55 protein-coding genes (2 of these 55 cut by a window edge) are annotated in these 57,084 nt (G+C 67.7%); 42 read left to right on the plus strand and 13 right to left on the minus strand.

Going from position 1 to position 57,084, the window contains the following annotated elements; all coding sequences use genetic code 11:
- The 5 genes from ACZYZ5_RS04695 to pdxS all read left to right on the plus strand — a co-directional run.
- A protein-coding gene (locus ACZYZ5_RS04695) for a DNA polymerase III subunit alpha (protein WP_463899511.1) crosses the window boundary here: on the plus strand, positions 1-620 show its end. 2,881 nt of this gene lie to the left of the window's left edge; 620 of the gene's 3,501 nt are visible here — the last part of the coding sequence; its start codon lies off the left edge, out of view; the stop codon is at positions 618-620.
- A gap of 106 nt (positions 621-726) precedes the next feature.
- Positions 727-2,736 (plus strand): threonine--tRNA ligase, encoded by a 2,010-nt coding sequence (gene thrS, locus ACZYZ5_RS04700; protein WP_463899513.1) that lies wholly within the window; start codon positions 727-729, stop codon positions 2,734-2,736.
- Positions 2,737-2,756: 20 nt separating this feature from the next.
- Positions 2,757-3,380 (plus strand): HIT family protein, encoded by a 624-nt coding sequence (locus ACZYZ5_RS04705; RefSeq protein WP_463899515.1) that lies wholly within the window; start codon positions 2,757-2,759, stop codon positions 3,378-3,380.
- Positions 3,370-4,008, plus strand: coding sequence for a phosphatidylinositol phosphate synthase (gene pgsA / locus ACZYZ5_RS04710; RefSeq protein ID WP_463899517.1), 639 nt, complete (start codon positions 3,370-3,372; stop codon positions 4,006-4,008). The genes ACZYZ5_RS04705 and pgsA overlap by 11 nt, the downstream gene beginning before the upstream one ends.
- 170 nt (positions 4,009-4,178) lie before the next feature.
- Positions 4,179-5,105, plus strand: coding sequence for a pyridoxal 5'-phosphate synthase lyase subunit PdxS (gene pdxS / locus ACZYZ5_RS04715; protein WP_463899519.1), 927 nt, complete (start codon positions 4,179-4,181; stop codon positions 5,103-5,105).
- A 152-nt stretch (positions 5,106-5,257) separates the two neighbouring features.
- Here pdxS and ACZYZ5_RS04720 read toward each other — a convergent pair whose 3' ends face one another.
- Entirely contained in the window at positions 5,258-7,270 is a 2,013-nt protein-coding gene (locus ACZYZ5_RS04720; protein WP_463899521.1) for a M3 family metallopeptidase, read from the minus strand.
- 81 nt (positions 7,271-7,351) lie between these two features.
- Between ACZYZ5_RS04720 and ACZYZ5_RS04725 the strand changes: the two genes are divergently transcribed.
- Together ACZYZ5_RS04725 and ACZYZ5_RS04730 are read left to right on the plus strand one after the other, a co-directional pair.
- The gene (locus ACZYZ5_RS04725; protein ID WP_463899523.1) at positions 7,352-8,650 is read left to right on the plus strand and encodes a CapA family protein; all 1,299 of its coding nucleotides are present in this window, start codon (positions 7,352-7,354) and stop codon (positions 8,648-8,650) included.
- 23 nt (positions 8,651-8,673) lie between these two features.
- Positions 8,674-9,510, plus strand: a complete 837-nt coding sequence (locus ACZYZ5_RS04730) for an alpha/beta fold hydrolase (protein ID WP_463899526.1) — start codon at positions 8,674-8,676, stop codon at positions 9,508-9,510.
- 21 nt (positions 9,511-9,531) lie between these two features.
- Here ACZYZ5_RS04730 and ACZYZ5_RS04735 read toward each other — a convergent pair whose 3' ends face one another.
- The 3 genes from ACZYZ5_RS04735 to ACZYZ5_RS04745 all read right to left on the minus strand — a co-directional run bounded on the left by ACZYZ5_RS04735 (position 9,532) and on the right by ACZYZ5_RS04745 (position 12,216).
- On the minus strand, positions 9,532-10,005 hold the full coding sequence (locus tag ACZYZ5_RS04735) for a GNAT family N-acetyltransferase (RefSeq protein ID WP_463899528.1): 474 nt from the start codon (positions 10,003-10,005) through the stop codon (positions 9,532-9,534).
- Positions 10,006-10,111: 106 nt separating this feature from the next.
- Positions 10,112-10,900: a type 1 glutamine amidotransferase gene (locus ACZYZ5_RS04740; protein ID WP_463899530.1), complete on the minus strand. Its 789-nt coding sequence runs from the start codon at positions 10,898-10,900 to the stop codon at positions 10,112-10,114.
- Positions 10,897-12,216 (minus strand): Mur ligase family protein, encoded by a 1,320-nt coding sequence (locus ACZYZ5_RS04745; protein WP_463899532.1) that lies wholly within the window; start codon positions 12,214-12,216, stop codon positions 10,897-10,899. Before ACZYZ5_RS04745 ends, ACZYZ5_RS04740 begins: the two co-directional genes overlap by 4 nt.
- Positions 12,217-12,297: 81 nt before the next feature.
- On the opposite strand from ACZYZ5_RS04745, the gene pdxT reads away from it, so the two are divergent.
- From pdxT to ACZYZ5_RS04790, 9 genes are all read left to right on the plus strand, one after another.
- On the plus strand, positions 12,298-12,999 hold the full coding sequence (pdxT, locus tag ACZYZ5_RS04750) for a pyridoxal 5'-phosphate synthase glutaminase subunit PdxT (RefSeq protein ID WP_463899533.1): 702 nt from the start codon (positions 12,298-12,300) through the stop codon (positions 12,997-12,999).
- A gap of 3 nt (positions 13,000-13,002) precedes the next feature.
- Entirely contained in the window at positions 13,003-13,758 is a 756-nt protein-coding gene (locus ACZYZ5_RS04755) for a YebC/PmpR family DNA-binding transcriptional regulator (protein WP_463899535.1), read from the plus strand.
- Positions 13,755-14,342 carry a crossover junction endodeoxyribonuclease RuvC gene (gene ruvC, locus ACZYZ5_RS04760; protein WP_463899537.1) on the plus strand — a complete coding sequence of 196 codons (588 nt, stop codon included), beginning with the start codon at positions 13,755-13,757 and terminating at the stop codon, positions 14,340-14,342. Before ACZYZ5_RS04755 ends, ruvC begins: the two co-directional genes overlap by 4 nt.
- A 106-nt stretch (positions 14,343-14,448) precedes the next feature.
- Positions 14,449-15,096 (plus strand): Holliday junction branch migration protein RuvA, encoded by a 648-nt coding sequence (gene ruvA / locus ACZYZ5_RS04765; RefSeq protein WP_463899539.1) that lies wholly within the window; start codon positions 14,449-14,451, stop codon positions 15,094-15,096.
- Positions 15,089-16,201 (plus strand): Holliday junction branch migration DNA helicase RuvB, encoded by a 1,113-nt coding sequence (gene ruvB / locus ACZYZ5_RS04770; protein ID WP_463899541.1) that lies wholly within the window; start codon positions 15,089-15,091, stop codon positions 16,199-16,201. Before ruvA ends, ruvB begins: the two co-directional genes overlap by 8 nt.
- Positions 16,202-16,435: 234 nt before the next feature.
- Positions 16,436-16,843 carry a preprotein translocase subunit YajC gene (gene yajC / locus ACZYZ5_RS04775; protein ID WP_463899711.1) on the plus strand — a complete coding sequence of 136 codons (408 nt, stop codon included), beginning with the start codon at positions 16,436-16,438 and terminating at the stop codon, positions 16,841-16,843.
- Between the two features lie 106 nt (positions 16,844-16,949).
- Positions 16,950-18,716 carry a protein translocase subunit SecD gene (gene secD, locus ACZYZ5_RS04780; RefSeq protein ID WP_463899543.1) on the plus strand — a complete coding sequence of 589 codons (1,767 nt, stop codon included), beginning with the start codon at positions 16,950-16,952 and terminating at the stop codon, positions 18,714-18,716.
- Positions 18,717-19,739, plus strand: coding sequence for a protein translocase subunit SecF (gene secF, locus ACZYZ5_RS04785; RefSeq protein ID WP_463899545.1), 1,023 nt, complete (start codon positions 18,717-18,719; stop codon positions 19,737-19,739).
- A gap of 173 nt (positions 19,740-19,912) precedes the next feature.
- Complete coding sequence (locus tag ACZYZ5_RS04790) at positions 19,913-22,306, plus strand: RelA/SpoT family protein (RefSeq protein WP_463899548.1); 2,394 nt, start codon at positions 19,913-19,915, stop codon at positions 22,304-22,306.
- Positions 22,307-22,334: 28 nt separating this feature from the next.
- Here ACZYZ5_RS04790 and ACZYZ5_RS04795 read toward each other — a convergent pair whose 3' ends face one another.
- From ACZYZ5_RS04795 to ACZYZ5_RS04805, 3 genes are all read right to left on the minus strand, one after another.
- Entirely contained in the window at positions 22,335-22,955 is a 621-nt protein-coding gene (locus ACZYZ5_RS04795) for a hypothetical protein (RefSeq protein ID WP_463899551.1), read from the minus strand.
- Between the two features lie 116 nt (positions 22,956-23,071).
- The gene (locus ACZYZ5_RS04800) at positions 23,072-24,652 is read right to left on the minus strand and encodes a DUF349 domain-containing protein (RefSeq protein WP_463899714.1); all 1,581 of its coding nucleotides are present in this window, start codon (positions 24,650-24,652) and stop codon (positions 23,072-23,074) included.
- A 208-nt stretch (positions 24,653-24,860) separates the two neighbouring features.
- A complete protein-coding gene (locus tag ACZYZ5_RS04805; RefSeq protein WP_463899553.1) occupies positions 24,861-25,661 on the minus strand; it encodes a peptidylprolyl isomerase in 801 nt (266 codons plus the stop codon).
- A 259-nt stretch (positions 25,662-25,920) separates the two neighbouring features.
- Here ACZYZ5_RS04805 and hisS point away from each other — a divergent pair, with 259 nt between their 5' ends.
- The gene (hisS, locus tag ACZYZ5_RS04810) at positions 25,921-27,288 is read left to right on the plus strand and encodes a histidine--tRNA ligase (RefSeq protein WP_463899555.1); all 1,368 of its coding nucleotides are present in this window, start codon (positions 25,921-25,923) and stop codon (positions 27,286-27,288) included.
- On the opposite strand, the gene ACZYZ5_RS04815 is transcribed toward hisS, so the two are convergent.
- The gene (locus ACZYZ5_RS04815; protein ID WP_463899558.1) at positions 27,285-28,589 is read right to left on the minus strand and encodes an APC family permease; all 1,305 of its coding nucleotides are present in this window, start codon (positions 28,587-28,589) and stop codon (positions 27,285-27,287) included. The two genes, hisS and ACZYZ5_RS04815, sit on opposite strands and share 4 nt — an antisense overlap.
- A gap of 107 nt (positions 28,590-28,696) precedes the next feature.
- Here ACZYZ5_RS04815 and aspS point away from each other — a divergent pair, with 107 nt between their 5' ends.
- Both aspS and ACZYZ5_RS04825 read left to right on the plus strand, forming a co-directional pair.
- Positions 28,697-30,478 (plus strand): aspartate--tRNA ligase, encoded by a 1,782-nt coding sequence (gene aspS, locus ACZYZ5_RS04820; RefSeq protein WP_463899559.1) that lies wholly within the window; start codon positions 28,697-28,699, stop codon positions 30,476-30,478.
- A 114-nt stretch (positions 30,479-30,592) separates the two neighbouring features.
- A complete protein-coding gene (locus tag ACZYZ5_RS04825; protein ID WP_463899561.1) occupies positions 30,593-31,372 on the plus strand; it encodes a GNAT family N-acetyltransferase in 780 nt (259 codons plus the stop codon).
- 47 nt (positions 31,373-31,419) lie between these two features.
- Here the strand turns inward: ACZYZ5_RS04825 and ACZYZ5_RS04830 are convergent, their stop codons facing one another.
- Together ACZYZ5_RS04830 and ACZYZ5_RS04835 are read right to left on the minus strand one after the other, a co-directional pair.
- Positions 31,420-32,076, minus strand: coding sequence for a class I SAM-dependent DNA methyltransferase (locus tag ACZYZ5_RS04830; RefSeq protein ID WP_463899563.1), 657 nt, complete (start codon positions 32,074-32,076; stop codon positions 31,420-31,422).
- Between the two features lie 25 nt (positions 32,077-32,101).
- Entirely contained in the window at positions 32,102-32,683 is a 582-nt protein-coding gene (locus tag ACZYZ5_RS04835; RefSeq protein ID WP_463899565.1) for a P-loop NTPase family protein, read from the minus strand.
- Positions 32,684-32,897: 214 nt separating this feature from the next.
- On the opposite strand from ACZYZ5_RS04835, the gene ACZYZ5_RS04840 reads away from it, so the two are divergent.
- Positions 32,898-33,497 (plus strand): hypothetical protein, encoded by a 600-nt coding sequence (locus ACZYZ5_RS04840; protein ID WP_463899566.1) that lies wholly within the window; start codon positions 32,898-32,900, stop codon positions 33,495-33,497.
- 96 nt (positions 33,498-33,593) lie between these two features.
- Here ACZYZ5_RS04840 and ACZYZ5_RS04845 read toward each other — a convergent pair whose 3' ends face one another.
- Positions 33,594-33,779: a CsbD family protein gene (locus ACZYZ5_RS04845; protein WP_463899568.1), complete on the minus strand. Its 186-nt coding sequence runs from the start codon at positions 33,777-33,779 to the stop codon at positions 33,594-33,596.
- 164 nt (positions 33,780-33,943) lie between these two features.
- Positions 33,944-34,591, minus strand: a complete 648-nt coding sequence (locus ACZYZ5_RS04850) for an acVLRF1 family peptidyl-tRNA hydrolase (protein ID WP_463899570.1) — start codon at positions 34,589-34,591, stop codon at positions 33,944-33,946.
- A 59-nt stretch (positions 34,592-34,650) separates the two neighbouring features.
- Here ACZYZ5_RS04850 and ACZYZ5_RS04855 point away from each other — a divergent pair, with 59 nt between their 5' ends.
- From ACZYZ5_RS04855 to ACZYZ5_RS04930, 16 genes are all read left to right on the plus strand, one after another.
- Positions 34,651-36,102 (plus strand): replication-associated recombination protein A, encoded by a 1,452-nt coding sequence (locus ACZYZ5_RS04855; protein WP_463899572.1) that lies wholly within the window; start codon positions 34,651-34,653, stop codon positions 36,100-36,102.
- A gap of 212 nt (positions 36,103-36,314) precedes the next feature.
- Positions 36,315-36,713, plus strand: coding sequence for a cupin domain-containing protein (locus ACZYZ5_RS04860; protein WP_463899573.1), 399 nt, complete (start codon positions 36,315-36,317; stop codon positions 36,711-36,713).
- Between the two features lie 206 nt (positions 36,714-36,919).
- On the plus strand, positions 36,920-37,546 hold the full coding sequence (rpsD, locus tag ACZYZ5_RS04865) for a 30S ribosomal protein S4 (RefSeq protein ID WP_463899575.1): 627 nt from the start codon (positions 36,920-36,922) through the stop codon (positions 37,544-37,546).
- 145 nt (positions 37,547-37,691) lie between these two features.
- Positions 37,692-38,066, plus strand: coding sequence for a DUF948 domain-containing protein (locus ACZYZ5_RS04870; RefSeq protein WP_463899577.1), 375 nt, complete (start codon positions 37,692-37,694; stop codon positions 38,064-38,066).
- Between the two features lie 20 nt (positions 38,067-38,086).
- A complete protein-coding gene (locus ACZYZ5_RS04875) occupies positions 38,087-38,353 on the plus strand; it encodes a hypothetical protein (RefSeq protein ID WP_463899579.1) in 267 nt (88 codons plus the stop codon).
- A 145-nt stretch (positions 38,354-38,498) separates the two neighbouring features.
- Positions 38,499-41,177 carry an alanine--tRNA ligase gene (alaS, locus tag ACZYZ5_RS04880; RefSeq protein WP_463899580.1) on the plus strand — a complete coding sequence of 893 codons (2,679 nt, stop codon included), beginning with the start codon at positions 38,499-38,501 and terminating at the stop codon, positions 41,175-41,177.
- Between the two features lie 10 nt (positions 41,178-41,187).
- Entirely contained in the window at positions 41,188-41,802 is a 615-nt protein-coding gene (gene ruvX / locus ACZYZ5_RS04885; protein ID WP_463899582.1) for a Holliday junction resolvase RuvX, read from the plus strand.
- Complete coding sequence (gene mltG, locus ACZYZ5_RS04890) at positions 41,783-43,384, plus strand: endolytic transglycosylase MltG (RefSeq protein ID WP_463899585.1); 1,602 nt, start codon at positions 41,783-41,785, stop codon at positions 43,382-43,384. The genes ruvX and mltG overlap by 20 nt, the downstream gene beginning before the upstream one ends.
- The gene (locus ACZYZ5_RS04895) at positions 43,381-44,304 is read left to right on the plus strand and encodes a shikimate dehydrogenase (protein ID WP_463899587.1); all 924 of its coding nucleotides are present in this window, start codon (positions 43,381-43,383) and stop codon (positions 44,302-44,304) included. The genes mltG and ACZYZ5_RS04895 overlap by 4 nt, the downstream gene beginning before the upstream one ends.
- A 26-nt stretch (positions 44,305-44,330) precedes the next feature.
- Positions 44,331-45,530: a chorismate synthase gene (aroC, locus tag ACZYZ5_RS04900; protein WP_463899589.1), complete on the plus strand. Its 1,200-nt coding sequence runs from the start codon at positions 44,331-44,333 to the stop codon at positions 45,528-45,530.
- Complete coding sequence (locus ACZYZ5_RS04905; RefSeq protein ID WP_463899591.1) at positions 45,530-46,135, plus strand: shikimate kinase; 606 nt, start codon at positions 45,530-45,532, stop codon at positions 46,133-46,135. The genes aroC and ACZYZ5_RS04905 overlap by 1 nt, the downstream gene beginning before the upstream one ends.
- Positions 46,132-47,223: a 3-dehydroquinate synthase gene (gene aroB, locus ACZYZ5_RS04910; protein WP_463899593.1), complete on the plus strand. Its 1,092-nt coding sequence runs from the start codon at positions 46,132-46,134 to the stop codon at positions 47,221-47,223. Before ACZYZ5_RS04905 ends, aroB begins: the two co-directional genes overlap by 4 nt.
- The gene (locus tag ACZYZ5_RS04915) at positions 47,223-47,741 is read left to right on the plus strand and encodes a tetratricopeptide repeat protein (RefSeq protein WP_463899595.1); all 519 of its coding nucleotides are present in this window, start codon (positions 47,223-47,225) and stop codon (positions 47,739-47,741) included. The genes aroB and ACZYZ5_RS04915 overlap by 1 nt, the downstream gene beginning before the upstream one ends.
- Before the next feature lie 179 nt (positions 47,742-47,920).
- The gene (gene efp, locus ACZYZ5_RS04920; RefSeq protein WP_427174956.1) at positions 47,921-48,484 is read left to right on the plus strand and encodes an elongation factor P; all 564 of its coding nucleotides are present in this window, start codon (positions 47,921-47,923) and stop codon (positions 48,482-48,484) included.
- Positions 48,484-48,894, plus strand: coding sequence for a transcription antitermination factor NusB (nusB, locus tag ACZYZ5_RS04925; protein WP_253032691.1), 411 nt, complete (start codon positions 48,484-48,486; stop codon positions 48,892-48,894). The genes efp and nusB overlap by 1 nt, the downstream gene beginning before the upstream one ends.
- Positions 48,895-48,999: 105 nt before the next feature.
- A complete protein-coding gene (locus tag ACZYZ5_RS04930; protein ID WP_463899598.1) occupies positions 49,000-49,983 on the plus strand; it encodes a serine hydrolase domain-containing protein in 984 nt (327 codons plus the stop codon).
- Here the strand turns inward: ACZYZ5_RS04930 and ACZYZ5_RS04935 are convergent.
- The gene (locus ACZYZ5_RS04935) at positions 49,980-51,251 is read right to left on the minus strand and encodes a PrsW family intramembrane metalloprotease (RefSeq protein ID WP_463899600.1); all 1,272 of its coding nucleotides are present in this window, start codon (positions 51,249-51,251) and stop codon (positions 49,980-49,982) included. The two genes, ACZYZ5_RS04930 and ACZYZ5_RS04935, sit on opposite strands and share 4 nt — an antisense overlap.
- A gap of 136 nt (positions 51,252-51,387) precedes the next feature.
- On the opposite strand from ACZYZ5_RS04935, the gene pyrR reads away from it, so the two are divergent.
- The 6 genes in view from pyrR to carB are tightly spaced (each overlapping or abutting the next) and all read left to right on the plus strand, a layout consistent with a single transcriptional unit that may run on beyond the window.
- Positions 51,388-51,987, plus strand: a complete 600-nt coding sequence (gene pyrR, locus ACZYZ5_RS04940; RefSeq protein ID WP_463899601.1) for a bifunctional pyr operon transcriptional regulator/uracil phosphoribosyltransferase PyrR — start codon at positions 51,388-51,390, stop codon at positions 51,985-51,987.
- Positions 51,984-53,027, plus strand: a complete 1,044-nt coding sequence (locus ACZYZ5_RS04945; protein ID WP_463899603.1) for an aspartate carbamoyltransferase catalytic subunit — start codon at positions 51,984-51,986, stop codon at positions 53,025-53,027. The genes pyrR and ACZYZ5_RS04945 overlap by 4 nt, the downstream gene beginning before the upstream one ends.
- Positions 53,027-54,400, plus strand: coding sequence for a dihydroorotase (locus ACZYZ5_RS04950; protein ID WP_463899606.1), 1,374 nt, complete (start codon positions 53,027-53,029; stop codon positions 54,398-54,400). Before ACZYZ5_RS04945 ends, ACZYZ5_RS04950 begins: the two co-directional genes overlap by 1 nt.
- The gene (locus ACZYZ5_RS04955) at positions 54,400-54,918 is read left to right on the plus strand and encodes a PH-like domain-containing protein (protein ID WP_463899608.1); all 519 of its coding nucleotides are present in this window, start codon (positions 54,400-54,402) and stop codon (positions 54,916-54,918) included. The genes ACZYZ5_RS04950 and ACZYZ5_RS04955 overlap by 1 nt, the downstream gene beginning before the upstream one ends.
- Complete coding sequence (gene carA, locus ACZYZ5_RS04960; protein WP_463899610.1) at positions 54,899-56,179, plus strand: glutamine-hydrolyzing carbamoyl-phosphate synthase small subunit; 1,281 nt, start codon at positions 54,899-54,901, stop codon at positions 56,177-56,179. The genes ACZYZ5_RS04955 and carA overlap by 20 nt, the downstream gene beginning before the upstream one ends.
- Positions 56,179-57,084, plus strand: the beginning of a protein-coding gene (gene carB, locus ACZYZ5_RS04965) for a carbamoyl-phosphate synthase large subunit (protein ID WP_463899612.1). It continues 2,442 nt past the right edge of the window; 906 of the gene's 3,348 nt are visible here — the first part of the coding sequence; its start codon is at positions 56,179-56,181; its stop codon lies beyond the right edge, outside the window. Before carA ends, carB begins: the two co-directional genes overlap by 1 nt.

The raw sequence follows: 57,084 nt of genomic DNA on the forward strand, positions 1-57,084 counted from the left end.
AGACCCTGCAAAGCAGGCCGCAGCGGAAAGGCATCGACGTGATCGAGGGGCAGCTCTCGCTGCCGCTGGGCGACGTCGAGCTGAAAAACCTCAAGGCCGGCCTGCCCGCTCCCACGCTGGTGGATACCGTCCGGGCCGAGCTGGACCTGATGGCGGTGGATGTCAGCGACCACCTGATGGCCAGCCACCGGCCGCTGCTGGACCGGCTCGGCGTCACCACCGCGGACCGGCTGCTGGGACTGCGCAACGGCACCGAGGTGCTGGTCGCCGGGGTCCGTGTCGCCACCCAGACCCCACCCATGCGGGGCGGGCGCCGCGTGGTGTTCATCAGCATCGACGACGGCACGGGCTGCGTGGATTCCGTCTTCTTCCATGAGGCCCAGGAGCTGGCCGGGCCGCTGCTGTTCGGCACCCGGCTGCTGCTGATCCGGGGAACCACCCGACGGACCGGGCCAAGGGGGATCAGCATCAGCGCCAGCATGGCCTGGGACCTGAGCCGCACCGAGACCCTGCCGTTTCCGGTCCCGGCTTCCGGGATCCCGGAATACCGGGAACCCGAGCCGCCAGGCCCGCTGGACGGGATCAGCCGCAACCTCGCCATTACCGGACTGGGAGGCTGAGTGGCTCGTTGGTTGGCCTCTGCAGAAACCGATAGCATGGACGAGGCTGGCTGTGGTCCCCGTACGCCACAAGCTACGAAGCCTAAACTTTGAATAGGAGACACCCGTGTCAGATGCCCAGCAGATCACCCTTCTCGTCGATGGCGAAGAGACCAAGGTGACTACCGGGACCACCGGCGCGGAACTCTTTTTTGAGCGCCGCGACGTCGTTGTGGCCCGCATCAACGGCGAGCTGAAGGACCTGGACCAGCCGTTGCCCGAGGACGCCACGATCGAGGGCGTCACCATCGACTCCCCGGACGGGCTCAACGTCCTGCGCCACTCCGCCGCCCACGTCATGGCCCAGGCCGTGCAGCAGTTGCGTCCCGACGCCAAGCTGGGCATCGGTCCCTACATCACCGACGGCTTCTACTTCGACTTCGACGTTGAGGAGCCGTTCACGCCGGAAGACCTGAAAACCCTGGAAAAGATGATGCAGAAGATCATCAACCAGAACCAGAAGTTTGTCCGCCGCGTCGTCACCGAGGACGAGGCCCGCGAGGCGATGAAGGACGAGCCGTACAAGCTCGAACTGCTGGGCAAGAAGAACAACGCCGCCGAAGCGGGCGAAGGTGTCAACGTCGAGGTCGGCGCCGGCGACATCACCATCTACGACAACGTGGACCGCAAGAGCGGGGACAGCATCTGGTGCGACCTGTGCCGCGGCCCGCACCTGCCCAACACCAAGCTGATCTCCAACGCCTTCGCGCTGACCCGGTCCTCGGCCGCCTACTGGCTGGGCAACCAGAACAACCAGCAGCTGCAGCGCATCTACGGCACCGCCTGGCCCACCAAGGACGCCCTCAAGGCCTACCAGGAGCGCATCGCCGAGGCCGAACGCCGCGACCACCGCAAACTCGGCGCTGAGCTGGACCTGTTCTCCTTCCCGGACGAGCTGGGCTCCGGCCTGCCGGTGTTCCACCCCAAGGGCGGCATCATCCGCAAGGCCATGGAGGACTACTCCCGCCAGCGCCACGTCGACGCCGGCTACGACTTCGTCTACACCCCGCACATCACCAAGGGCCACCTCTACGAAGTCTCCGGCCACCTGGACTGGTACAAAGAGGGCATGTTCCCGGCGATGCACATCGACGCGGAACTGAACGAGGACGGCACCGTGCGCAAGCCCGGCCAGGACTACTACCTGAAGCCGATGAACTGCCCCATGCACAACCTGATCTTCCGCTCCCGTGGACGGTCCTACCGCGAACTGCCGCTGCGGCTCTTCGAGTTCGGCTCCGTCTACCGCTACGAGAAGTCCGGCGTGGTGCACGGCCTCACCAGGGTGCGCGGCATGACCCAGGACGACGCCCACATCTACTGCACCCGGGAGCAGATGAAGGACGAGCTCACCACCACGCTGAACTTCGTGCTGGGCCTGCTCAAGGACTACGGCCTGGACGATTTCTACCTCGAACTCTCCACCAAGAACCCGGACAAGTTCGTGGGCGACGACGCCGCCTGGGACGAAGCCACCCGCACCCTCGCCGAAGTGGCCGAAGCCTCCGGCCTGGAGCTCATCCCCGATCCGGGCGGAGCCGCGTTCTACGGCCCCAAGATCTCCGTCCAGGCCAAGGACGCCCTCGGCCGCACCTGGCAGATGTCCACGATCCAGCTGGACTTCAACCTGCCCGAGCGCTTCGAACTCGAGTTCCAGGCCGCGGACGGCACCCGCCAGCGACCGGTGATGATCCACCGCGCCCTGTTCGGTTCCGTGGAACGGTTCATGGGCGTCCTCACCGAGCACTACGCCGGAGCCTTCCCGGCCTGGCTGGCGCCCGTCCAGGTGGTCGGCATCCCGGTGGCCGAGGCCTTCAACGACTACATGTTCGACGTCGTGGACCAGCTCAAGGCCGCGGGCATCCGCGCCGAAGTGGACATCTCCTCGGACCGTTTCCCGAAGAAGATCCGCACCGCCAGCAAGGACAAGATCCCGTTCGTGCTGATCGCCGGCGGAGACGACGCCGACGCCGGCGCCGTGTCCTTCCGCTTCCGTGACGGCAGCCAGGACAACGGCGTGCCGGTGACCGAGGCCGTGCAGCGGATCGTGGACGCCGTCCGCAACCGGACCAGCTAGCGGACAGGGAAGAACCAAACATGCAGGAAACCACAGGGGCCGCTCCGGAGTATCCGGGGGACGACGGCGTGACCGACGACTTTGGCCTGGCCGGGGTGCCGGACGCATTCCAGCGCCTGTGGACCCCGCACCGGATGGCGTATATCAAGGGCGGGCAGCACCAGTTCAAGAACGTGGACGACTGCCCGTTCTGCGTGGCACCGGAACGAGAGGATGACGATTCCCTGATCGTCTACCGGGGGCGGACCAGCTACGTCGTGCTGAACCTCTTCCCGTACAACCCGGGCCACCTGCTGGTCTGCCCGTACCGGCACATCCCCGACTACACGGACCTGACCGTGGAGGAAACAGCCGAATTCGCTGAGCTGACGCAGACGGCCATGCGCGTGCTGCGCAAGGTCGCCAACCCCACCGGTTTCAACCTCGGGATGAACCAGGGCGTGACCGGCGGCGCCGGGATCGCCGGGCACCTGCACCAGCATGTCGTGCCGCGCTGGGGCGGGGACGGGAACTTCTTCCCGATCATCGCCCAGACCAAGGCCATCACCCAGACCCTGGGCGAGGTCCGCCAGCAGGTGGCGGACGCCTGGCCCCAGGGCAACGGGCCGGGGCCGGCGGCGGCCGGGGCGACGGATGCTAAATAGGCACGCGCGCGGTTTCTTCACCGCCCTGTTCTCCCCGCTGGCCCGCTGGCTGCTGCGGATCGGTGTCTCCCCGGACGCCGTCACCATCGTCGGGACGCTCGGCGTCGTGGTCGGTGCCCTGGTGTTCTACCCGCTGGGCCAGCTCTTGTGGGGCACGCTCTTCATCACCGCGTTCATCTTTTCGGACGTCATCGACGGCATCATGGCACGGATGCAAAAAGGCGGAGGGCGCTGGGGCAACTTCCTGGACTCCACCCTGGACCGGATAGCGGACGGTGCACTGTTCGCCGGCGTCGCGGTCTGGTTCTTCACCGGAGGGGCGGACACCCCCATCGCGATCGCCGCCGTCGTCTGCCTGGTCCTGGGCATGGTGGTCTCCTACGCCCGGGCGAAGGCCGAGTCCCTGGGCTTCCAGGCCAATGTGGGCTTTGCCGAGCGTGCCGAGCGGCTGGTGTCCGTTCTGGTGGTCACCGGCCTCACGGGAATCGGCCTGCCCACCGTGGTTCTTTTTGGAACGTTGTGCCTCCTCGCCGCCGCGAGCCTCGTGACGATCATTCAGCGGATCCTCACAGTGCGCCAGCAGTCGCTTGAAGAGACCGAGGGCACCGCGACCGGACCGTCCGCCTGAGCGCGCAGTTCCCGCCTGTCAGCGGGTGTAACCGGAATTCAGCCGGGCGCGGCGGGGGGACTAGTATTAGCACTACCGGCCAATGGATCCGGTAATCCGGTGTGTGCGAAGCGGCATTTGTGTGTCGTCCGCGCTCCGGCGAGGTCATCTATCTACCCATAGGGGTTTTTGTGTCTACACCTGATGTAAGCAGCGAAGCCGGCGCGTCCGCGAAGAGCGTTACGGGCAGCAACCGCGTCAAGCGCGGCATGGCGGAGATGCTCAAGGGCGGCGTCATCATGGACGTCGTCAACGTCGAGCAGGCCCGCATCGCTGAGGATGCCGGAGCCGTGGCAGTCATGGCGCTGGAACGCGTTCCCGCCGACATCCGCGCCCAGGGCGGCGTGTCCCGCATGTCCGATCCGGACATGATCGAGGCGATCATCGCGGCCGTCTCCATCCCGGTCATGGCGAAGGTCCGGATCGGCCACTTCGTCGAGGCCCAGGTCATTCAGACCCTCGGCGTGGACTACATCGACGAGTCCGAGGTCCTGACCCCGGCCGACTATGCCCACCACATCGACAAGTGGAACTTCACGATTCCCTTCGTCTGCGGCGCCACCAACCTCGGTGAGGCCCTGCGCCGCATCAACGAGGGCGCGGCTATGATCCGCTCCAAGGGTGAAGCGGGCACCGGCGACGTCTCCAACGCCACCACCCACATGCGCCAGATCCGTGCGGAGATCAAGCGTCTGGCCGGCATGGCCGAGGACGAGCTCTACGTCGCGGCCAAGGAACTGCAGGCCCCGTACGAGCTGGTCAAGGAAGTTGCCGCCACCGGCAAGCTCCCGGTCGTGCTGTTCACCGCCGGCGGCATCGCCACCCCGGCCGACGCGGCGATGATGATGCAGCTCGGCGCCGACGGTGTCTTCGTCGGCTCCGGCATCTTCAAGTCCGGCAACCCGGCCCAGCGCGCCGCCGCCGTCGTGAAGGCCACCACGTTCTTCGACGACCCGGAAGAGGTCGCCAAGGCCTCCCGCGGCCTCGGCGAGGCCATGGTCGGCATCAACGTCGACGAGATCCCGGAGCCGCACCGCCTCGCTCAGCGCGGCTGGTAACTGCACCCAAAGCACCGACCGCGACGGCGGCGAGTCACCCTTTCTGGTGACTCGGCGCCGTCGTCGTTTGTTTTCCCATCGACTGCTCCGCAACTGCCCTTATGGGGCTCCAAAAGGGCGGCTACGGAGCAGCCGATGGGGGTGGGTGCGGGTCAGTCGAGGCCGCGGCGCTTGAGGAGCGGTTCCAGCCCGGCATCGCGGCCGCGGAAGGCGCGGAAGGAATCCAGCGGGTCGCGGCTGTTGCCCCGGGCGAGCAGCTCGGCGCGGAAGAAGTCCCCGTTGGCCCGGGTGAGGCCGTCGTGTTCCTTGAACCATTCCACCGTTTCGGCGTCCAGCACCTCGCTCCAGATGTAGGAATAGTAGCCCGCGGCATAGCCGGCGCCGGCGAAGATGTGCTGGAAGTAGCCGGTGCGGTAGCGCGGCGGGATCAGGTGGTGTGCCACGCCGGCGGCGGCCAGCGCCTTGGCCTCGAACTCCAGGACATCCTCGGGGACCTCGGAACCGTCCAGCACATGCCAGGCGAGGTCCAGCAGGGCCGCGCCCAGGTATTCGGTGGTGCCGAAGCCTTCGCCCCAGAGCTGCGCGGCGTCGAGCTTGTCCACAACCTCCTGCGGCAGCGCCTCTCCGGTGGCGTGGTGGCGGGCGTAGTTGGCCAGGACCTCCGGCCACATGATCCACATCTCGTTCACCTGCGAGGGGTATTCCACGAAGTCCCGCGGCACGGAGGTGCCGGAGAAGCGCGGATAGGTGACGGCTGAGAACAGCCCGTGCAGGGCGTGGCCGAACTCGTGGAAGGTCGTGCGGAGCTCATCCAGGGTCAGGAGCGTGGGTTCCCCGGCCGGCGGCTTGGAGATGTTGAGGTTGTTGATCACCACCGGCCGGGTGTTGAGCAGTCCGGACTGTTCCACCAGGGAGTTCATCCAGGCCCCGCCGCGTTTGGATTCGCGCGTGTAGTAGTCGCCCAGGAACAGGCCCAGCTCGGTCCCGTCGGCGTTGCGGACTTCCCAGACGCGCACGTCCGGGTGGTAGCCGGCGAGGTCGGCGCGTTCGTGGAATGTGATGCCGTAGAGGGCGTTGGCGGCGAAGAAGACGCCGTCGTTGAGGACGCGGTCCAGCTCGAAGTAGGGGCGCAGGGCCTGCTCGTCCACGGCGTAGCGTTCGCGCTTGACCTTCGCGGAGTAGTAGGCCCAGTCCCAGGCCTCGAGGGGGTGTCCGGCCGCTTCCGCCAGTGCCTCGGCCTCGGCGTCGGCATTCCGGACGGCGGCCGGTGCGAGCCGGTTCATCATGGTCTGCACGGCTGCGAAGTCCGGGGCCGTCTGCTGGTCCACGACGAGTTCGGCGTAGTTGGCGAAGCCCAGCAGCGCCGCCTTCTCGGCGCGGAGCCTGACCGTGTCCTTGACCAGGTCCAGGACATCGAGGGCGCTGCCGTCGCTGCCGCGTCCGATGGAGGCCTGGTACAGGCGGCGGCGGACGTCCCGGTTTTCGAGGGATGCGAGGGCGGGCTGGTTGCTGGGCTGGATGAGGGTCAGCAGGAACTTGCCCTCGTGTCCGGCGGTGCGGGCGGCTTCCGCGGCGCTGGCAACATCGTCGGCGGGCAGCCCGGCGAGTTCGGCGGCGTCGTCGAGCAGCAGTGAGGCGGACTTCATCCCCTCCTTCACCCGCTGTCCGAAGTCGGTTCCGAGCCGGGAGAGCTCGGCATTGACGGCCCTGAGCCGTTCCTGGCCGGCGCCGTCGAGCTGGATGCCGGACTGGCGGAACTCCTTGAGGTACTCGTCCACGAGCCGGGCGGATTCGGCGTCGAGCTGGTCCGTGTTGACCGCTGCGAAACGCTCGAACAGCCCCTGGTCGAGGTAGACAGCGTCTTGGTGTGCAGAGAACCGCGGGGACAGGACGGTCTCAAGGTCGCGGATGGCGTCCGAGGCGTCGGCCGAGACGAGGGTGAAAAAGGAGGCCGCCGCCCGTTGCAGGAGCTGCCCGGACCGCTCCATGGCCAGCGCGGTGTTCTCAAAGGTGGCCGGCTCCGGGGTGTCGACGATTGCCTGGATTTCAGCGAGGTGCTCGGCGAGGCCGGCCCCCACGGCTTCGGCGTAGTGCTCGTCGGTGATGTCCGCGAACGGCGGCAGGCCGAATGGCAGGGGGCTGGGGCTCAGGAGGGGATTGTTCATGAAATAACTCTTTCATGTAAAGGGGCGAGTCTCAATGGTCTGCTCCCCGTGTTGGCACCGTTGCCGCCGTAGGATGGCGCCATGCGTACCATCACCCCCCAGCTGCGCGGCCGTCTGCTCGCCGCCGCCGCAGCGGTTTCCCTTGTGGCCTCTGTGGCTTCCTGCAGCATCGGCGGCCAGACCGAAAGTACCGCCTCAGGCTCCCCGGCGGCGTCCGGGGAGACCGCCGGTTCGGCCGCGGCACAGAGTCCCGGAACGACGCCGGCAGCGTCGCCGTCGAGCACCCCGAGCCCATCGCCGACGCCGACGCCGACGCCGACGCCGGGCAAGGGTCCCGACTGCGCGGCCGTCCGCTGCGCCTCGGTGGTGGTCACGGGGGACATGCTGGCCCATGCCCAGCTGTGGGAGCAGGCCCGCGCGGATGCCCTGGCCGCCGGCGCCAAGGGCCTGGACTTCGGGCCGCTGCTTGAGGGTCAGCGCAAGTACATCGAGAGCGGTGACCTTGCGGTCTGCCACCTGGAGACGCCCGTCGCCGGCCCGGCCGGGCCTTTTTCCGCGTACCCCTCGTTCAACGTTCCGCCGCAGATCATCACGGCCGTCCAGCAGGTCGGCTACCAGGCCTGCACCACCGCGAGCAACCACACCGTAGACCGCGGCACGGCCGGGCTGGTCCGCACCCTGGATGCCCTCGACGCCGCGGGGCTGCAGCACACGGGTTCCTACCGGAGCGCAGCCGACGCCGAGGGTGTCCTGATCCTGCAGACCGCCGCGGCGAAAATCGCCGTGATCAGTGCGACCTATGGACTGAACGGGCAGCTCCCGGAGGCGGCCTGGCAGGTGGACATGCTCGACCCCGAGGTGATGATCGCCAAGGCCAAGAAGGCCCGGGCCCTGGGCGCGGACATCGTGCTGGGCGCGATGCACGCCGGCGAGGAATATTCGAGCGTGCCCAACGCCGAGCAGAAGAGCGTCGCCCATGCCCTCGCGGACAGCGGCCAGTTCACCATGATCTACGGCCACCATTCCCACTCGGTCCTGCCGATCGAGCAGTACAAGGGCACCTGGATTGCCTACGGGCTGGGCAACACCATCACCGAACTCTCGCCGAACTATGTCGTGAACAATGAGGGCCTGCTGCTCCGGGCCCAGTTCAGCGAGGACGCCGCCGGTACCTGGACGGCCTCCGACCTGGCCTGGGCGCCGTCGGTCGTTGTCCGCGGCCCCTACCGCTGGTGCTCGGTGGCCTCCGACGCCCCGCAGGGTTCCTGCGCCGGTGCCGCGGCGGACGCGGCCACCCGCAAGCGCACGCAGACCTCGGTCGAATCGATGGGAGCAGCCGCTGCGGGAGCGCACGAACTGCTCATCACCAAGGAACCATAGCCGCACTTTGACAGGAGGACTTCGTGGGCAAAGTATCGACGGGGGACCGGGAACCCCGGAACGGGACCTTCCCTAACGGCATGGACTACGTGAGCTGGGGCAGCGGCCCGAAGACAGTCCTCTTCATCCAGGGCGGCCCGGGCAGCACGGTTCCCAAGGGCCTGCTGCGCCGGATGTTCCGGCGGCAGTTCGGTGCCTTTCTTGACGCCGGATACGCCGTCTGGATTGTGACCCGCCGCCGGGGCATGCCGCCGGAGCACAGCATCGCCGACATGGCGGACGACTACGCGGGACTCATCGCCGAGGAGTTCGGCGGGCGCGTTGACGTGGTCGTGGCCGAGTCCTTTGGCGGGATGATCGCCCAGTATCTGGCTGCCCGGCATCCCGACTCCTTCGGCCATATCGCCATGGTGGTCACCGCCGCGGAGCTGAGCGACTGGGGCAAGGACGTCGATGCCCGGATGGCCCAGGCCCTCGCGGGCGGAGACACAAACGGCGCCGGGACGGTCTTCGCCGAGTATCTGCTGCCGGGCCGGCGCCTGATCTGGCTGCGGCGGCTGATCGGACCCCTGATCAGCCGCCGGCTGATGAGCGGATCCGATTTTCCGACCCAGGATGTCCTCACCGAGGTGAAGGGCGAACTGACCTTCAATTCCCGGGCGGTGCTCCCGCTCATCCGGCGGCCCGTGCTGCTGATCTGCGGAGGATCCGACCAGTTCTTTCCCCGCGAGGTCGCCCGGGAAACGGCCGGGTTGATCCCGGACTGCACCCTCGTCTGGTACGAAGGCAAGGGCCATCTCAGGGCAGCCTCGAGCGGACGCATCGCGCAGGACGTGCTGGAGTTCGCCGGACGCAGCTGACCCGGACGAAAACGTGCGGGGCTACGGCCGGCCCGGGTCCAGGGCCAAGGTCATATAGACGCTGTTCGGGTCGTCGCCGTAGTCGGCGAAGGGCGGGCAGATGCTGAAGCCGTGACGCTGGTACAGACGCCGCGCCGGCGCGAAGAAGTCTTGGCTACCGGTCTCAAGGTACACGCGGTCATAACCGCACACCCGGGCTTCTGCCAGGATGTGCGCCAGCAGGAGAGCGGCGATGCCTCGGCCCCGTGCGTGCGCAGCGGTGCGCATGGACTTGATCTCGCACTGGCCCCGCTGGAGATCTTTCAGCGCCCCGCAGCCGAGCACCTCGGAATCCTCGCGCGCGGTCCAGAACGTGATGGCCGGTCCCGCAAGGGCCGCATAATCTAGCGCGTGCACGCTTTCGGCGGGCGAGGTGGCGAACATGTCCGCGAGGTGCTCGTCCAGGAGCTGCCGGACGTCGCCACGCCCGGGGTCGTCGCGGTCAATCCGGATCATCGCTCTGCTCCTCGTAAGCCTGCCCGCTGAGGTCGCCGGAAGCGTGCGGGTCGCCGAAACGTTCCGGCGACTGCGCTGCTTTCCGGCGATTTCGCATCCGACAACGTCAACGCGGGCGGCGCGCGGCGTGCTCGCGGGCCAGGACGGCGTAGGAGTCGTCCGGGGTGCCGGGGGAGAAGCTGCCGTACTTGCGTTCGACGGCGGTCCGGATGAGGAAGTCCGCCAGCACCGGGTTCTTGGGCAGCAGGGAGCCGTGCAGGTAGCTCGCCACGATATTCCGGTAGCGGGCTCCTTCCCGGCCGTCGGTGCTGTTGTTGCCGGTGCCCTTGGCAGTGGTGCCCAGCGGCGACACTCCCGGACCAAGCGTGGTCTGGCCGCTGTGGTTCTCATACCCCAGGACGGTGCCGAACTCGGGGGAGGAGACCGACACGTTGCCGATCAGCCGCTCGTCCGTACCGTGGGTCTCCACGTCCAGGATGCCGATCCCGGGAATCACGGACCCCGTCCTGGTCTTGAAGAACTTCCCGAACAGCTGGTAGAGCCCGCAGATCACCAGCATCGGGGTGCCGTCCTCGGCCAGCTCTTTCAGGACGGTCTCACGCGACAGCAGGTCATCCTGGATGACGAGCTGACCGCTGTCCTGCCCCCCGCCGCCGACGATTAGGTCTATGTCGGAGGGAAAGGCGTCGCCGACGTTGTACTCGAGCAGCTCCGGCGTGTACCCGTGCCAGCGCAGCCGCTGGGCCAGCACCAGGGCGTTGCCCCAGTCGCCGTAGATGTTCATGTCCCGGGGGTACAGCTGCAGGACCCGGATTGTGCCCTTGCTGGGCGCCGGGGATTCCTCGGGCGGAAGCTCGTGCCCGAAGGAGAACGTGGACTCAGGCTGGGGGGTCATGAGACCACCTCCACTGTGGTGATTTTGGACAGCTCGCGGCGGATCGCCAGCATCGCTGTGTAGGTGCAGAAGACCCGCTTCGGTTTGTCCCGGGGGCCGCTGATGAAGGCCGCCAGCGCGGGCGCAATCTCGGTATTCACCGCGCCGATCGCGACATCGTCGTACTGCAGGCGAAGCGCCATGTCGTAGGCGCGCGAGCCGCTCAACTGGTCCACGCCTTCCTCCCGGAGGGTGTCGAATTCGACGTCCCAGAGCCAGGACATGTCCCGGCCGTCGGCGTAGTTGTCGTTGATCGCGATCATCGTGGCGTACCCCGCGGCCGGGAAGGACTTCAGCCCGAGCCGGAAGCCACTGGGGTTTTTCACCAGCACCAGGTCCAGCGGCAGGCCGTCAACGACCAGGCTCTCGCCGCGGCCGAACGCCGGCGCCACGTCGGCCAGTGCCTTCAGCAGGCCCTCGTTGTCCGCCACCGCCGTTTCTCCAAGGCTGGAGTCCCTCACCGCGATGGCCCTGGCGAGGGTCAGCGCGGCCGCGGCGTTGAAGATGTTGTAGACGCCGCGGAGCTTCATCGCGGTGGTGGCCGTGACGCCGTCGTACTCAAAATCCGCGTCCGCCGCACCCACCCGGCGCAGCACGACGTCGGCGTGCGGCTTCGCGGGAGCCGGCGGCACCGGGCTGCCGGGGGCGGCCCGCATCTCGTCGTCGTTAGGGAAGGTGCTCAGCAGGGAATTGTCGAGGCCGAAGTAAAGGACGTCGGGACCGGTGCCGGTGGCTGTTGTGAGGGTTTCCGCGATTCGCGCGACACGCGGGTCCTCCCGGTTCAGCACGACCGTGCCCGTGGTCTTGGAAGCGATGTGCTGCAGCAGCTGCGCCGTCTTGTCGATCTCGCCGAAGCGGTCCAGCTGGTCCCGCAGGACGTTCAGCAGCAGGCAGTAGCGCGGCGGCACCTGGTTGACGAAATGCACCGCGTGGGCCTCGTCCAGTTCCAGCACGGCGACGTCCGCCTTCAGCCGTCCCCGCCAGTCCACCTCACCAAGCAGCGCAGCGGCCACCCCGCGGGTGAAGTTACTGCCGGTGCGGTTCGTGAAAACCTTTAGGCCTTGACTCTCGAGCAGTTCCACCACCATCTTCGTGGTGGTCGTCTTGCCGTTCGTGCCGCTGACGACGGCGACGCCGTGCGGCAGCGTGGACAGTGTCCTGCGCATGAAGCCGGCGTCGATTTTTTCGACCACGAGCCCGGGAAGGGCGGAGCCTCCGCCCCTAAGCCGGGAGACCCGGCGGACGAGCTTGCCGAGCGGAACGCTGAAGTAAAACATGCTCTGTAATATATCCCAGCGGCGGCATGGAAGCCCGCCGGGAGGCGGCAGGCGACGTGTCCGGGCCACTATGCTGGTCCGATGACCAACCCCACTTCTGCGTCCGCTTCCCGCGTGGGAACAGGCCTGCGGATCGGCGTCCTCGCACTTCAGGGCGACTTCCGGGAACACCTGCACGCTGTGGAAGCGGCCGGTGCCACAGGCGTCGGCGTGCGCCGGCCGGCCGAACTCGACGGCCTCGACGGCCTCATTATTCCCGGCGGCGAATCGACCACCATCGACAAGCTGTCCCGCGCCTTCGGGCTCCGCGACCCGCTGCGCCAACGGATCCGGGACGGGCTGCCGGTCTACGGCTCCTGCGCCGGGATGATCCTCCTCGCGGAGGAAATCACCGACCCCGCCCTGGACCTCGCCGGCAACCCCCAGCAGACCTTCGGCGGACTGGACATCACGGTGCGCCGGAACGCCTTCGGCCGGCAGCGCGAATCCTTTGAGACGGACCTCGATTTCAAGGGCCTCGATTTCAGCGCCACCGCCGACGGCGTCGCCCCTGTCCACGCCGTCTTCATCCGCGGACCGTGGGTGGAACGCGTCGGCGCCGGCGTGGAGGTCCTCGCCACCGTGGAACCTTCCAAGGCATCCCACCCCGAGGCGCTGGCCGGGACGGCTAGAATTGTTGCAGTGCGTGCCGGCAAGCTGCTGGCCACCTCCTTTCACCCGGAAGTGACGGGGGAGAAGCGCGTGCACGAATTGTTCATCCGAATGATCAGAGGAGAAGCGTAAAGCATGTCAGGCCACTCCAAATGGGCGACGACCAAGCACAAGAAGGCCATCCTCGACAGCCGCCGGGCCAAGTCGTTCGCCAAGCTGATCAAGAACATCGAAGTTGCCGCACGCATGGGCGGCCCGGACCTCGCCGGCAACCCGGGCCTGGAACTTGCCGTCACCAAGGCCAAGAAAACCTCGGTCCCCGCTGACAACATCGACCGCGCCATCAAGCGCGGCGCCGGCCTCACCGGCGAAGTCGTGGACTACACCGAGATCATGTACGAATGCCGCGGACCGCAGGGCTCCGCGCTGCTGATCGAATGCCTCACGGACAACAAGAACCGTGCAGCCTCCGAGGTCCGGCTCGCCATCTCCCGCAACGGCGGCACCATCGCCGACCCCGGTTCGGTCAGCTACCTCTTCTCCCGCAAGGGCGTTGTGTCGCTGCCGAAGAACGGCCTGACCGAGGACGACGTCCTCATGGCCGTCCTCGACGCCGGCGCCGAGGAAGTCAAGGACAACGGCGACAGCTTCGAGATCCACTCCGAGCCGACCGACCTGCAGGCCATCCGCGACGCGCTCAAGGAAGCCGGGATGGAGTACGACACCGACGAGGCAGAGTTTGTCCCGTCCATGCAGGTCCCGCTGGATCTCGAGGCCGCCAAGAAGTTCCTGAAGCTCGTCGACGCCCTCGAGGAACTCGACGACGTCCAGAACGTCTACAGCAACGCCGACCTCAGCGACGAAGTGCAGGCCGCACTGGAATCCGAGTGACCCTCCGCGTCCTCGGCGTCGATCCGGGCCTCACCCGCTGCGGGATCGGCGTCGTGGACGTCGAAAAGAACCGCCGCGCCACCATGGTGGCGTTCGGCGTCGTCGGAACCTCCCCGGAGGAGAGCCTGGACCAGCGCCTGCTGGTCATCGCCACCTCCATCGACGAGTGGCTCGACAAGTACGAACCGCACGTCCTCGCCGTCGAACGCGTCTTCTCGCAGCTCAACGTCAGCACCGTGATGGGGGTCGCGCAGGCATCGGGTGTGGTGATCGCCGCCGCCGCACGACGCGGCATCCCGGTGGCCCTGCACACACCTTCCGAGGTGAAAGCCGCCGTGACCGGCAGCGGTACCTCCAACAAGGATGCGGTCACCAAACTGGTGACTAAGATTCTCCGGCTCGACGCCCCGCCGCGGCCGGCGGACGCCGCCGACGCCCTCGCGCTGGCCATCACCCACGCCTGGCGGGCCGGGAGCGGGATTTCCAACAAGGGCGCAGCCACCACCGGACCGGGCAGCCTGTCCCTGACCCCGGCACAGCGGGCCTGGGCGGACGCGGAGGCCAAAGCGCGCCGTGCACGCTGAATGTCCGACTGTCCGGTCGCAGCGCTTGATAGGGTATTCGTAGATATGTTCGGATAGCCGGGTGTTCCCGGTTCTCTATTTCAGCTGAATTTTCAGGAGCCCGGCTTTGATCAGTTTTCTCCGCGGAACCGTAGCGCACGTCGGCCTGTCCTCCGCCGTGATCGACCTCAACGGCGCCGGCATGAGCGTGAACGCCACCCCGCAGACCCTCAGCCGGCTCCGCACCGGCGAGGAGGGGAAGCTCTTCACCTCCCTGATCGTCCGCGAGGATTCCCTCACCCTGTTCGGCTTCGGCAGCGACGACGAACGCGAAGTCTTCGATATCCTGCTCAGCGTCAGCGGCGTCGGGCCTCGGCTGGCGCTGGCCGTCCTGGCCGTGCACGAGCCCGAAGCGATCCGGGTCGCCGCGCACTCCGGCGACGGCAAGGCATTCACGAAGGTGCCCGGCATTGGCCCCAAGGTCGCCGGCCGGATCGTGCTGGAGCTGGCCGGAAAGCTCGTCCCGCTCGGAACCGCTGCCAGCGCCACGGCCCCGGCCGCATCCTCCGAAGCGGTCTGGAAGCCGCAGGTCGTCGCCGCCATGACGAGCCTGGGCTGGTCCGAGAAGGACGCCACGTCCAGCATCGACAAATCCCTGGCTGATTCCCCCGAACTGGCCGAGAAGGGCAACGTGGCCGAGATCCTGCGTGCCACCCTCCGCTGGCTGGGCCAGGACGGCGCCCGCGCCGGGAACAGGGTAGGCGCCCGTGGCTGAGCCGTCGGTGGTCGCGGGGGGAGAGGAGCCGGAGGAGCGGGTCATCGAAGCCGCCCTCAGGCCCAAGAACCTACACGACTTCGTCGGCCAGCACCGGGTCCGCCGGCAGCTCTCCCTCGTCCTGGAGGCCTCGCGCATGCGCGGCCGCAGCGCCGACCACGTCCTGCTCTCGGGCCCTCCCGGGCTGGGCAAGACCACGCTGTCCATGATCATCGCGGCCGAGATGAACGCCCCGCTGCGGATCAGCAGCGGCCCCGCCATCCAGCACGCCGGCGACCTGGCAGCCATCCTGTCCTCGCTGTCCGAAGGTGAAGTTCTCTTCCTCGACGAGATCCACCGGATGTCCCGGCCGGCCGAGGAAATGCTTTACATGGCAATGGAGGACTTCCGGGTCGACATCATCGTCGGCAAGGGTGCCGGCGCCACCGCCATCCCGCTGGAACTGCCGCCGTTCACCCTGGTGGGGGCCACCACCCGCGCCGGCCTGCTGCCCGGACCGCTCCGGGACCGCTTCGGTTTCACCGGCCACCTGGAGTTCTACTCCGTGGCCGAACTGGAGCTCGTGCTCCGGCGCTCCGCCGGACTCCTGGATCTCAAGGTCAACTCCGCCGGCTTCAGCGAAATCGCCGGCCGCTCCCGCGGCACGCCCCGCATCGCCAACCGGCTCCTGCGCCGGGTCCGCGACTGGGCGCTGGTGCACGGCATCGAGCAGATCGACGCCCGCGCCGCCTCCGCGGCGCTGGACATGTATGAGGTCGACAAACGCGGACTGGACCGGCTCGACCGGGCCGTCCTGGAGGCCCTCATCACCAAATTCGGCGGAGGGCCCGTGGGCCTGTCCACCCTGGCCATCGCCGTCGGCGAAGAGACCGAAACGGTGGAAACCGTCGCCGAGCCGTACCTCGTCCGCGAGGGGCTGCTGGGACGCACCCCGCGGGGGCGCATCGCGCTCGCCCCGGCCTGGACGCACCTCGGCTTCGCTGTACCGCCCGGAATCTTCGCCCAGGACCCGCTTGAGCTCTTCCCGGCCGAGGACGACAGCCCTGACCTGCAGGCCGGGCTGGGTCAGGATGCTGATCCGGAATGGATCCGTAATAGTCAATAGCACCGCGCCGTAACGTTTTCCCTTTAGACTGGAATGACGCTCGGCACGTTCGGGTCTTTGTTTCTGTGCGCGGCCAGCACCTGGCCGCCGTCGGCTTGGCATGATACCCAACCAGCCCGGAGCGAAGCGGACGTTGCTGGAAAACCAGCTACGCAAGTACAGAACGGAACTATCCCTGTGTTCGGACTTATTACTGCCCAGACCCAGCCGCAGGCCGGCGGCGGCATCGACATCATGACCATCCTGTTGTTCGCCATGCTCGGCGTCTTCGTCTTCATGATGTTCCGCCGCAACAAGAAAACCCAGCAGCAGCAGGCGCAGCTCCAGTCGAAGTTCGCCCCGGGTGTCGAGGTCATGACCAGCTTCGGCCTGTACGGCCGCATCGTCGAGATCGACGATGAAGAGAACAAGGTCCTGCTGGAACTCTCCCCGGGTAACACCGCCACGGTTCACCGCCAGGCCGTCACCAAGATCGTCGAACCGGTTGTCGCCGCCGAGGAGCCCGCTGTGGTTCCGGACGATGCCTCCTCGCTGACCATCGACACGGCCGAGAGCGCTGCCCCCGTCAACGACGCTCCGCGCGAGGAGACGCCGGACGAAACCCTGCGCCGCCTCAACGACGAAGGCAAGAAAGACAGCTAGTCTCCCTGTTTGAGCTATCCCGCGAAGTAACGGCTGCGGGCCACCGCCGGGGCGGCCCGACCGGGCCGCCCGGCGGTTTCCTCCGTAAATAAAAGAAAGATCGACAATGGCACGAACTGGCCCCAAAAACACAGCCCTCAGGGTGCTGGTCTGGCTCGGCGTTATCCTCGCCGTCCTGACCGCCGTCCTGGCCGGCGGCACGATGGCCGGCCAGGCGAGCTGGGCTCCCAAGCTCGCCCTGGACCTTGAAGGTGGCACGCAGATGATCCTGGCGCCCAAGGTTGAGGGCGGTTCGGACATCACCGAGGATCAGCTCAACCAGGCCGTGGCAATCATCCGCCAGCGCGTGGACGGTTCGGGCGTCGCGGAAGCTGAAATCAGTACGCAGTCCGGACGCAACGTCGTCGTCAGCCTGCCGGGCACACCGTCGAAGGAAACCCGCGCGCTGATCCAGGCGTCCGCCGACATGAACTTCCGGCCCGTCCTCCAGGCCGGTCCGGGCGCAGCTGTCCCCGCGGAGTCACTGACCCCGGACGACCAGCTGCCCCAGCCCACCGCTGAGCCCGCCAACGGCAGCGACGTGAACTGGGTCACCCCTGAAATTTACAAGAAGTTCGAGACGCTCGACTGCGATAACCCGTCGCAGGACAAGCAGGAACGCTCCGACCCGGCCCAGCCGCTGGTCACCTGTGAACCGGCCTCCGCGAACTCGCCGGCGATCAAGTACATCCTGGGCCCGGTCGAGGTCAAGGGTGCCGACATCGCAGGGTCCTCCTTCCAGCTGCAGCGCGGCGCCCAGGGCGCTGTGACCAACGAGTGGGCTGTCAACATCCAGTTCAACGAAGAAGGCACCGCCAAGTTCAAGGAAGTCACCGAGCGGCTGTTCCAGTTCTACACCGCCGGCGGCGGCCAGAGCGGCTCGGATCCGAAGTCCCAGTTCGCGATCGTCCTTGACGATCAAGTCATTTCCGCTCCGCGGTCCCTGGCCGTCATCACTGACGGCCGTCCGCAGATCACCGGCGGTTTCACCGAGGAGTCCGCGAAGGCCCTCTCGGACCAGCTCCGCTTCGGCGCCCTGCCGATCAGCTTCGAGATCCAGAGCGAACAGCAGATTTCGGCAACCCTCGGCGGCGAGCAGCTGAAGATGGGTATGCTCGCCGGCCTGATCGGCCTGCTGCTGGTGGTGGTGTACTCCCTGTTCCAGTACCGGGCACTGGGCCTGGTCACCGTCGCCTCCCTCGTGATGGCCGGCGCGCTGACGTTCCTGGCCATCGACATCCTGGGCTGGACCGAAAACTACCGGCTGTCCCTCGCCGGCGTCGCAGGCATCATCGTGGCCATCGGCCAGACCGCGGACTCGTTCATTGTCTACTTCGAACGAATCCGTGATGAACTCCGCGAAGGCCGCGGCCTCGTCTCGGCAGTCGAGAACGGCTGGAAGCGTGCCAAGCGCACCGTCCTGGCGTCCAAGGCCGTCAACCTGCTGGCCGCCCTGGTGCTGTACTTCGTCGCAGTGGGCAACGTCCGCGGCTTCGCGTTCACCCTCGGCCTGACGGCCATCGCCGACCTCATCGTGGTCTTTATGTTCACGCACCCGACCCTGCAGCTGCTGGCCCGCACCAAGTTCTTCGGTGAAGGCCACCCGCTGTCCGGACTGGACCCGAAGAGCCTCGGCGCTGTTCCCCTGTACCGGGGGGCGGGCCGGTTCCGCACTCCCGCGGACAAGCCGGCCCAGGTTGCCGCGCTCCGCGCCAAGAACACCGGCGCCACGGCTGAGGCCGAACGCCGGATGACCATTGCAGAACGACGCCTCGCGGAACGACAGGAACAGCTTGCTGGCTCCTCCAAGAGCACGTCAAAGGAGGGTAACTAAATGGCCACCAGCTTCGCCACTTTCGGTAATGAGCTCTACACGGGCAAACGCTCGTATGACTTCGTGGAATCCAAGAAGATCTGGTTCCTGATCGCGGCCGTCCTCGTGGCGCTGTCGATTCTCCTGCCGGTCGTCAAGGGCGGCTTCAACCTCGGCATCGAGTTCCGCGGCGGCTCTGAATTCACGGTCTCCAACGTGATAACCACCGATGCCGCCATCGGCGAGAAGGCCGTCGAGGACGTTGTTCCCGGCGCCGTCCCGCGCGTGGCGAACGTCGCGGGCAACACGATGCGGATCCAGACGGACAAGCTCACGGAAGATGAGACGCTCCAGATCAAGTCGGGCCTCACCTCGGCCTACGGCGTGACGGACAACGAGGTGACCTCCACCTTCATCGGGCCCACCTGGGGCGCCGACGTCACCAAACAGGCCCTGCTGGGCCTGGCCATCTTCGTCGGGCTCGCCGCCGTGCTGATGGCGCTGTACTTCCGGACCTGGAAGATGTCGCTCTCGGCGATCGTGGGCATGCTCGTGACGATGTTCATCACCGCGGGGGTCTACGCCCTCAGCGATTTCGAAGTCACACCGTCGGCCATCATCGGGTTCCTGACCGTGCTGAGCTACTCGCTGTACGACACAGTGGTGGTCTTCGACAAGATCCGTGAGAACACCGCGGACCTGCAGGCCTCCACCCGGCGGACGTTCGGTGAGGAAGTGAACCTGGCCGTCAACCAGACCCTGGTCCGCTCCATCAACACCATGATGGTGGCCATCCTCCCGGTCGGTGCCATCCTCTTCATCGGCGCCGGGCTGCTGGGCGCCGGAACGCTGCGGGACCTCTCGCTGGCACTTTTTGTCGGGATCCTGATCGGCACGGCGGCCACGATATTCATCGCGGCGCCGCTTTACGCCTGGCTGCGCCAGGGCGAACCGGAGTTGGTCAAGCAGGCCGAGCGTGTGCACCACCGCCGTGCCCATGCCGCCGCCAAGACCGACACCCCGGCGGAGCCGGCCACGGCTTAGCCGCTACGGTCCTGCCGGACCGGTCACCACCGGGGATGTTCCCCGTGGTCCCGACGGGCCGGAGAACGTCATCCGTGACGCTCTCCGGCCCGTCGGCGTACCGCCGCCGGTTATCGAAGTATCCTGCTGCGGGAATAGACTGGAAGAATTAACGGGTTCGGAGAGGTGCTCCATTGGAAGAACGTTCGACGCCGGTGCCATCAGCGCCGGTGGATAAGGCTCCAGGCCAGGGTTCACAGACTGGCGTGGTGACTCCCGGACGCGCCGATCCGCCGGTCCCCGTGGAGAGCTCGGGCGCACGCCCCACCTTCCCCGGCCGGCGCGAACGCACCCGCTCCCGCCTCGCCCGCCTGACCGGGCGCGGCGCCCCCGCCTATTCGCCTATCCTCGAGCCGCTGCTGCGCACCGTGCGCGCCAACAACCCCAAAGAGGACTTCGACCTCATCCAGCGGGCCTTCGTCGTGGCGGAAAGCTGCCACCGGGGCCAGAAGCGCAAGAGCGGCGATCCCTACATCACGCACCCCGTCGCGGTCGCCACGATCCTGGCCGAGCTGGGGCTCAGCGGAACCACGCTGGCAGCGGCGCTCCTGCACGACACCGTCGAGGACACCTCGTACACCCTCGCGGACCTGAAGGCGGAGTTCGGGCCGGAAGTTGCCATGCTGGTGGACGGTGTCACCAAGCTCGACAAAGTCAGCTTCGGCGAGGCCGCGCAGTCCGAGACCGTGCGCAAGATGGTCGTGGCCATGGCCAAGGACATCCGTGTCCTGATGATCAAGCTGGCGGACCGGCTGCACAATGCCCGGACCTGGCGCTTCGTCTCCGCCGAGTCCTCGGCACGCAAGGCCCGGGAGACCCTGGAAATCTTCGCCCCGCTGGCGCACCGGCTCGGCATGAACACGATCAAGTGGGAACTGGAAGACCTCTCCTTTGCGGCGCTGTACCCCAAGGTCTACGAGGAAATCGTGCGCATGGTGGGGGACCGGACCCCTGAACGGGAAAAGAACCTCTCCGTCATCCGCAACCAGATCACCGAGGACCTGCGCGAGGCGAAGATCAAGGCCACCATCACGGGCCGGCCGAAGCACTACTACTCGATCTACCAGAAGATGATCGTCCGGGACAAGGACTTCGACGACATCAATGACCTGATGGGCGTCCGCGTCCTGGTCGACTCCGTCCGGGACTGTTACGCGGCCCTGGGCGCCATGCATTCGCGCTGGAACCCCCTTCCCGGGCGGTTCAAGGACTACATCGCGATGCCCAAGTTCAACATGTACCAGTCGTTGCACACCACGGTGATCGGCCCGGGCGGCAAGCCCGTGGAGATCCAGATCCGCACCCACGAGATGCACCGCCGCGCCGAATACGGCGTCGCCGCGCACTGGAAGTACAAGGACCAGCCGAACAGGGCGGCGGCCGGGCCCGGAAGCCCGCGCGACGGCGACATGGGCTGGCTCCGGTCGCTGGTGGACTGGCAGCAGGAAACCTCCGACCCCGGCGAGTTCCTGGACTCCCTGCGCTTTGAAATCAACGCCCGGGAAGTCTTCGTCTTCACCCCCAAGGGCGAGGTCATGGCTTTGCCCGCCGGCTCCACGCCCGTGGACTTCGCCTACGCCGTCCACACCGAGGTGGGCCACCGGACCATCGGGGCCCGCGTCAACGGCAAGCTGGTCCCGCTCAACAGCGAACTGAACCACGGCGACTGGGTGGAAATCTTCACCTCCAAGGCTGAAGGCGCCGGGCCCAGCCAGGACTGGCAGCACTTCGTCAAGAGCGCCCGGGCCCGCAACAAGATCCGGCAGTGGTTCAGCAAGGAACGCCGCGAAGAGTCGATCGACCGCGGCAAGGAACTGCTGACCAAGGCCATGCGCAAGCAGAACCTCCCGCTGCAGCGCCTGATGACACACGACGCCCTCGCCGCGATCGCCGAGGACTTCAAGTACGTCGACATCTCCGGGCTTTACGCAGGGGTGGGCGACGGGCACACCTCCGCCCAGTCCGTCATGGAGCGCCTGGTGGAGAGCCTCGGCGGCAATGACACGCCCGAGGACGATCTCACGGAGATTTCCATTCCCACCCAGGTCACCAAGACCCGGTACTCCGATTCGGGCGTCGTGGTGCGCGGCGTCGACGACGTCTGGGTCAAACTCGCCCGCTGCTGCACCCCGGTGCCGCCGGACCCGATCCTGGGTTTTGTCACCCGCGGTTCCGGCGTCTCCGTGCACCGGACGGACTGCACCAACGTCAGCGGACTGCTGGCGCAACCCGACCGGATCGTCGAGGTCGAGTGGGCGCCCACGCAGTCAAGTGTCTTCCTGGTCGAAATCCAGGTCGAAGCACTCGACCGCAAGTCGCTGCTGTCGGATGTGACCCGGATCCTGTCGGAAAACCACGTCAACATCCTGGCGGCCAGCGTGCACACGTCCACGGACCGGGTGGCCATCTCCAAGTTCGCCTTCGAAATGGGCGACCCCAAGTACCTGAGCCACGTCTTGAGCGCCGTCCGCCGCATTGACGGCGTCTTCGACGTCTACCGGACCACCGGCAACCGGCGGCGCAGCTAAGTCCGGCCGAAACGGCCGGGGTCTGGCGCTATGGGGCCGGGCCGGCCCGCAGCTGTTCGAGCTTCGCCAGGGCCGCCTTCCTGTAGGGCATCCCCGGGGTGGCTTCGATGGCGTGCGTGAGCAGCCGTAGCCTCAGGCCCAGTTCGGGCTTGCCGAGCAGCGCCCGCAGGGCCGGCACCGCCCGCCCGGGGTCCACATGCAGGGCGATGTCCACCGAGGTCCGCAGCGGGCTGGAGACCATCAGTCCGCCCAGGCTTACGACGTCGAACGGGCCCAGGCGCACTTCATGGAAAGTGCAGCCCCGGGTGGACCGCAGACTCGAAATCCGCCGGTTGGCGTCCACCAGCATGGCGAGCCGGTCTGGTTCGGCGGCGCAGCCGTAGATCCAGGCCGCCGTCATCCTGCCCGCAACGACCCGCTGGCGGATGGCCGGACTAACCAGGACAGACGCCGCACGGGCCCGGAGCTGCGGAGTGGGCCGGGTGCCCGGCGGCAGGTAGCCGCGCTGGTACAGCTGCGTCAGCACGCCGTCGGACGCCATCGCCTGTAGTTCGGGCCAGGAGAACAGTGCCCCTGGGGAGTACAGCTCGGGCAGAGGCAGGTCGGGCGGGGTCGGCTTGGGCGGGGGCGGGCCGTGAAGAATGACCATTCAGCCATCCTGTCCGCTCCCCGGCACAGCAAACAGGCCCCGGCCCGGTCATGTGGATAACCGGTACGGGGCCTGCCGCGATCTGCTTGGAAAGCCGGGCGCTGTGGTGCTTGCTGCTAGGAGAGCTCGCTCGCGGACTTCTCGAGCTGTTCCAGCCAGGCCTCACGTGCCTCGAGGGCTTCCTTGGCGGCCTTGATCTTGCGCTCATCGCCGGCCTTTTCGGCCTTGGCCAGGTCATCCCTGAGTCCCGCGATGGCTGATTCCAGCTGCGTCAGCGCGCTGTTGGTGCGTGCCTTCGTCTCCGGGTTGGAGCGCTTCCAGTTCTCATCCTCGGCGTTGCGGACGGCGTCTTCGACCTTCCGCAGCCCGGCCTCGACGCGGCCCATGTCGGCGCGGGGGACCTTGCCGGCTTCTTCCCAGCGGTCACGAATGGACTGAAGCGCCTTCTTCGTGGCGGCGAGGTCCTTGATGGGAAGCAGCTCGTTGGCTTCCACGAGCAGGGCTTCCTTGACCACCAGATTGGCGCCGTATTCCTGGTCGATCTCGTCGTTGGCTGCCTGCCGGTTGGTGAAGAAGACGTCCTGGGCGGCCCGGAACCGGGCCCAGAGGGCGTCGTCGTCCTTGCGGCTGGCGCGCGGTGACGCCTTCCACTCGTCCATCAGACGGCGGTATTCACCGGCGGCAAATCCCCAGTCGGTCGAAGTCGAGAGGGCCTCGGCCTCGGTGATCAGCTTCTCCTTGGCGGCCTTGGCTGCCGAGTTGGTGCTGTCCAGCTGGGAGAAGTACGCGCGGCGGTGCCGGTCAAAGACGGTACGGGCGGCACGGAAACGCTTCCAGAGGGCATCCTCGTTGCTGCGCCCGAGCCGGACACCGCTCTTCTGCGCGGTCTTCCAGCTCTCGAACAGTTCGTTCATCCGGGCGCTGGAGGTCTTCCACTGGATCTGGGCCGGGTCGTGGCCCGCGATCTCTTCGGCCTCTGCCACGATCGCCTCGCGGGCGGCCAGTTCGGCGGCGCGGACGGCGTCGTGTTCGGCCTTCTCGGCTTTTTCGAGCTCGGAGATCTGCGTCGCCAGGGTGTCCAGGCGGGCTTCGGCGGCGCGAAGGTCGCCCACCATGTTGCGTTCGGCGAGCTGCTCGCGCAGGTGGGTGACGGTCTTCTGCATGTCCGTGGCGGGGGCCTTGGAGCTCACGCGCTGTTCCAGCAGGACAATCTGCGCCACGACGTCGTCGTACTTCCGGGCGAAGTAGCCCAGGGCCTCGTCATCGCTGACGCCGGGGTACTGGCCGACGGGGTGTTCCTCGCCGTCGACGGTCAGGAACACGTGGCCGTCGCCCTCGACGCGGCCCCAGCGTGCGGCTTCGGCCAGCGAGGCGGCAGAGGACACGGAGGCCGGTGCGGCCGCCGGAGCTGCCGGGGAGGACTTTGACTTCGGCCGGGCAGCGAAGGCTGCCGGGGACGGCGCCGGACGCGGCGCGGCGGGAGCTGCAGTGGCGGGTGTCGCGGGAGCCGCGGCGGCGGGTGTCGCGGGAGCGTCGGCGGCGGCGGGAGCCTCCGGTGCGGCTTCCTCGGCGGGAGCCGCAGGAGCTTCAGGAACCTCGAGGGCGGGAGCCGCAGGAGCTTCAGGAACCTCGAGGGCGGGAGCCGGAGCCTCCGCCACCTCGGTAGCCGTTTCCGGCTCTGCCGTGGCGGCTTCCACTTCGGGCTCGGCCGCCGTCTCCGGCTCCGGGCTGGTGGGAGTATCTATCGCCTGCGCTGTGTTGTGGTCTACGAACCCAGCCTCAGTTTCGGTCTCGTTGGCAGCTGCTGCTGCCACTGTTTCGTCGGATTTCTGACTGTCTGTCACCGCTAGAAGTCTTTCGCTTGGAGGGAAATACCGGGGCCGTGGCCGCAAGGGCGACGGCTGGTTACTTCAGTGTGAACGAGTCTATCGTGACTGGTTCCGCAGGGGCGCCGTCTGCGGCGTTATCACCCGGTTTTAGTCCGGCGGCCGCAATATTGGTCACTACATCCAGTCCCGAGGTCACCTTCCCCACCACGGTGTAGCCGCCCGCGGCGTCGGCCGGGATGACGGTGTCCTTGTACACAATGAAGAACTGGGTGCCGTTGCCGTAAGCGTTCCCGCCGCTCCGGGCGACGGCGATGGTTCCGGCCGGGTAGGTGTTGTCCGGCGGGGTGTTCTCCAGCGGGCCCCAGGCGAAGCTCGGGTCGCTGCTGCCGTCGCCGGCCTTGGAGCCGCACTGCAGCACACCGAACGTCTCGGAGGTGGTGAGCCGGTGGCAGTTGAGCCCGGCGTAGAAGTTCTGGTCCGCGAGGGACTTGAAGACGGCGGCCGCCTGGGGTGCGCTGGTGCCGTCCAGTTCGACGCCGAGCGCGCCGCTGTTGAGCTTGAGTTCGCCGGTGAAGGTCTGCCCGGCGGCCGTTTCAGGCTTCGGGATGTTGTCGGCGTTGCTGGGGGAGGGCGACGGCGTGGCCGAGGGTGTGGTCAGCCCGGCCTGGGCGGCGGCGTATTCGGCCTCGGTGGGATTGGAGGAAAAGACCGTCACCTGCAGCACCAGCGCAACGACGACCGCGGCCGTTCCGGCACCAACGGCCAGGATGTTGTCGCGCCTGCGGCGCTTGTCCTGCTCCTTGCGCAGCTCGCGCTTCGCCTCCATCTGCTGGACGCGCCGCTTGGCTTCGCGGGCGCTCCGTGAACTGGCCGCCAAAAGTCCTCCTGGGTGTAGGGCCGAAACCGGGGGCGGCGCGGGGGCGCCGTCGCGTGTTCAGCGGTAAAGCTGCCGGCAGCCCGGGCGTGGCCGGCCGCATTAGAAGTTGCGGGCGCGGAACGCATAAACTGACTGCCGCACACAGTTTATGCATGACCGGCCTGTCTGCCGCCCATCTGATCCCCGTTTCGGACGGCCGTTTCGGCCGCAGCGCGGCGCAGGAGACTCCGGCCGGTTTTACCTGAGGAGAAAATCCACCATGGCACGCACCGCCTCCCTGTCCGGATTCCCCGAGTGGCTTCCCGAGGAGCGGCTGGTGGAGCTGCATGTGCTGGACACGCTGCGCCGGGTCTTCGAACTCCATGGCTTTTCCTCCATTGAAACCCGCGCGGTGGAGACGGTCGGGCAGCTGCTGCGCAAGGGCGAGATCGACAAAGAGGTCTACGGCCTGAGCCGGCTCCAGGACGACGACGAAAGCGCCGCAGGCACTGCGGCAGGCGCCGCCAAGTCGCACCGGGGCGATCCGCACGCCCTGGCGCTGCACTTCGACCTCACCGTGCCGTTCGCCCGGTACGTCGTCGAGAATGCCGGCTACCTCGCTTTCCCGTTCCGCCGTTACCAGATCCAAAAGGTCTGGCGCGGCGAACGTCCGCAGGAAGGCCGCGCCCGCGAGTTCACCCAGGCCGACATCGACATTGTGGGCGACGGCGAGCTGCCGTTCCGTTACGACGTCGAGATCGCGCTGGTCATCGCCGAGGCCCTGAGCGCCCTGCCGATCCCGGCTTTCCTGCTCCGGATCAACAACCGCAAGCTGGCCGAGGGCTTCTACAACGGCATTGGACTCACCGACACCGCCGGCGTGCTGCGCAGCATCGACAAGCTCGAGAAGATCGGCCCGGCCAAGGTGGCTGAGCTGCTGAAGACCGAGCTCGGAGCCACCGACGAGCAGGCCCAGTCCGCCCTCAAACTGGCCTCGATCCGCACCGAGGACACCTCCTTCGTGGGGCAGGTCCGCGCCCTCGGGGTCAGCAACGACCTGCTCGAGGAGGGCCTGACCGAACTGGAGCAGGTCATTGCCGCAGCCGTCCAGCGGGCGCCCGGCAAGGTCGTGGCCGACCTCAGCATCGCCCGCGGCCTGGACTACTACACCGGCACCGTGGTCGAAACCGTCCTGGTGGGCCACGAACAGCTCGGCTCGATCTGCTCCGGGGGGCGCTACGACGCCCTTGCCAGCAAGGGCAACCGCAAGTTCCCCGGCGTCGGCCTCTCCATCGGCGTGACCCGGCTGGTCTCCCGCATCCTCAGCCAGGACCTCGCCAAGGCCACACGCTCCGTGCCGACCGCCGTGCTGGTGGCGCTCAACAGCGACGACAGCTGGGGCGCGGCGCAGGACGTCGCCGCGGAGCTGCGCAGCCGCGGGATCGCCACCGAGGTGGCGGCCAAGGCCGAGAAGTTCGGCAAGCAGATCAAATTCGCGGATCGCCGCGGCATCCCCTTCGTCTGGTTCACCGACGACGACGGCAAACACCAGGTCAAGGACATCCGCTCCGGCGAACAGGTCGACGCCGACCCGGCCACCTGGGCTCCGGCCGCGGAGGACCTGCACGTCCGGGTCCAGACAGCCTAGGCGGCGGCTTTCCGGCGCCGCAGCCGGCGCCGCAGCACTAGGAAGCGCCCGGCCACGCCGACCGCCAGCACGGCCGCCATGCCCAGTACCGAGGCGGGCGGCAGGGTCACGGCCAGGATCAGGCAGCCGAGGAAGCCCAGTACGTTGAGCCAGCGCGGGGCATGCCAGGGACGCGCGGACAGCGTGAAGGCGGCGGCATTCGTCACCGAGTAGTAAACCAGCACGCCGAAGCTGGAGAAGCCGACGACGGTCAGCACGTTGGTGGTCAGCAGCAGCACGATCACGGCGGCCGCGACGGTCAGTTCTGCGAGGACCGGGACCGTGTGCGCGCCGCCCACCCGGGCGAGCGGAGACGGCAGGTCACGTTCCCGCGCCATCGCCATCGCGGTCCGGCCCACTCCCGTGATCAGTGCCAGCAGCGCGCCGAGGCACGCGGCGGCCGCGCCGGCCTGCACGAACGGGGCACCCGCGCTCAGCTTCGAACTGGTGACGGCGTCGAGCAGCGGCGCCGTCGAGCCGGCCAGCTGTTCCGCCGGCAGATGCCATTGCAGCAGCAGCGCCATCCCGAGATAAATGACGAACGCCGCGGCTAGAGCCGCAAGAATGGCCCGCGGAATGGTGCGGGCCGGGTCCTTGACCTCTTCGCCCAGCGTCGCGATCCGGGCGTACCCGGCGAAGGCAAAGAACATCAGTCCGGCCGCCGGGAGCACACCCCAGCCGCCCGCCGCGGCAGTGCTGGCGGCGGCGCCGTCCGATGAAGGATGCGGCCCCAGAATCGACGCCGCCGCCACGAACGCCAGGGTGGCGAGCACCACGCCCAGCAGGATCCGGGTCAGCAGCGCCGTCCGGGTGATCCCGAGGAGGTTGACGCCCGTGAGGACCACGACGGCGGCCACCGCCAGCGGCGTCGCGAATTCCGGGGCCACATAGTGGCCGAACGTCAGGGCCATCGCCGCGCAGGAGGCAGTCTTTCCGGTCACGAAGCCCCAGCCCGCGATGAAGCCCGGCCATCCGCCCAGCCGCTTCCGCCCGTAAACGTAGGTGCCGCCGCTGGAGGGGTACCGGGCGGCCAGCTGGGCCGAAGCCACCGCGTTGCAGTACGCGATCATTCCGGCAACGGCCACCGCGACGGCCAGCAGGGGACCGGCCAGGGCAGCGGCGGGCGCGAAGACCACAAACACTCCGGCGCCCAGCATGGAGCCGAGCCCGATCGCGGTCGAATCCAGAACGCCCAGGCGGCGCTGCAGCTGCCCGGGCGTGCGCCGGTCCGGGGAGGGCGTGCTCTGATGCCGGCTTGCCATGGCGGGCGGTGCCTTTCCAGCGGGTAAACTCGAACGGGATCGTTCCAGTAGCGATCCTATTGAACATGAGTTTTGATTTCCCTCTGTCTTCTTCAGAAAGGCGTGCTGTGCTGCGCACACATGACCTCGGATCCCTTCGCTCCGAGCACATTGGACAAACCGTAACCCTCGCCGGCTGGGTCGGCCGGCGTCGTGACCACGGTGGTGTCGCCTTCGTTGACCTGCGCGACGCAACGGGGGTGTCCCAGGTGGTCGTCCGGGAAGAGGAAGTCTTCCACGGGCTGCGCAACGAGTACGTGCTGCAGGTCATCGGCACCGTCTCCCGGCGCCCCGAGGGCAACGAGAACCCGGCGCTGGGCACCGGCGAGATCGAGGTCATGGCCGAGAAGGTCACCATCCTCAACACCTCCGAGCCGCTGCCGTTCCAGATCGACGAGCACGTCGAAGTCGGCGAGGAAGCCCGCCTCAAGCACCGCTACCTGGACCTGCGCCGCCCCGGCCCCGCCCGCAACATGCGCCTGCGCTCCGAGGCCAACCGCGTGGCCCGCGAACTGCTCCACCAGGACGGCTACGTCGAGATCGAAACCCCGACGCTGACGCGCTCGACGCCGGAAGGCGCCCGCGACTTCGTGGTCCCCGCACGCCTGGCGCCGGGTTCCTGGTACGCGCTGCCGCAGTCCCCGCAGCTGTTCAAGCAGCTCCTGCAGGTCGGCGGATTCGAGAAGTACTACCAGATCGCCCGCTGCTACCGCGATGAGGACTTCCGCGCGGACCGCCAGCCGGAGTTCACCCAGCTCGACATCGAAGCCAGCTTCGTCGAGCAGGACGACATCATCCGCCTCGGCGAAAGCATCGTCAAGGCACTGTGGAAGCTGATCGACGTCGAGATCCCGACCCCGATCCAGCGCATCACCTACCACGACGCGATGGCCCGCTACGGTTCGGACAAGCCGGACCTGCGCTTCGGCCTGGAACTCACCGAGCTGACCGAGTTCTTCGCGGACACCAACTTCGGCGTGTTCAAGGCGCCCTACGTCGGCGCCGTCGTTATGCCGGGCGGTGCCTCCCAGGCCCGCCGCGCGCTCGATGCCTGGCAGGAATGGGCCAAGCAGCGCGGCGCGAAGGGCCTGGCTTACGTCCTGTACAAGGAAGACGGCGAACTCGCCGGCCCCGTGGCCAAGAACCTGACCGACGCCGAGCGCGCCGGATTGGCCGAGGCCGTTGGCGCGAAGCCGGGCGACTGCATCTTCTTCGCCGCCGGCGAGAAGTCACCGTCCCGCGCCCTGCTGGGCGCCGCCCGCGTGGAGATCGGCCACCGCACCGGCCTCATCAACCCGAGCGACTGGGCCTTCTGCTGGGTGGTCGACGCCCCGATGTTCGAACCGGCCGCAGCGGCCGTCGCGTCCGGCGACGTCGCCGTCGGCGCCGGGCAGTGGACCGCCGTGCACCACGCGTTCACCTCGCCCAAGCCCGAATTCATGGACAGCTTCGACAAGGATCCGGAGTCCGCGTTGTCCTACGCCTACGACATCGTCTGCAACGGCAACGAAATCGGCGGCGGCTCCATCCGTATCCACGAGAGCGATATCCAGGAACGGGTCTTCGAGCTGATGGGCCTGGACAAGGCGGATGCGCAGACGAAGTTCGGCTTCCTGCTCGAGGGCTTCAAGTTCGGCGCTCCTCCCCACGGCGGCATCGCGTTCGGCTGGGACCGTGTGGTTGCGCTGCTGGCCGGCGTGGAGTCCATCCGCGACGTCATCGCGTTCCCGAAGTCCGGCGGCGGCTTCGACCCGCTGACCCAGGCGCCTGCCCCGATCACGGCGCAGCAGCGCAAGGAAGCCGGCGTGGACTTCAAGCCGGAAGCCAAGAAGGCGGACGGCACCAAGTAGCCTGATGTGATCAGCAGCAAAAGGCTCTCCGGGCAACCGGGGAGCCTTTGCTGTTGCTGTCCCGGACTGCTGCCGGGAAGTACCGAACGATGTGCCGGACGGAAAAGGGGCCCGATGGAGCAGGAACAGATGACCAGGCTCGAGGAGCTGATGGACGCCGCGTGGCCCGCCGCCGAGCGGGAGGAATCCGGCGGCTGGGTGCTCCGCGCCGCCTCCGGCGTGACGCAGCGGGCCAACTCCGTCTGGCCCCGCGAACCCGGGGCGGACCCCCACGGGCTGCTCGCCGCGCTCCGGGAGGCGCGCCTCTGGTACCGGAACCGCCGGCTGCCGCTGATCTTCCAGGTCTTCGAGGACCCAAGCTATGTGCCGCTCAACGCCGTGCTGGATGAGGAGGGGTTCACCCGGCAGTCCGAGACCCTGGTGCTGGTCCGGGACGGCGGTACCGATTCGCCGGGCACAGACAGCGGAGTCGAGATTTCCGCCGAGCCCTCCCCGGAATGGCTGCGGCTGTGGTGGAGCGTGGACGGCCGCGGCGACGACACGGCCCTTGCCGTCGCCCGCGGGATCCTCGAACGCTGCCCCGCGCTGTACGCCCTCGTGCGGGACGACGACGGCCTGCCCGCCGCCGTCGCCCGCCTTGCCCTGCCGCCGGGCGGGACGGGTGGGTTCTACTGCCTGGCGACCCGCCCGGACGCCAGGCGGCGCGGCCATGCCGCCAGGATCGTGCAGGCCCTGCTGCACGAAGGGGACGCCCGGGGCCTTAGCAGCTACTGGCTGCTGGTGATGGCCTCTAACGCCGGCGCCCGGGAACTCTACTCCCGTGCCGGTTTCCAGGGGGCTGGCCGGTACCTCTACCGGCAGGAACGGCCCAAGCGGCACTTGACCGGCTGCTGAAACGGCGCGATCCAGGTGGCTTCGGCGGCTGCTGCTTCAGGGCAGGGCTATTCCTCCTTGGCTGGCCGGTGAGCGAGAAGGACTGCCTGCGGCGTCTTTTCGTGCGCACGGGCTTCGCGTGTCATCTGAGCGATGATAGTGAAGCCCGCACCGATCAGGTGTTCGGCGACGATCTCCGGCGTGAAGTAGTGGGCCTCCAGCGACACGTCGTGTCCGTAGGCGTGTGTGAGATGCCGGTGGCCTTCGCCGGCCTGGAAGCTGAGCAGGGCATGGCCCCCGGGCGCCAGGACGCGGAAAAACTCGGCAAAGATCCGGCGGAGGTCCCCGGGCGGCGAATGGATAATCGAGTACCAGGAAAAGACTCCGCCCAGCTGCATGTCCGCGTACGGAAGTTCCGACAGATCGGCGACCTCAAAGGTGAGCTCCGGCGAGGTTCTGCGGGCCACGGCAATCATTCCAGCGGACAAATCAATCCCTGCAGTGTCCACCCCCTGCGACGCCAGCCATCGGGTCATGCGGCCCGTTCCGCAGCCGGCGTCGACCACCGGACGGGCAGGTCCCTGAGTCACATGTCTGACGAACGCTTCGATCATGCCGCGGTCCGCCGGCGCTTCGAAGCTGGCATCGGGCAGCAGGCTCGCGTAGCTTTCCGCCACCACGTCATACGCTGACCGGACGCTATCAAGGCGATTATCAGCATTCATCCGGACAGGCTAACGGCTTCCTTGGTCAGTCAGGTGCGTACGCGCCGACCGCGCCGGCCAGGGGCCCGGACAGCCATCCATCAGCTTCCTGTTGGGACCGCAGCCGCACAACGATGAGGTGCGGGTGTTCATGGATGAGGCCGGGGACTGCAGCTGTGTAATTCCGCCGGGACCTGATGGCCCAGCGCACGATGTGTTCACGATCGGTGAGGACTGTCCAAAACGGTGCCTCGATGTTGCCGTTCCACAACTCTTCCCTGCTCCATCGGCGGCGGATGGTGCGCCGGACGAGCCGGGGGAGTGTGACGCGCACAAAGGGAAAGTCGAGCCAGACCAGCAGATCTGCGCTCTCCGCGAGGAGCGGCCGCGCGGCGTCGTACTGCCACTCGGTGGTCCACGAATCGGCCCTGACGAGGGACTCCACATCGGCGAGAAACTCCGGTCGCGGCGTCCACGCGGGCCCGTGGAAGAGCGCGTCAATCTCTGTGTGCGGGCCTCCCGTGAGGGCGGCGATTCGCCCGGCAAGAATTGTCTTGCCCACTCCCGATACCCCTGCCACGAGCACGCGCTTCGGTGGATGCGGAAGCGGGGCTTTGTGAGAACGCATGGGTAGAGCTTAGGCAGACAGGTTCCGCGCTCCGGTCCACGACTCGGGCGGGAGCGCATGCGAGGGTGATCCGGTTAGGGGTACGCGCCCGTTTCGGCCGAGTTGCCGGACCAGCTAGACAGTCCAGCGGTCGTCTCACCTATGACGCCGTATACTCGATTTATCCATTTGATCGAATAATCGGTGGGTTTATGGCATTGGGGGAAAGGTACTTGTGAAGAAGCATTCAACATCGCAGCCGGCGTCGTGGGCGCCGACGCGACAGGCGGCACCCGCCCCGGCCCGTCGCCCGGACGGAACCTTCCGGTTCAGCGACCGCTTCATCAAAATGGCCACCACCGTCCTTATCACCTTCATGCTGGTGTCGGTCATCGCCGGGTTCGTCACGGGAGCCCTCAGTGACACTGTCGACAGGGGGGCGCGGGATGCTCTCGTAACTGCGGCCGGCGCGCTCATCATTGGCGGATTCGTGCTCCCTCTCCTGCTGGCGGCGGTCCTCGGTGGCGAGGCGGTCCGGGCCGGAGGCGGATTCATCGGCTTCTTCCTCATCGCGGGCCTGCTGGCCGCGGTCGCCGGCGGCACCGAGCTGGGCCAGGAGATGCTCGGTCGGGCCTGGACTCCATGGGCGTTTTGGGGCGGCATTGCACTGATGGTCCTCGCCACCGGGAGCTTCTGGATCGTGGGCTGGATCGCGAGAGTGCCCATGTGGCTGCAGGCCCCCGTCCTGGGCTCGCCACGCGTGGTCGTGCGCGGATCGAGCGACAATCCGGCCGACACAGTGCTTCCCAACGAGCTGGACGAACGGCGCACGTGAGTCCGGGAAGGTAACCCTCGCCGAGGGAATCCTCCTTCGTGAACTCAAAAGGGTGCAGTTCCCTCCGGGGAACTGCACCCTTCCTCGAGTGTCCGGCTAGTCCTTGGATGCGTCCTTGAACGCGTCCTTGACCTTTTCGCCGGCCTGCTTGACGTCGGCCGAAGCCTGGTCGCCCTTGCCCTCAGCCTTTAGACTCTCGTCTCCTGAGGCCTTACCGGCGGCTTCCTTGCCTTTGCCCGCTAGCTTTTGGGCGGCGTTGCCGATTTTGTCATCCACTCCCATAGCGTTTCTCCCTACAGTCGGACCGCCGGCATCTGGCGGTTGATGACCTTATTTTAGTCCCATTTCGCTTAAACGCTAAGCAGGCTGACTAATGTGCCCGGTCCTGCCGAGCTGCATGCCTGCCCCAGGCGAGGGAGAGCACGTCGGGGAGGACCAAACCCGGCTTACGCCGGCGGATCCGTCACCAGGATGCGCACCGCGCACAGGTCAGCGGCGGCTTTCTTCAGGACGGCGGCGCGGGGGTCCGGGACGTCCAGAAACGCGAGCCTCGGCCGGGCGGCGTACTGCTTCAGCACCGGTTCGGCGAGGACCTGATCCGCCAGGGTCCGGTCGCCGCCGGGCGCCAGGTACTCGATCCGGTGGTCCGCGAAGATCCGGGCGGCATGGTCCGCCACGGCCTCCACCAGCGCATCGGCCTGGTTCGCCCTCCGCCGGGCAAAGCGCTGCTGGGACCAGCCTCCAGCCGCCGTCCGTGACTGGACATGCCGCGTGCCGGTCTTGGACGCGAGTACCGCCCCGCCGCTGATCACCGCCACGGAATAACCTCCGCGCCGGACCAGCACGGCCCCGACGCTCCGCGGCTGGGACGCCAGGGAGGCGAGTCGGGCGACGGCGTCGCTGCCGCGCCCGGGACGACCGTCCACCGGCCACGGCGCCTGCAGCCGCGCCACGGCTCCGTCCGCTGCGCGCAGCTGCAGGCCGGCGTCGAGCTCCTCCTCGCTGAGCGTGCCGTGGCTCGCGGAGAAGCGCTCCACCCAGCCCGGCAGCCGGGCGCCGGAGACGAACGCCACACGCGACTCGGTGGTTGTCATGGCGCGGTCTCCGTTGTGAGGGTGTCGGGGCGGGCGGGAACTAGAAGTAGCCTATCTATGTGGATGATCTCTTTGGCGCAGGACGGGACAGCGGCGGCGCTATCGACGATGACGGCGACGCCGAGGAATCGGGGGAGGCCCGCACTTCCTCGCCGCGCAGCCCGCTCGCTGTCCGGATGCGGCCGCGGACCCTCGATGACGTCGTGGGCCAGCAGCACCTCCTCGGACAGGGCTCGCCGCTGCGCCAGCTCGCCGCCGGCACGGACGCCACCGGCCCCGCGGGTCCCAGTTCACTGATTCTCTGGGGGCCTCCCGGCACCGGCAAAACCACGCTCGCCCACGTCATCGCCAAGGGCCCCGGCCGGAAATTCGTCGAGCTCTCCGCCATCACCGCCGGCGTCAAGGATGTCCGCCGCGTCATGGACGAAGCCCTCACCGCCCGCGACCTGTTCAAGACCACCACCGTGCTGTTCCTGGACGAGATCCACCGGTTCAACAAGGCCCAGCAGGACGCGCTGTTGCCCGGCGTCGAGAACCGCTGGGTGGTCCTGGTCGCCGCGACCACCGAAAACCCCTCCTTCTCCGTCGTCTCCCCGCTGCTCTCGCGGTCCCTGCTGCTGACCCTCAAACCGCTCACCGACGCCGACGTCGAGGGACTGCTGCTGCGGGCCGCCACCGACCCCCGCGGGCTCGACGGCAAGGTGGAACTCAGCGACGACGCCCTGGCGCACCTGGTCCGGCTCTCCGGCGGGGACGCCCGCCGGGCGCTGACCGCGCTCGAAGCGGCGGCCGGCGTCGCCTTCGGGGACGCGGACGACACCGACGTAGTCGGAGCAAGCGCAGTTGTGTCCGGCGCAGCGGCCGGGGAAGCTCCGGTGAAGATCGAACTCAAGCACACGGAGCGTGCCCTCGACGTCGCTTCCGTACGCTATGACCGCGCCGGCGACCAGCACTACGACGTCGCCAGCGCCTTCATCAAGTCCATCCGGGGATCCGACGTCGACGCCGCCCTGCACTACCTCGCCCGGATGCTCGAAGCGGGGGAGGACCCGAAATTCGTGGCCCGCCGCATCGTCATCTCCGCGGCCGAGGACGTGGGAATGGCTGACCCGACGGCGCTGCAGACCGCCGTCGCCGCAGCCCAGGCAGTCCAGCTGATCGGCATGCCCGAGGGCCGCATCATCCTGGCCGAGGCAGTCGTCCACCTGGCTACGGCACCCAAATCAAACGCCGCCTACATGGGGATCAACCAGGCCATCGCCGACGTCCGCGCCGGCCTGGGCAACGGCATCCCCGCCCACCTGCGCGATGCCCACTACCCGGGATCCAAACAGCTGGGCCACGGGAAGGGCTACAAATACGCCCATGACGCCCCCCATTCGGTGGCCACGCAGCAGTATCCGCCGGACGACCTGGTGGGGCGCAACTACTACGAGCCGACCGCCAACGGCGCCGAACGGGACATCTCCACCCGGCTGGAGCGGCTGCGCAGGATCATCCGGGGCAAGTGACCGGCGGCCCGGGAAAGTGGACGTTGACTTCGCGGCCTCGAGGTCTAACGTGGACTTAAGTCAGCAAGGACCTGCTGAACGCGCGTGCCTGGTGGGGACAGCAGCACAAATTGCCGGCTCTTCGCTTCCCGGACCCCTGGATGGCGGCCGGCACGTCAATAGTCTGTCTACCTGCAAGGCTCCGTCGCCCAAGTCGCAAGGTCGTGCCTCCCATGCCCGTCAATTTTGTCACCGCCCTGGCCGTTAAGTCCTTTGATCTACCGGACAAGAAACGGTGCCCGGACAACGCCGAATTCGATCTCGTCACGGTCAACGACTACTCCGTGGCGCGGCTGATCCTCGGCCCGGGCTGGCGGTGGTCCCAGTCCATCAGACCCCTTGAACAGACCGAGCTCTGCGAACACCACCATCTGGGGTTCTGCATCTCCGGGGTGATGGAAGTGGAATCCTCCGACGGGCTGCGCTCAACGATCCGCGCCAACGATACCTACGCAATTCCGCCCGGCCATGACGAATGGGTTGCGGGCTCCGCCCCGTTCGTGGCGGTCGAATTCCTGGGGGCGGCATCGTTCGGGCGACGCAGCGGGCGGGGCGTGCATGCCAGAACCTGACGGTCCACCGGCCCCGACATGGTAGGGTTGTTCGTTGTCTGGCAAGGCACGGACGCACAATCCACCTGATTTCAGCATCGCACGCTGTTGCGATGTTCTTCTGATGGGTTTGCCCTGTGCCCAGTAGCAAAAGGCAGCGGTTGGCCGATGCTCTCCATCGTGGAGGCCAGTAACACTGACACACCGCAGATATTGGAAGGACACAAGTGGCTAACAACACTCGTGCTCGCCGGACCGCACGCCTTTCGCGTGCCCTCGGCATTGCTCTGACCCCCAAGGCCGCCAAGTACATGGAGCGCCGCCCGTACGGCCCCGGTGAGCATGGCCGTGCCCGCAAGAAGCAGGACTCCGACTACGCCGTACGTCTGCGCGAAAAGCAGCGTCTGCGCGCCCAGTACGGCATCCGCGAAGCCCAGATGACCCGTGCTTTCGAAGAAGCACGCCGCACCAAGGGCCTGACCGGTGAAAACCTGATCGAACTGCTCGAAATGCGTCTCGACGCCCTCGTGCTGCGTGCCGGCTTCGCCCGCACCATCGCCCAGGCCCGCCAGCTGGTTGTCCACCGCCACATCCTGGTCGACGGCATCCGCGTTGACCGCCCGTCGTTCCGCGTCTCTGAGGGCCAGCTGGTCCACGTTCACAGCCGCAGCGAATCCATGCCTCCGTTCCAGGTCGCAGCAGCCGGCGCCCACCGCGACGTCCTGCCGATCGTTCCGGCCTACCTGGACGTCAAGCTTGACGCCCTGCAGGCACGCCTGGTCCGTCGCCCCAAGCGCTCCGAGGTCCCCGTGACCTGCGAAGAGCAGCTCGTCGTGGAATTCTACGCACGCTAGATCCAACGCGACACCTTACAAAGAAGCCCGTGGCAAGCGCCGCGGGCTTCTTTGTATGTAAGGTACTTGGGGGACTTCTGCGGTTGCCGGCTGAGTCAGCCGGAGGCGCCCGCAGGCACACAACGCAACAAGGAGATGAACGACTATGACTGGTGGCGATATTGCCGGCCTGATTGCGGCCGGAGTGTTTGCACTGCTGGTCCTGCTGCTTGCCGTGCCGATTTTGAAGCTCGGGGGAGTGTTCGACGAAGTGCGGACCTCGATCCGTTCGATCAGCGACGGCGCGACCCCGCTTATGGACGAAGTCACGGCGACCGTCACCACCACCAACGAGCAGCTGAAGAAGGTCGACGGGATCGCGAACAACGTCTCCGACGCGTCCGCCAACATCTCGGCGCTGTCCTCGCTGATGGCCGCCACCGTGGGTTCGCCACTGATCAAGGTCGCCTCCTTCAGCTACGGCGTCCGGGCTGCCTTCTCTGCCCGTAAAAAGCCCGCTACCGGCCGCCGCAGCCGCTAATCCCAGCTGGAGAACCTGACATGAACAGAATCATCTGGATGGGAATCGGCGTCGCCATCGGCGTCATCGCATTCCGCAAGATCAGCGAGGCGCAGTCCAACCTCGGCCCCGAGGGCCTCAACCGGGCCGTGGGCCGGCTCGCCGACGGCCTGTACGACTTCGCCGACGCCGTCCGCGAAGGCATGAACGAGCGCGAGATCGAACTCCGGGGCGGCTTGGGCATCGACGCCGGCCTGGAAAAGGCCATCGGCCACGGCACTGCCGGCCGGGATGCAGTCCGGCGCTAGCCGGGAGAGAATTGGAAGAGGGCGGCACCCGCACTTGGGCCGCCGGCACGGCCGAAGGCCGGGACCAGACCGTTCCGCGGACCACACGCGCAACCGCAGACGCAACAACAGACGCAGTGAATATTGAAGGGTATGTAATCAGCTCATGAAGTCGCAGGAGATCACCAAGCGCTGGATCGACTTTTTCGTCAGCAAGGGCCACACGGCGGTTCCCTCCGCGTCCCTGGTCTCCAGCGACCCCTCCCTGCTGTTCACGGTCGCCGGCATGGTCCCGTTCATCCCGTACCTGACCGCCCGGGAGGAAGCCCCCTACAAGCGCGCCACCAGCGTGCAGAAGTGCATCCGGACCGGCGACATCGAGGAAGTGGGCAAGACCGCCCGCCACGGCACCTTCTTCCAGATGTGCGGCAACTTCTCCTTCGGCGATTACTTCAAGGAAGACGCCATCAAGTTCGCGTGGGAACTGCTCACTTCGGGCGTCGACGACGGCGGCTACGGCCTGCCGCCCGAGCGCCTCTGGGTCACCGTCTACGAAGAGGACGACGAGGCCGAGCAGCTCTGGCTCAAGAACACCGGAATGCCCGCCGAGCGGATCCAGCGGATGGGCAAGGCGGACAACTACTGGTCCACCGGCCAGCCCGGCCCGGCCGGCCCCTGCTCCGAGATCTACTACGACCGCGGCCCCGCCTACGGCGTCGAGGGCGGCCCGATCGCGGACGAGAACCGCTACGTGGAAATCTGGAACCTCGTGTTCATGCAGTACCAGATCGACAACGTGCGCTCGAAGGTAGACTTCGACATCACGGGCGAACTGCCCAAGAAGAACATTGACACCGGCCTGGGCATGGAACGCCTCGCGATGATCCTCCAGGACGTCGAGAACATGTACGAGACCGACCAGGTCCGCCCCGTCATTGACCGGGCCGCGGCGCTCTCCGGGCGGGAATACACCTCGGCCGAGTCCGCCCACGACCCGCGCCACACCGACGACGTCCGGATGCGCGTCGTGGCCGACCACATCCGTTCCTCCCTCATGCTGATCGCGGACGGCGTCACCCCCTCCAACGAAGGCCGCGGCTACGTGCTGCGCCGCCTGATCCGCCGCGCCGTGCGCTCCATGCGCCTGCTCGGCGTCGAAAAGGCCTGCCTGCCGGAGCTACTGCCCGCCTCCCGCGACGCCATGAAGGGCGTCTACCCGATCGTGGAGACGGACTTCGACCGGATCAGCCGGATCGCGTATGCCGAGGAGAAGGCGTTCCTGCGCACCATCGCCTCCGGCACGGCCCGTCTCGAGGACGCGGTCAAGGAGTCCCAGTCCGCCGGCCGGCCGCTCTCCGGCGCCGACGCCTTTGCCCTGCACGACACCTACGGCTTCCCGATCGACCTCACCCTCGAAATGGCCGAAGAGGCCGGGCTGAAGGTCGACGAGCCCGAATTCCGCAAGCTCATGCTCGAACAGCGCCAGCGCGCCCAGGCCGACGCCAAGGGCAAGAAGGGATCCCACGCGGATCTCAGCGCCTTCCAGGAGCTGCTGTCCGCCGGCGAGACCGTCTTCACCGGCTACACCGAGCTCACGGGCGAGTCCAAGGTCCGCGGCATCCTCGCCGCCGGGCGCAAGGTCTCCCAGGCCGCCACGGGCGATGAAATCGAGCTCGTCCTGGCCGAGACCCCGTTCTACGCCGAGGCCGGCGGCCAGGCCGCGGACACCGGCTTGATCACCGGCGACGGCTTCGTCGTCGAGGTCCTGGACGTCCAGCGCCCCATCAAGGGCCTGAGCGTGCACAAGGCAATCGTCCGGGAAGGCGAAATCGGTGCCGACTCCCTCGTTCAGGCAGCCGTGGACCGGGAACGCCGGCACGCCGCCGAACAGGCCCACACCGGCACCCACATCGTGCACGCGGCCCTGCACCAGATCCTCGGCCCGGAAGCGCTGCAGCGCGGCTCCTTCAACAAGGCCGGCTACCTGCGCTTCGACTTCGCCTGGGGTGAAGGCCTGAGCCCGGCCACCCGCTCGGAAATCGAAGAAGTCTCCAACATCGCCATTCGCAACAACTACCGGGTTGAGACCAAGATCATGGGCCTCGCCGAAGCCAAGGCCCTCGGCGCCATGGCACTCTTTGGCGAGAACTACGGCAACGAAGTCCGCGTCGTGGAGATCGACGGCGCCTGGTCCCGTGAGCTCTGCGGCGGCACGCACGTTGAGAACACCTCGCTGATCGGCAGCCTCTCCCTGCTCGGGGAACAGTCCGTGGGATCGGGAAACCGCCGCGTCGAGGCCTTCGTCGGCATGGACGCCTTCCGGCACCTCGCCGCCGAACGCGCCCTGGTGACCGAACTCACCGAAATGCTCAAGGTTCCTTCCGGCCTCCTCGCGGACCGGATCGCCACCACGCTGACCAAACTCAAAACCGCAGAGAAGGAACTCGAACGCCTGCGCAAGGAGCAACTCACTGCAGCAGCCGCACAGCTCGTGGGCACCGCCAAGGACGCCGCCGGCGTCAAGGTCATCGCGCACGACGCCGGCCAGGTCAGCGGCGCGGATGACCTCCGCGGCCTGGCACTGGACCTGCGGACCCGCCTCGGCTCCGAGCCGGCCGCCGTCGCGGTCGCCGGTGTCAGCAATGACCGCCCCGTGATCCTGATCGCCACCAACGAAGCTGCCCGGGCAGCCGGCGTCAAGGCAGGAGCCCTGGTGCGCCTGGCCGCCGGAATCCTCGGCGGCGGCGGCGGCGGCAAGGACGATGTCGCCCAGGGCGGCGGCACGGACGCCAGCAAGGTCGGCGCGGCACTCGCGGCCGTCGTGGACGCCATTACCCGGCGATAACGGACGACCCGTGAATGAAGCTGCTGTGCCCGGCGACTATCCCCAGGGTGTCAAGCTCGGGGTAGACGTCGGCACTGTCAGGGTCGGCGTGGCCGTCTGCGACCGTGACGGCATCCTGGCCACCCCCCTGCGCACGCTGGAACGGAACGCGAAAAAGAACACCGACGTGCGGATCCTCGCGGCTCTGGCCGCGGAACTCGGCGCAGTGGAGATTTTTGTCGGCCTGCCGCGGACGATGAAGGGCGAGGAACACGCCTCGGCCCGGATGGCCACGGACTATGCAAAACTACTCGCGGGTAAACTGGGGGAGTGCGGGTCCGACGTTCCGGTCCGGCTGGTCGATGAGCGCCTGAGCACGGTGTCGGCGCACCGGAGCCTGCACGAAGCTGGCATGGGCAGCCGAAATCACCGTAAAGTAGTTGATCAGGTTGCAGCGGCAGGTATCCTGCAACATGCAATTGATATGCAAAAGGCCAGGGGGACGGAGGTCGGAGTCCGCGTTTACGCGGAGTCCACGCCGTGGCCAACCGCGGATGGCGCTCAAGCCGGTCCGGCACTAGACACGCATTCTGCCCAGCGCATTCTGCCTAAAATGGAAGGCTACAGTGAGCCCGGTCAACAGTGACGACCCCTCCGGCGAAGTTTTCGGCGGCGCCGGCCTACCGCTGACCCGTAAAGAGCTCAGGGCCCAACAGAAGGTCCAGGGGACTGAGGGTCAGGACGTTATCCCTCCGCAGGCTTTTGAAACCGGCGAGGACGTCCCGCCTGCCGCGCCGGGCGCCGGTCACGAATCCGCTCCCGACGCGGCCGACGACGCCGAAGACACAGTCCAGACGCCGCCGATCCAGGCTGCCGACGCGCCGGACCGGCCCGCGGCAGCCCCCACCGTGCACGAAGAGCCTGTCCCCGTAGCGCCATTGCACGAGGAAGCCGCGCACGAGGAACCAGTGCACGATGAAGGCCTGCACCACGGGTCCGTTCACGACGAACCCGAATACTACGAACCCGTTGCCGGCCACGCCATCCACCCCGACGACGCACGGTATGTCTCTCACGACGTCGACGGCCGCCCCGCTGAAGACCACGAGGAAGACGGCCATGTTGTGTTGGCCGGAGGTGCCACCATCCGAACGTCCAAGGGCCCGTCCAAGAAGGTCCGCCGCCGGCGACGCTTCCTGGCCCTGTTGCTGAGCCTGTCGGTCTTCATTCTGGCCCTCGTCGTCGGCGCGCAGTTCCTGAAGCCCCTCCTCGGCGGGGACACGGCGGCCGACTACCCGGGACCCGGCACCGGTGAGGTCACTATCACCGTGCCGCCGGGCGCCGGGCCGAGGTCCGTGGCGACCGAGCTCCAAGACAAGAATGTGGTGGCGGACGCTGACACGTTCCTGCGGGAATTCGTGGCCTCCGGCGGGGCGTTGGCCCCCGGGGAATTCACCATGCGCAACGAAATGAAGAACTCCGACGCCGTGGACGTGCTGCTCAACAAGGGGCAGGGCAAAGTCCTGTACTTCGCGCTGAGCGCCGGGCTCAGAATCGGCGAATCGCTCGAGGCCATCTCCGAGGGCACCGGTGTGCCGGTCGCCCAGCTCAAGGAGCTCAGCGACTCGCCCACGCAGTTCGGCGTGTCCGCCAAGGCCACGAACCTCGAAGGCTTCCTCGCGCCCGGCGAGTACCGTTTCCCGCTCGGCACCCCGGCCAAGGATGTGCTGCAGAAGCTGGTAACCACCACCCTGGACGAGCTCACCTCCCAAGGCGTCACCGATCCCGCGAAGCAGTACGACGTCATCACGGTCGCGAGCATTGTGCAGGCCGAGGGCGGCCAGGCCGAGTACGGCGATGTGGCGGGCGCGATCTACAACCGCCTCAAGCCGGACAACCTCGAGACGAACGGGCTCATCCAGTCCGATGCCACAGTGACGTACGGGCTGGGGATCAAGAGCTTCCACATCGACGAGGAGCAGAAGGCTGACAAGTCCAACCCGTACAACACCTACGCCAACCAGGGCCTGCCCGTCGGACCCATCGGCTCACCGGGCAAAACCGCGATTGACGCGGCCGCCAAGCCCAAGACCAACGAATACCTCTACTGGGTGACGATCAACCTGGACACCAAGGAGACCCTGTTCTCCAAGACGCTGGCGGAGCACAACGTCTACGTGGCCCGATACAACGCCTGGTGTGAGGGCAACCCCGGACGCTGCGTATGACGCTCCGGGCCGCCGTGCTTGGGCACCCGATCAGCCATTCCAAGTCCCCCGCGCTGCACCGGGCCGCGTACGCCCACCTTGGCGTGGCGCTGGACTATTCGGCCATTGATGTGACCGAGGACGCCCTGCCGGCCTTTATGGCCCGTGTCCGCGAGGACGTGCGGCAGGGGGAGGGCTGGCGCGGGCTGTCGGTCACCATGCCGCTGAAGTCCGGCATGGTCCGCGAGGTGGATGAGGTGCGCGGCGTTGCCCGCGACCTCGGCGTCGTGAACACGGTCGCGTTCGAGCGCCCGGCACCGGGCGACAGCGCCGGTGCCACCCGCCTGGTCGGCTACAACACCGACGTCGCCGGAATCGTCAATGCGCTCCGCCATGCCGGGGCCGCGTCCGCGCCCACCGCCGTCGTGCTGGGTGGCGGCGGCACCTCGGCCGCTGCGATCGCGGCGCTGAAGGAACTGGGCGCGCCGGGGGCGGACATCTTCGTCCGCGATGTCACCCGCGCGGCGGAGGCGCGGGCCGCCGCCGCCGCGATGGGCCTTCCCATCCGGGTCCTTCCCCTGGCCGGGGCTGCTGCCGCCGTCGCCGGAGCCGAGGTCGTCATCTCCACGCTGCCGCCCCGGGCCGCGGACCCGCTCGCGGAGGAACTCGCGAATCTTTTTGCGCAGGGCACCGCCGGGCCGTCCCGGGACGCCGCCGCGGTCACGCCCGGTGTGCTGCTGGATGTCGCCTACGATCCCTGGCCCAGCCGGATAGCCTCCGCCTGGCAGGAAGCCGGCGGCACCGTCATCCCCGGTCTCGAGATGCTCATCTACCAGGCCGTGGAGCAGGTCCGCCACTTCACCGGCCTGGGTGAGGCCGTGCCGGCTGAAGTCATAGATGTGATGTGTGACGCAGTCGGGGCGCCCCGACGGGTGTTCTAACCGCCTTACATGGCAGGATGGATTTTATGTTGCGTTGGTTGACTGCCGGTGAATCCCATGGCCCGGCACTGGTCGGAATTATCGAAGGCGTGCCCGCCGGTGTGGAACTCACCAGCGCCCAGATCGCTGATTCGCTGGCCCGCCGCCGGCTCGGCTACGGCCGCGGCGCGCGGATGAAGTTTGAGCAGGATGTGGTCACGATCCTCGGCGGCGTCCGCCACGGCATCACCCAGGGCGGCCCCGTCGCCATCCAGGTCGGCAACACCGAATGGCCCAAGTGGGAACAGATCATGTCTGCCGACCCCGTTGACCCGGAGATCCTCGCCGACCAGGCCCGCAACGCCCCGCTGACCCGCCCCCGGCCCGGCCACGCAGACTTCACCGGCATGCAGAAATATGGCTTCGACGAAGCGCGTCCGGTGCTGGAGCGCGCCAGCGCCCGCGAAACGGCCACCCGCGTGGCCCTGGGCACCGTCGCCTCCGCGTTCCTCAGGCAGCTCGGCATCGAACTCGTCTCCCACACCGTCTCCATTGCCAGCACCTCGGTCCCGGAAGGCCGGCCGCTGCCGGTCCCGGACAACGTCCTGGCCCTCGACGCCGACCCGCTGCGCTGCTTCGACCGCGAAACCTCCGACGCCATGGTCGCCGAGGTCGACGTCGCGCACAAGGAAGGCGAAACCCTCGGCGGTGTCGTTGAGGTCCTCGCCTACGGACTCCCGCCGGGACTGGGCAGCTACGTCCACTGGGACCGCCGCCTCGATTCGCGGCTGGCGGCCGCCCTGATGGGCATCCAGGCCATCAAGGGCGTCGAGGTCGGCGACGGCTTCCTCACCGCTTCCCGCCGCGGCTCGGCCGCCCACGACGAGATCGTCAAGGACGCCGACGGCCGGATCATCCGCACGTCCAACCGCGCCGGCGGCATCGAAGGCGGCATGAGCATCGGCGACGTGCTCCGCGTCCGCGCGGCGATGAAGCCCATCGCCACCGTGCCGCGCGCCCTCAGGACCGTCGACGTTAGCACCGGCGAGGCCGCCAAAGCCCACCACCAGCGTTCCGACGTCTGTGCGGTCCCCGCGGCCGGGGTCGTCGCCGAGGCCATGGTGGCGCTGGTGCTGGCCGAGGCGGTAACGGAAAAGTTCGGCGGCGATTCCGTGCAGGAAACCGCCCGCAACATCAAGGGCTATCTGGACAACATTCCGGCGTCCCTGGACTCGATCGGCCACTAGTGCCCGCCGAAAAGCCGGCAGTCCCGGCCCCGTCGGCCGCCCGGCCCATTGCCTTGATCGGGCCGATGGCCGTCGGAAAATCGGCCATCGGACACCAGCTGGCCCAGCAGCTGGGAGCCGCGTTCGTGGACACCGACGTCGTGGTGGTGGCCAGCCACGGATCCATCGCGGAAATCTTCGCCAGCCGTGGTGAGCATGCCTTCCGTGAGCTTGAAGCCAGGGCTGTCGCCCGCGCCATCGAGGACGCGCGGGGCAGCACCACGGTAATCTCACTGGGCGGCGGCGCCGTGCTGGACTCCGGCACCCAGCAGCTGCTGGAGCACTGCATCGTGGTCTACCTCGAATGCGATGCGGATACCGTGGCGGAACGCATCTGTAGGAATTCCGGCCGACCGCTGCTGGCCGGAGACGCCATGGAACGATGGAAGACGCTGTTCGCCACCCGGCGGCCGGTCTACGAGCGGCTGGCCGACCTGGTCATCGATGTGCGGAACGGATCCGTTCCGGACATCGCACACCGGCTTGAAGATGCGCTGCGCGGGTATGAGGCCGCGGGAACCGCGGCCATATCCGCGCCAGCGGCGATAAAGGAAGTTGAAAAGTGATCACCGAATCAACCGTCATCAAGGTCACCGGGCAGACGCCCGGGGAAAACTACGACGTCGTTGTGGGCCGCGGCCTGCTGGCCAGCCTGCCCGGGCTGCTGGGGGAGCGGGTCAAGCGTGTCCTGGTCATCCACCCGCGGGCACTGCGCCTCACCGGCGACACCGTCAGGGAAGAACTCGCTTCGGCTGGCTTCACGGCGCTGACCGCCGAGATCCCCGACGCCGAAGAAGGAAAGCACATCGAGGTGGCCTCCTTCTGCTGGCAGGTGCTGGGCCAGAATGACTTCACCCGCTCGGACGCCGTCGTCGCCGTCGGCGGCGGAGCCGTGACCGACCTGGCCGGGTTCGTGGCAGCGACCTGGCTGCGCGGCGTCAAGGTCATCCACATGCCCACCAGCCTGCTCGGTATGGTGGACGCCTCCGTGGGCGGCAAGACCGGCATCAACACCGCGGAAGGCAAGAACCTCGTCGGGGCCTTCCACCCGCCGGCCGGTGTCCTGGTGGACCTCGACACACTGGACACGCTGCCCAAGAACGAGATGATCTCCGGCATGGCCGAGGTCATCAAGTGCGGCTTCATCGCAGACCCGGCCATCCTCGAGTTGATCGAAAAGGATCCGGCCGCCGTCTCCGACCCCCGCTCCGACGCCGTACGGGAACTTATCGAACGCTCCATCACGGTGAAAGCCAGGGTCGTGTCCGAAGACCTCAAGGAAACCGGCCAGCGCGAAATCCTCAACTATGGCCACACCCTGGGCCACGCGATCGAACTGGCCGAGCGCTACTCCTGGCGCCATGGCGCCGCCGTCTCTGTCGGCATGATGTTCGCCGCTGAGCTGGCCCGCAGCGTCGGGCGGCTCAGCGACGCCGACGCCGACCGGCACCGCAGCATCCTGGAAAGCCTCGGGCTTCCCATCACCTACCGGCGGGACCGCTGGCAGGCGCTGCTCGACGGCATGCGGCGGGACAAAAAATCCCGCGGCGACCTGCTGCGCTTCGTGGTGCTCGACGGCGTGGGCCGCCCCGGCATCCTCGACGTCCCGGACACTTCGCTGCTGTTCGCCGCGTACCAGGAGATCGCCTCCTGATGCCTTTCCTCACAGGCGGCACCAGCGATTGGCCGGATGGCGGGTTTCCCGGGATCAAGATCAACCCGGACAGCCTCGTGCCGCAAATCGTCAACGAGGACGCCGTCGCGGGGGCGCTGGCGGCCTCGACCGACCCCGGTGATCTGATCTTCGTGCGCCTCGTCGAAGGGCACGCCTCCGAGGCTGCCGATCTGCTCGCCGACGCCCGGTACAGGGACCCCTCCTCGCTTCGCCTGCAGATTTTCGAAGCGGACCTATTGCGGGTCTCCAACCGGCTGGACCGTGCGGTTGAGCTGTTCCGCCAACTGCTGGCGGAGACGCATGGCACGCCGGACGAGGCCGTTATTCGCCAGCACCTCGGCCGGTCCTACTTCGTCAGCGGCAACATTGCCGCCGCCGTCGAATGCTACGCCAAGGCGCTTGATCTCCGGGTTGCCGGCTCCGCCGACGCGGCCCTGATCTATTCCTCCACCGTGGCGCTGCAGCGCGCCCGGGACGTGCTGGATCGCGCCTCCTGACGAGGGCGGCCACGGCCTTGGCGGAGGCCCGGCAACGGCACGTCCGGCAGCGGACCCGCAAAGCCGGTAGAATGGTTCTTGGATTTTTGATAAATACGCGCTGGCGGCCATTCGGCATGCTCGCCTGGCATAACCGGCTGGCAGCCAGAAGCAGCTAGAAAACGAGACCAGAGGATACAGTGGCAACCACTAACGACATCAAGAACGGTACCGTCCTTAAGCTTGAGGGCCAGCTCTGGAACATCATTGAGTTCCAGCACGTCAAGCCCGGCAAGGGTGGCGCGTTCGTGCGCACCAAGATGCGCAACGTGATGTCCGGCAAGGTCGTCGACAAGACCTTCAACGCCGGACTCAAGATCGAGACCGCCACGGTTGACCGCCGCGACTACCAGTACCTGTACCAGGACGGCGCGGACTTCGTGTTCATGGACACGACCGACTTCGACCAGCTCACCGTGTCAGGCGCAACCGTCGGTGACGCCACAAACTTCATGCTCGAGAACCAGATGGTCAACATCGCCATCCACGAGGGGAACCCGCTCTACATCGAGCTGCCCCCGAGCGTTGTGCTCGAGATTACCTACACGGAGCCGGGCCTGCAGGGCGACCGCTCCTCGGCCGGCACCAAGCCCGCCACGCTCGAAACCGGCTACGAGATCCAGGTGCCGCTGTTCGTCGAGAACAACACCAAGGTCAAGGTCGACACCCGCGACGGCAGCTACCTCGGGCGGGTCAACGACTAGTGAGTGCCCGCGGTAAGGCCCGTAACCGGGCCCTTGATGTTCTCTTCGAGGCGGAACAGCGTTCCGTCTCGGCATTCGATGTGCTGAAGTCCCGCCGGGAGCAGACGGACCAGATCGTCAACCCGTATACCCTCGAAATCGTTGAGGGCGTCGTCTCCCACCAGGTGGCGATCGACGAATTCCTGGAAACGTATTCGCAGGGCTGGACGCTGGAGCGGATGCCCTCAGTGGACCGCATCATCCTGCGGATCGGCACCTGGGAGTTGCTCTACAACGACGACGTCCCCGACGGCGTTGCCGTGAGCGAGGCCGTGGCACTGGCCAAGACCCTCTCCACGGACGAGTCGCCGTCATTCATCAACGGCCTGCTGGGCCGGTTGCAGCAGCTGAAGCCTTCGCTGCTCGCCTGACCCGCCACGCTCCACCAAGAACCCCGCCCGGGTCATCCTGGGCGGGGTTCTTGCTGTCACCGTTCAGGGCTTTCACGGCGCCAAAGAGCCGGATATCGTGGCCGGGTGGACACTGACGCCGTGCTCGAGGCAACGCTCCGGACCCGGCTGGGACCCAGGCATCCGAGGTTCGCCGCGGCCGCCATCGCCGGTGGAAAGACAACCCTGGCGATCAGCGGAGTCGCCCAGGACTCCGATTTCGAGATCGGCTCGATCTCGAAGGGGATCACCGGGCTGCTTTACGCGGACGCCTGCCGGCGGGGCGAAATATCGCCGGCCACCCCGCTCGGGGAGCTGCTCCCGCTGGGTGACTGCGAGGCAGCCGGCGCCAGCCTGGGCGCCCTGAGTCGGCATGCCTCGGGACTGCCGCGGCTTCCGCCGGGAACGCCCGGCTCCGCGTCCCCGCTGCGGCGGACGGCGTCACTCTTCCTGCACGGGCAGAACCCGTACGGCGAGAGCCTCGCGGAACTGCTCGCACAGGCCCGCGCGGTCCGGCTGCAGGCACCGCGGCCGCGGTATTCCAACCTCGGGTTCGAACTCCTCGGCCACGCGGTCGCGGCCGGTGCCGGGATGAGCTACCGGGAGCTCGTCGCGGCACGACTTAGTGAGCCGCTGGGTCTCGCCTCGCTCTACATGCCCGCCACGCCGGGCGAACTGGGCCCGGGCGCCCTCATCGGGAGCAGCCGCTCCGGCCGACCCAAACAGCCCTGGACGGGGGAAGCCCTGGCCCCTGCCGGCGGCATCCGGGCATCCCTCAGCGACATGGCCAGGCTCGCCCAGGTTCTCCTGGACGGCACGGCCCCGGGCGCGGCCGCCCTTGACCCGGTGGCCGGCTTCGTCGGCCCGGCGGCCCGGATCGGCGCCGCGTGGATCACCCTGGAAGTAAAGGGCCGGCACATCACGTGGCACAACGGCGCGACTGGCGGGTTCCGTAGCTGGATCGGTCTGGACCGGGACGCCGGAACCGGCGTCGTTGTGCTGTCGGCTTCCACCGGCCCGGTGGACCGCCACGGGTTCTCGCTACTGCAGGAACTCACAGCCCGGCGCTAACGGCGCAGAACAGCATCCCGCAGCGCGGCGATCCCGGCGAGCTGGTGCTGCTCATCGAGCTGGTGCACCGGCACGTCCCGGCCGCTGAGGATCCGTTGCCGGGTGAAGGCGAGCTGGGTGGCGGCCTGGAGCAAGGCCTTCATCTGCGGGCCCCGACCGATGGATCTGGCCCAGCGCTGAGCAGAACGACGGCCGTTGCCGGTGGCCAGCATTTCCACCTCGGCCGCAGTGAACCAGCCCGCCGCCGCATATTCCTTGAGCCTCTGCCGGGTGAGCCTTTGCTCCGCAACGCGCAGCAGCACAATGACGAGGACCGCGAGCAGGAAGATCGGCACCTGGACCAGGATGTACCGGGCCAGGAAGTCCTCGCCCATGCTGTTCCAGGCGCTGTGCAGCAGCATCGCCGGAACGAGTCCGACGGCGAACGCAAGCACGGACAGCCCGTTGTGCCAGCGGCGCGCGGCGAAGCCCATGATCAGGCCCGTGGTTCCGGTGAAAATGGCGTGGGCGAACGGCGACATGACGCCGCGCAGGAAAAACACCACCGCGAGGTCAGTGCCCGGGTCGCTGGACGCGGCGATCGCGCGGCCGAAGTAGAGGATGTTCTCGGTGAACGCGAAACCGGCCGCGATGGTGAACGCGAACACCACGCCGTCGACCGGGCCGTCGAAGTGTTTCCGGGCGAAGAGCAGCAGCAACAGCAGCCCCAGGGACTTGGCGAACTCCTCCACCACCGGCGCCTGGACCGTCACGGCGAACGTCGTGTAGTCCAGGCCCGAGGCCGGCCCGGCCACGAGCGAGAAATAGGGCTGGATCAGCATCGTCACCGCAATCGAGACCACGGCTCCCCAGACAAACGCGAACAGCAGCAGCGGCTTGGGCTCCGGCTCCCAGCGGTCGATGAAGCGCACCGTCAGCAGCACGGTCCCCAGCGGAATCAGCGAGGCGATGAAGCCGATGACAAAGCCGGAGATGCCGGTGCTGCCGAGCAGGAACGGCAGCACCAGGAACAGGCTGATGAACGCCAGGAACCCGCCGGCCAGCACCAGCCCCATCACGCCGGCGGAGCGGCGGCCGCCCCGGACCGGCGGCAGGGCGGGCGGGAGGCCCAGCTGAACCCGGCCACGGTCGGTCGCCGGTGCCTGCTGGTAGTACTCCGGCCGGATGTGCCCCAGCCAGGTCGGGTTGGCCTGCTGGGGAAGCGGCCGCTGGCCGCCAGGGGAGTAGCCGAGGTGGTCAGGACCCCGCCGAGGATCGTTCATCGTCATGCACCCGAGCCTATGTCCGTGTGAGCTTAAACGCATGCCGGCGGCGCCGGGGCGCCAACCCCGCTGTGGTAATTTGGAAACGCAAACAATCCTTTTTTAATTCCGTCCCGTGAGGCGGGGAAAGGGGAGACGAGCGTTGACTTCTGTTCCAGAAGCACCGGTTCCGGCCAAGGTTGTACTCACCCGAGTGGTACTCAACCAGGCGGATATCGACCGTGCACTCACTCGTATCGCCCACGAAATCCTTGAGTCCAACAAGGGCTCCCAGGACCTGGTCCTGCTGGGCATCCCGCGCCGGGGCTACCCCCTCGCCGTCCGGCTCGCCGCCAAGATTGCCGCCGCCGATCCCACCGTGGACCCCGCCGCGATCGTAGGCCAGCTGGACGTGACCATGTTCCGCGACGACCTCTCGCACCAGGGCATGCGCCCGCCGTACCCCACCCAGCTTCCCCGCACCGGCATCGACAACAAGGTTGTGGTGCTGATTGACGACGTCCTGTACTCCGGCCGGACCATCCGGGCCGCCCTCGACGCGATCATCGACCTCGGCCGCCCGCGCATCGTCCGCCTTGCGGTGCTGATCGACCGCGGCCACCGGGAACTTCCCATCCGCGCGGACCACGTCGGCAAGAACCTCCCCACCTCCTCCTCGGAGAAGGTCCGGGTCCGGCTGGCCGAAACAGACGCGGTCGACGGCGTTCCCGTCAACGAAGTGGTCATCGAGGCCACCGCGTGAGGCACCTGCTCTCCACCGAGGACCTGAGCCGGTCCGACGCCATCCGCATCCTCGACACCGCCGAGGAAATGGCGGCTGTGGGGGAGCGCGAGGTCAAGAAACTTCCCACCCTGCGCGGCCGCACCGTCGTCAACCTGTTCTTCGAGGACTCCACGCGCACCCGGATCTCCTTCGAGGCCGCCGCCAAGCGGCTCTCCGCCGACGTCATTAACTTCGCCGCCAAGGGATCCTCCGTCTCCAAGGGCGAATCCCTCAAGGACACGGCCCAGACGCTCTCCGCGATGGGGGCCGACGCCGTCGTCATCCGGCACTGGGCCTCCGGCGCCCCGCACCGGCTCGCCGCCACGGACTGGATCGACGCGGCCGTGATCAACGCCGGCGACGGCACCCACGAACACCCCACGCAGGCGCTGCTGGACGCCTTCACCATGCGCCGGCACTGGTCCAAACTGGCAGGCACCCCGTCCGCCGGCGCCGACCTCACCGGCATGCGGGTCGCGATCGCCGGGGACGTGCTGCATTCCCGGGTCGCCCGCTCCAACGTCTGGCTGCTGCGCACCCTCGGCGCCGGGGTCACCCTGGTCGCCCCGCCGACGCTGCTGCCGATCGGCGTCGAAAAGTGGCCGTGCAGCGTCAGCTACGACCTCGACGAGACCCTGGCCCGCGGCGTCGACGCGATGATGATGCTGCGCGTGCAGGGCGAACGGATGAACGCCTCCTTCTTCCCGACCACCCGCGAATACTCGCGCCGCTGGGGCTTCGACGACAACCGGCTCCGCGCCCTGGACAGCCTGGGCCTCAAGGACACCATCATCATGCACCCCGGGCCGATGAACCGCGGCCTGGAGATCTCCTCCGCCGCGGCCGACTCGCCCCGCTCCACGGTGCTGGCCCAGGTCCGCAACGGCGTGTCCATCCGCATGGCAGCCCTCTACCTGCTGCTCTCCGGAGACACCCGCGAGCCGGCACACCAGACGAACAACACCCATTCCACCCCCGCAGAGAACACCTCCGCCCACGTCACCAAGGAGAGCCACTAATGGCATCACAGCAACAGGATGCAGGCACCGGCGCCTACCTGATCCGCGGCGCCGCCATCCTCGGCGGAGCCCCTGAAGACCTCCTCATCCGCGACGGGATCATCGCCGCACGCGGACAGGACCTGCCGGCCGAGGGCGCGACCGTCATCGAGGCCGCCGGGCTCGTGGCCCTGCCCGGCATGGTGGACATCCACACCCACCTGCGCGAACCCGGCCGCGAAGACGCCGAAACGGTCGAGACCGGCACCCGCGCCGCGGCCCTGGGCGGCTACACGGCCGTGCACGCGATGGCGAACAGCACACCCGTGGCGGACACCGCCGGCGTTGTCGAGCAGGTCCTCACCCTCGGCCGCACCGCCGGCTGGGTCGACGTCCGCCCGGTGGGCGCGGTCACCGTCGGCCTCGCGGGGGAGCAGTTGGCCGAACTCGGCGCGATGGCCGACTCCCGCGCCCGCGTCCGGGTCTTCTCCGACGACGGGATCTGCGTCCACGATCCCGTCCTGATGCGCCGCGCGCTGGAATACGTCAAGGCGTTCGACGGCGTCGTGGCCCAGCATGCGCAGGAACCGCGGCTCACCGCCGGGGCACAGATGAACGAGGGCGAGGTCTCCGCCGTCCTCGGCCTCGCCGGCTGGCCCGCCGTCGCCGAGGAAAGCATCATCGCCCGCGACGTGCTGCTCGCCCAGCACGTGGGCTCCCGGCTGCACGTCTGCCACGTCTCGACGGCCGGATCCGTGGAGATCATCCGCTGGGCCAAGTCCCGCGGCGTCAACGTCACGGCCGAGGTCACCCCGCACCACCTCTGGCTCACGGACGAACTCGCCCGCAGCTACGACCCGGTCTACAAGGTCAACCCGCCGCTGCGCACCGACGCCGACGTCCAGGCCCTGCGCGCCGCGCTGGCCGACGGCACGATCGACGTCGTGGGCACCGACCACGCCCCGCACCCGAGCGAGCACAAGGAATGCGAATGGGCGCAGGCCGCCATGGGCATGACCGGGTTGGAAACCGCACTGTCCGTGGTGCAGCACACCATGATTGAAACCGGGCTGATGGGCTGGGCTGACTTCGCCCGGGTCACCTCCACCGCGCCCGCCTCGATCGGCCGGCTGGAGGACCAGGGCCGCCCGCTCGACGCCGGCGAACCCGCCAACGTCACACTCGTGGACCCGGCTGCGCGTTGGACCGTGGACCCTTCTAAGATGGCAACCATGGGCCGTAACTCTCCTTTTGCCGGCCGGGAACTTCCCGGCAAGGTGGTGGCGACGTTCTTCAAGGGCCACCCCACCGTCCTCGACGGCACACTCAACACCCCGTACCGGTGGCTCCCCGAGAACACGGAGCCCGGCACTGCGGCGGCAGGCAGCAACTGATGGTCAAGGAACTGTCGCTGGTCCTCACGCTGGTCCTGATCGGCGTCGCGCTAGGGCTGATCTGGCTCGGCTGGCGGAACCGGCTGCGCCGCCAGGCCGACGTCGACCCGCTGCCGGAGGTCCCGGCGGAACTGGGCGCGGCCGTGGCGGTCGCGGACGGCCAGTACGTGGCCTCCACCACCGCCGGCGACTGGCTGGACCGCATCGCCGTGCACAACCTGGGCATCCGCACCAACGCCGAACTCAGCGTCCACCCGCAGGGCGTGCTCTTCGACCGCTCCGGCGCCGGCCCGGTCTTCATCCCGGCCGCCAGCCTCACCGGGGTGCGGCAGGAAAGCGGCATGGCCGGGAAGTTCGTCGAAAAGGACGGACTGCTGGTGCTCAGCTGGATGCTCGGCAGCCGTGAACTGGATTCCGGATTCCGCACCCGGCACGCCGACGACAAAACCGCCCTCCTCAACGCCCTGCAAGATTTGATCCCCGCGGCCCCCCAGGCCGATGCCGATAGTGGAAAGTAACGACGTGACGGACTCCAACGCAGTGTCAGCAACAGCAGTGTCAGAAGAAACAGTGTCATCAACCGCAGCAGCATCCACCCCGGCAGCCCTCGTCCTCGAGGACGGCCGGATCTTCCGCGGGACCAGCTACGGCGCCACCGGAACCGCGCTCGGCGAGGCCGTCTTCGCGACCGGCATGACCGGCTACCAGGAGACCATCACAGACCCCTCCTACGCCCGCCAGCTGGTGGTCCAGACCGCCCCGCACATCGGCAACACCGGCGTGAACAAGGACGACGCCGAGTCCCGCCGGATCTGGGTGGCCGGCTACATCGTCCGCGACGCGGCCCGCCGGCCCTCCAACTGGCGCTCCGAACGATCCCTGGACGATGAACTGGTCGAGCAGGGGATCGTCGGGATCCAGGGCGTGGACACCCGCGCCATCACCCGTCACCTGCGCGAACACAAGACCATGCGCGCCGGGATCTTCTCCGGGGACGCCGTCCGCGCCACGGACAAGGAACTCGTGAACACCGTCCTGGCGAGTGCCCCGATGGAGGGCTCACGCCTGGCCGAGGAAGTCAGCGTGGACAAGGCCTACACCGTGGAGCCCAAGGACTGGGGCTGGGACGGCGAGCCGCGGTTCAGCATCGCCGCGATCGACCTCGGCATCAAGCGGATGACCCCGATCCGGTTCGCCGAGCGCGGCGTCCGGGTGCACGTGCTGCCGGCCACCGCCGCTCTGGCCGACGTCCAGGCGGTCAACCCCGACGGCTTCTTTATGTCCAACGGCCCGGGCGACCCCGCCACCGCCGACAACCAGGTCAAGCTGCTCCGCTCGGTCCTGGACGAGAAGATCCCGTACTTCGGCATCTGCTTCGGCAACCAGATCCTGGGCCGTGCCCTGGGCTTCGGCACCTACAAACTGCGCTACGGCCACCGCGGCATCAACCAGCCCGTGATGGACCGCCGCACCGGCAAGGTCGAGATCACCTCGCAGAACCACGGCTTCGCCGTCGACGCCCCGCTCGACGGCGCCACCCAGGCCCCCGAGGAGCGCTTCGGCCGCGTCGAGGTCAGCCACGTAAGCCTCAACGACGACGTCGTCGAAGGCCTGTCGTGCCTGGACATCCCCGCGTTCTCGGTGCAGTACCACCCCGAGGCCGCCTCCGGGCCGCACGACGCCGCCTACCTCTTCGACCGCTTCATCGCGCTGATGGCGGACACTGCTTCTTCAAAGACAAAGACTGCCACCGACTCCCAGACTGAGGACACGAAGTAATGCCCAAGAGAACTGACCTTAAGAGCGTCCTGGTCATCGGTTCCGGTCCGATCGTGATCGGCCAGGCCGCCGAATTCGACTACTCCGGCACCCAGGCTCTGCGCGTCCTCAAGGAGGAAGGCCTCCGCGTCATCCTCGTCAACTCCAACCCGGCCACCATCATGACCGACCCGGAGTTCGCCGACGCCACCTACATCGAGCCGATCACCCCCGAGGTGGTCGAGAAGATCATCGCCAAGGAACGCCCCGACGCGCTCCTGCCCACCCTGGGCGGCCAGACCGCGCTGAACACCGCCATCGCCCTGGACAAGAACGGCGTGCTGGAAAAGTACAACGTCGAGCTGATCGGCGCCAACATCGCCGCGATCGAACTCGGCGAGGACCGCGAGAAGTTCAAGGGCGTCGTGGAACGCTGCGGCGCCGAATCGGCCCGCAGCCACATCATCCACACCATCGACGAGGCCCTGGCCGCCGCCGAGGACCTCGGCTACCCGATGGTGGTCCGGCCCTCCTTCACCATGGGCGGCCTCGGCTCCGGCCTCGCCTACGACGAGAACGACCTCCGCCGGATCGTCGGCCAGGGGCTGCAGTACAGCCCGACGTCCGAGGTGCTGCTCGAAGAGAGCATCCTGGGCTGGAAGGAATACGAGCTCGAGATGATGCGCGACAAGAACGACAACGTCGTGGTCGTCTGCTCCATCGAGAACTTCGACCCGGTCGGCGTGCACACCGGCGACTCGATCACCGTTGCCCCGGCCCTGACCCTGACGGACCGCGAGTACCAGCGGCTGCGCGACATCTCGATCGCCGTCATCCGCGAAGTCGGCGTCGACACCGGCGGCTGCAACATCCAGTTCGCCGTCGAGCCCGACACCGGCCGCATCATCGTGATCGAGATGAACCCG

The sequence above is a fragment of the Pseudarthrobacter ribosi genome, assembly GCF_055412865.1.

Excerpts from the sequence above, each read along its gene's own strand:
- ACZYZ5_RS04915 (WP_463899595.1), top strand. The coding sequence starts at position 47,223 with ATGCCTTTCCTCACAGGCGGCACCAGCGATTGGCCGGATGGCGGGTTT.
- ACZYZ5_RS04870 (WP_463899577.1), top strand. The coding sequence starts at position 37,692 with ATGACTGGTGGCGATATTGCCGGCCTGATTGCGGCCGGAGTGTTTGCA.
- ACZYZ5_RS04725 (WP_463899523.1), top strand. The coding sequence starts at position 7,352 with ATGCGTACCATCACCCCCCAGCTGCGCGGCCGTCTGCTCGCCGCCGCC.
- ACZYZ5_RS04830 (WP_463899563.1), bottom strand. The coding sequence starts at position 32,076 with ATGAATGCTGATAATCGCCTTGATAGCGTCCGGTCAGCGTATGACGTG.
- ACZYZ5_RS04875 (WP_463899579.1), top strand. The coding sequence starts at position 38,087 with ATGAACAGAATCATCTGGATGGGAATCGGCGTCGCCATCGGCGTCATC.
- ACZYZ5_RS04845 (WP_463899568.1), bottom strand. The coding sequence starts at position 33,779 with ATGGGAGTGGATGACAAAATCGGCAACGCCGCCCAAAAGCTAGCGGGC.
- ACZYZ5_RS04705 (WP_463899515.1), top strand. The coding sequence starts at position 2,757 with ATGCAGGAAACCACAGGGGCCGCTCCGGAGTATCCGGGGGACGACGGC.
- ACZYZ5_RS04895 (WP_463899587.1), top strand. The coding sequence starts at position 43,381 with ATGACGCTCCGGGCCGCCGTGCTTGGGCACCCGATCAGCCATTCCAAG.
- ACZYZ5_RS04835 (WP_463899565.1), bottom strand. The coding sequence starts at position 32,683 with ATGCGTTCTCACAAAGCCCCGCTTCCGCATCCACCGAAGCGCGTGCTC.
- yajC (WP_463899711.1), top strand. The coding sequence starts at position 16,436 with ATGACCATCCTGTTGTTCGCCATGCTCGGCGTCTTCGTCTTCATGATG.
- ACZYZ5_RS04850 (WP_463899570.1), bottom strand. The coding sequence starts at position 34,591 with ATGACAACCACCGAGTCGCGTGTGGCGTTCGTCTCCGGCGCCCGGCTG.
- ACZYZ5_RS04755 (WP_463899535.1), top strand. The coding sequence starts at position 13,003 with ATGTCAGGCCACTCCAAATGGGCGACGACCAAGCACAAGAAGGCCATC.
- pgsA (WP_463899517.1), top strand. The coding sequence starts at position 3,370 with ATGCTAAATAGGCACGCGCGCGGTTTCTTCACCGCCCTGTTCTCCCCG.
- ACZYZ5_RS04735 (WP_463899528.1), bottom strand. The coding sequence starts at position 10,005 with ATGATCCGGATTGACCGCGACGACCCCGGGCGTGGCGACGTCCGGCAG.
- ACZYZ5_RS04720 (WP_463899521.1), bottom strand. The coding sequence starts at position 7,270 with ATGAACAATCCCCTCCTGAGCCCCAGCCCCCTGCCATTCGGCCTGCCG.
- ACZYZ5_RS04825 (WP_463899561.1), top strand. The coding sequence starts at position 30,593 with ATGGAGCAGGAACAGATGACCAGGCTCGAGGAGCTGATGGACGCCGCG.
- aroC (WP_463899589.1), top strand. The coding sequence starts at position 44,331 with ATGTTGCGTTGGTTGACTGCCGGTGAATCCCATGGCCCGGCACTGGTC.
- alaS (WP_463899580.1), top strand. The coding sequence starts at position 38,499 with ATGAAGTCGCAGGAGATCACCAAGCGCTGGATCGACTTTTTCGTCAGC.
- ACZYZ5_RS04795 (WP_463899551.1), bottom strand. The coding sequence starts at position 22,955 with ATGGTCATTCTTCACGGCCCGCCCCCGCCCAAGCCGACCCCGCCCGAC.
- ACZYZ5_RS04740 (WP_463899530.1), bottom strand. The coding sequence starts at position 10,900 with ATGACCCCCCAGCCTGAGTCCACGTTCTCCTTCGGGCACGAGCTTCCG.
- secD (WP_463899543.1), top strand. The coding sequence starts at position 16,950 with ATGGCACGAACTGGCCCCAAAAACACAGCCCTCAGGGTGCTGGTCTGG.
- ACZYZ5_RS04745 (WP_463899532.1), bottom strand. The coding sequence starts at position 12,216 with ATGTTTTACTTCAGCGTTCCGCTCGGCAAGCTCGTCCGCCGGGTCTCC.
- carA (WP_463899610.1), top strand. The coding sequence starts at position 54,899 with ATGCCGATAGTGGAAAGTAACGACGTGACGGACTCCAACGCAGTGTCA.
- secF (WP_463899545.1), top strand. The coding sequence starts at position 18,717 with ATGGCCACCAGCTTCGCCACTTTCGGTAATGAGCTCTACACGGGCAAA.
- ACZYZ5_RS04815 (WP_463899558.1), bottom strand. The coding sequence starts at position 28,589 with ATGGCAAGCCGGCATCAGAGCACGCCCTCCCCGGACCGGCGCACGCCC.
- ACZYZ5_RS04860 (WP_463899573.1), top strand. The coding sequence starts at position 36,315 with ATGCCCGTCAATTTTGTCACCGCCCTGGCCGTTAAGTCCTTTGATCTA.
- hisS (WP_463899555.1), top strand. The coding sequence starts at position 25,921 with ATGGCACGCACCGCCTCCCTGTCCGGATTCCCCGAGTGGCTTCCCGAG.
- ACZYZ5_RS04935 (WP_463899600.1), bottom strand. The coding sequence starts at position 51,251 with ATGACGATGAACGATCCTCGGCGGGGTCCTGACCACCTCGGCTACTCC.
- ACZYZ5_RS04955 (WP_463899608.1), top strand. The coding sequence starts at position 54,400 with ATGGTCAAGGAACTGTCGCTGGTCCTCACGCTGGTCCTGATCGGCGTC.
- ACZYZ5_RS04950 (WP_463899606.1), top strand. The coding sequence starts at position 53,027 with ATGGCATCACAGCAACAGGATGCAGGCACCGGCGCCTACCTGATCCGC.
- pdxT (WP_463899533.1), top strand. The coding sequence starts at position 12,298 with ATGACCAACCCCACTTCTGCGTCCGCTTCCCGCGTGGGAACAGGCCTG.